Source organism: Leclercia sp. (genome assembly GCF_036780805.1).
GTDB lineage: Bacteria > Pseudomonadota > Gammaproteobacteria > Enterobacterales > Enterobacteriaceae > Enterobacter.
This window is the reverse complement of the sequence record NZ_DAIQCE010000005.1, coordinates 108,540-164,993: the sequence shown is the minus strand read 5'-3', so window position 1 is coordinate 164,993 and position 56,454 is coordinate 108,540. Positions and strand designations below refer to the sequence as shown.

Genomic DNA, 56,454 nt, shown 5'->3' with positions numbered 1-56,454 from the left:
TCATCGCCCCGTGGTTGTAGCAGGGGATCAGGATGCAGGGACGGAAGGTTAACGGCATAAGCGAATCTTCCCGCTGCTGGCCGTATGGCGCTGTTCGCCGTCGTGGCGCTGATAGCTAAAGGTGAGCATTTCGCGCTCCGCGTTCCAGTCGAGGACCAGCGTCACGGTAGCGCCAGGGAGCAGCGGCGCCTGGAATTTAACGTTCTGAATACTGTGAAAACGGTACGTTGGCACCAGCAGCGTGGTGGCGTAGTGCATCACCCAGTCAACCTGGGCGACGCCCGGCAGCAGCGGCTGCACGGCAAAATGGCCCTGGAACCAGAACAGCGTCGGATCGAGGTACAGGACGATCTCAAGATGCTGCGGTTGTGCCTGATGGCGCTCGATTTCATGGATTTTCATGAAATAACTCCTGTAACTGCGCATAGACACGCTTGTTCATACTGTTTACCGGCATTTCATCAACAATGCGCCAGTAGCGGGGGATGGCGACCGGCTCGAGCCAGGGCCGCAGGGCGCGTCGCCAGGCGAGGATCTGCGCTTTACTGCCGCGCTGGCGCAGCTGTTGACGCCCGGCGTCACTCAGCACCAGCAGCGCGCCAACGCCCTGCCGTTCACCGCGCGTGATCGGCAGCGCCGCCGCTTCGCAGATGCCGTCCAGCGTCAGCAGACGCTGTTCAACCTCGGTCAGGGAGATGCGTTTCTCTTCGATTTTCACCACCCGCCCCCGGCGGCCAAGAAGGCTGAACTGGCCGTTCTCCTCAACGTGGAGAATATCATCGAGCAGCACGCCGTCCGCATCAAGGATCAGCGGCGAAGTGACGCGCAGGGCGTCATTATCGCGGCTAAAGGTCACGCCGGGGAAGGGTTGCCAGAGGCTCGGGTCGGCCTGACGGTAGCGCCAGGCGAGGACGCCGGTTTCGCTACTGCCGTAAATTTCATCCGGCCAGATCCCCAGCCAGCGCTGGGTGTCGCAGGCCGATTCCCACGTCAGTACGCCTCCGGCCGAGATCAGCACGGCAACGGGCGGCGGAGCGAGCCGGGTATCCAGCCGCTTCAGAAACGCCGGGCTGCTGATAAACAGGTAGCGCCTGGTGTAATCCAGTGCCGCCAGCTGCTCGGCATAGGCGAGCATCGTCGCGTGCAGCGGCAGCCCCAGCGACATCGGCAGCACAATGCGAAACGTCAGGCCGTACAGGTGCTGTGGCACCACCGAGGAGACGACGCGACAGCCGTTCAGCCGCGCGCCAAAGCGGGCCGCCAGCAGGCGGGCCTCCTGGTCGAGCTGGGCGACGGTCTTGACGATCCGTTCCGGCCGCCCGGTCGAGCCGGAGGTGAACAGCTCGATAACGCGAGCGTCATCAATAGCAGGCAGCGGCGTGAAGGTGGCGGTACTGTGGCGGGCAGAGCTGACCACCATCAGCCGACCGCGGAAGCTCAGCGTCCTGTCGCTCAGCACGCCGCTGAACAGCCCCTGCTGCTCTTCCAGCTGCGATTCGCGGCTGTGTCCGGGCAGCACCGGGGTTTTGCCCGCATGCAGCGTGGCCAGCAGGGCGACGATAAACAGATAGCTGTTGTCAAAACAGAGCGCCCAGCGATCGCCTTCCTGCTGCTGTAAACAGGCCGTCAGGGCGCTGACGTCGTGGCGTAACTCCCCGAGCGACCAGCCGCGCTCGCCAGACCAGGCGACAGGGGTGTCGTCCGGGCGCGGGGCGTTCAACCACTGGCTCAAAGGCAGGGGCTTATGCATCTTTTTTAATCATCCGCTGCCGTACCAGCCACTCGCCTGCCATTAACGTTCCCATCAGGATGTAGGCGATCATGCCGTTCCACAGCGTCCAGAGGTGCATATCACCCCGCAACACGGTGAACAGCGCCATACTCCCGTTGAAGATGAAAAAGCCGCACCACACCCGGGTGACGACGCGGGTATAGCGCACGCCGGAAGGGGGGAGATTCGGTTCCCGCAGCCGCGCCAGCCGTTCGACCAGCGGCATCGCTGTCCACAGCGAGCCGCCAAACACGGCCAGCATCGCCAGGTTAACGACAACCGGATAGAGCAGCAGCCAGTGATGCGCTTTCAGCAGAATGCTTGCCGCGCACAGGGCGATGCCCGCCAGGGCCACGCTCTGCGTGACATAGCGCATCGGTCCGGCGTTAAGCCGCGCCTGACGAAAACGCAACAGCAGCAGGGCTGCCATCAGCGGCAGCAGCCAGCGCAGGCTGTTATGCGACAGCCCGTAGCCAATCAGAAAAGGCCATGCGACCAGCATCAGTCCCGTCAACAGGGGGATCGCCTGGAAGGCTCGTCCGCCACGCATGGTGTCTTAGGCTTCGCGCAGAAGTTTTTCTACCGCATCCACGACGTCCTGCACGGTACGTACCGACTTGAAGGTTTCCGGTTTAATGCGGGCGCCGGTTCTCTTCTGCAGGTGAACAACCATGTCGACGGCGTCGATGCTGTCGAGGTCGAGATCGTCGTACAGGCGTGCCTCGGGGGTGATGGCGTCCGGTGCAACCTCAAACAGGGTGATGAGGAGAGTGGTGACTTCCTGATAAACGGATGTGTGTTCTGTCGTCATTTTAAATTCGGTCTCAGGCGCGTTGGGCGGTGATGAAGGAAGCCAGGGTGGCGACGGAGTAGAAATGCTGACGCATCTCTTCGCTTTCGGCAGATAACACCACGCCGTACTGGTTTTTTATCGCCAGTCCCAGCTCAAGGGCATCGATCGAGTCGAGCCCCAACCCATCGCCAAACAGTGCGGCATCCGTATCGATATCCTCTGCGGTCAATTCGTCCAGATTGAGAGTCGTAATTATAAGATTTTTAATTTCAAGGTAGAGCGCTTGCATCATTAATTCCTGACAAAGATTGAAGACCGGATGTTAATCGATGCTGCAGGTGCCGGTTGAGTTGCCTTGCCGCCAGAGCCGGCTCGTGGACTGCCGCATCGTAAAAATCATCAATATTCACCCGCTCACGGACATCGACCGTGAAAAAGGGCTTATTTGGCGGTATGTCATACCACCGGCTGTGTTTATCGAGTAGATGCTCGCTGCAGTGGATGAGCACCACCCGCAGATCGCTGCCGCAACGCACGGCAATGTTGGCCGCGCCGCGTTGCAGCGTAATGGCTTTACCCACCTGCGTGCGCGTGCCTTCCGGAAAAATCAGCAGAGTGTCGCCCTGGGCCAGGCGCTGTTGGCAGGCGCTTAACAGGGTGTCGGCTTCGCTGTTGATCAGATAATCCGCCGCCCGGATCGCCCCGCAGAGAAAGGGGTTACGCAGCAGAGCGCTTTTCACCAGACAGTCGGTTTCCGGCATCACCGAGGCGATCAGCACGTAGTCGATCAGCGTCGGATGGTTCGCCACCACCAGACAGCCGCGCTCCTGGCGCAGCACCTCGAGATGGTCGAAGCGATAATCCAGCACCCCGAGAGTGCGGGTGACGGTTAAAAAGGCCCGGAAGCTGGCGGCGATGCTGCGGCGGGCGAGACGACGACGACGGGCGCGATCGCGCTGGACCAGGTTCAACAGATTGAACCACACCAGCGACAGCAGCAGCCCGCCCGCGCCAAACAGCACGAAGCACAGGCCGGTCATCACCAGCCGCCAGCCGCGGCTGAGGGCCGCCCTGATACGTATCATGCCCGTGTCCACCGCCACAGCAGGCGCTCGCCGGGGACGTCAAACTGCCGATCGTCGCGCAGGTAGTGGCGCAGGAACAGCAGGCTCTGCGGCAGGGAAAGCTCTTCAACACAGCAGGCGGATTGCGTTTCGCAGCGCAGGGCGTCACCGGCTTCGATGACCAGCGCCAGGGCATAGGGCCAGGTGGGCATCTGGGCCGGAAGTGCGGAGCGGTAAAAGTCGGGCAGGGTGCCGTCGAAATCGACCATTAATACCCGTTGATACCCGGCATGCAGCAGGCTCAGCACTTCGCACAATCCCTGCTGAAAAGTATCCATCCCGGCGGAAAGGGATGACGAGACAATCGGCTGACGCGCGGCGATAGTCAGATTGCCCACCGCCGAGTTGTGGACCGACATGGCAAAATCGGTGGGGGAAACATCCTGCCCGGTCGCCAGCGCATGCAGGAGGCGATAGTTACGCTCCAGCTCGCCGTGACGGCTGGTATAAACCACGGCATCGACGGCATGTTTTCGCACCATCGCCAGGCCGCAATCCACCGCCAGTTTACTGCCGGAGCTGAGGCGGCGGGCGGTCATCATCGGCAGATCGGACAGAGTTACCTGCGGCGCAGCAGGATCGATGGCATGCAAACCCTGTGACCATGCCTGCCAGTGGCTGGCATCACTAAGGCCTGGCGCTCTGGCTTGCCAGTCGAGAATGTTAAGTGCAAATTTCATCTGCGCGCGTCCGCGATAAACCCGTTATCCAGCAACGCAGCCGAAAATCAGGTCGCGTTATTGTTTATTTTCTGACAAATCAATAAGGTGTGGCCTACCCCGAGATTGTCCTGCCGTTGTTCTACCCGGAATCCTGCTTTCTCCAGGTAGTGATAAAATTTCTCTACGCTGTAAAAACGGCTGTTGCCGTTCGCCATACAGGTGAAATAGAGCGAGGTGGCGTTCAGGCTGAAGGAAGCCGCTTCGAATCGTTGCGCATCCCAGAACAGTTCCAGAATGCACAGGCGGGCACCCGGCTTCATTACCTTTGCCACCTTGCTCAGCAGGGCAACAATCTGATCGGGGGAGAAGCAGTCCAGAAACTGGCTCATCCACCAGATATCCGCGTCATCCGGCAGAGCAGCGTCGCTAAGCATATCGACAGGGCAGAGCTCAATACGATGAGATAATCCTGCTTTTGCGATATTTTCCCGGGCCAGTGCAATTTGCTGCGGCAGATCGAGCAGCGTCACGGTGATATTTTCATCGTAACGACAGCAGCGTAGCGCCCATTTACCCGTATTTCCGCCGACATCGTACAATTTTGTCGGCCTGCTTGCGAATATAAGGGGTAGCGCGGCCTCGAATGCGCCATCGGAATAGAAGTGATCGAAAGCAAACCAGCTCCGCTGCGCCTGCTCGGGCAGAGCGGAGAGGGCCGGATAAATGGTCGGCCACTCGCCAAAGACGGCGAGGCCGGCCGGTTTTTCCGCTTTCAATGCATCGGCAAGATGAAACAGCCCCTGGTAGCAAACATCCTGGGTGAAGTCCATATTGACGCGGGTCATGGGGTCATGCAGCAGATAATGACCAATTTTGGCCAGATAATATCGCCCCTCGCTGTGGGTGACGATCCGCCCGCTTAATCCCATATCCAGCAATACGCCAACGCCATACTCGCTGAGGGTGCTGTTGGCCACGATCTCGTCAAGAGATGCGCCGCGCTGTCCCTGTTTGTCCAGCCAGGCGAGCACCCCGGTGTTGCGCAGACAGAGCGCGGTCTGAAACAGCATCGGGGCAAAAGCGATACGCTGCGCTTCAGTGATGGCCTCCAGCGCGCTGAGGTTGTCCTTTTCGTACATGTGTTATCCCGGTAAGCGGCTTTTCGGTCGGCCTGGGCCGAGAAGGATCGCCAGCTTGCTGCCCCCCTGGGTGGTCTCCATCCAGATCTTACAGACGCTGGTCAGCGGTACCGACAACAACATCCCCACCGGGCCGAGTAACCAGCCCCAGATCAGTAACGACAGGAACACCACCATGGTGGACATCCCCAGCCGGTGACCCATCATCCGGGGCTCAACGATATTGCCCAGCACCATATGAACGACCAGGAACAGCGCCCCCACCATGGCGCACTCATAGAGGCCATTAAACAGAAACGCCTGAATCATCGGCGGGACGGCGGAAATCACCGCGCCAATATTGGGCACATAGTTGAGCAGGAAGGCCAGCACGCCCCACATCAGCGCGAACTGCACGCCCAGCAGCGTCAGCCCCAGCCAGACAATTGCGCCCGTCCAGAGGCTTAACAGCGTTTTCAGCGCCAGATAGTGAGAAACGCCCTTAAGTGCCCGGTGCAGACCGGCGATGTGGATCTGCGGGTTATTCAGGGCAAAACGCATTTTGTACGGCACGTGGCGCACTTCAAACAGCATAAAGACCACGGTCATCACCAGCAGCAGAACGCTTGCCATCGCCCCTGAGAGCTGGGTCATCAGCGCGGTGGCAAAGGTCATTACCTTTTCCGAGTCCATCCGTTTCAGCATCCGCTCCGGGGAGATATGCAGGTTGAGAAACGGGAACATCTCCTGCAGATCGACCAGTTTGCGCGTCAGCTCTTTATTGTATTTCGGCAGCAGGGCAGCAAATTCATTGAGCGAGGCCGCCAGCACGCCAAACAGCGCCGTCAGGCCAATCAGCATCACCACCACCACAATGGTGATGGCCACCGGGCGGCTAACCCCGCGGCGCAAAAACCAGGTGACGAGGGGGTTGAGAACGATAGCGAAAAAGAGCGCCAGCAGCAGCTGCACGAGAATATCCGCGGCGGCGTGGATGCCGGCGAGGATCACCACCAGGCAGGCCAGTTTGAGCAGAATGTGAAGACCGGATTTATCAGGCTGTGTAAGACCCGGCTTACCGGGTGGCGTGGTTAACATAGTGTTTCCTCTTATAAGATGCTCATAAGTGTAGTGCGCGCGCAGCGCTTCGGCGGAGGCCGTTAATCTTAAAGTCGCTGCTGCATTTCAGCCCCTGTCATGGTAATAGTGAAACACTGTTGTAAAAATTCTGGTGAACCTGATGCCCGAACCCGCCGCCGAACCGGCACTGAGTGGATTACGCCTCAACCTGCGTATTGTTTCCGTCGTTATTTTCAACTTTGCCAGCTACCTGACCATCGGCTTGCCGCTGGCCGTGCTGCCGGGCTATGTCCATGACATCATGGGCTTTAGCGCCTTCTGGGCCGGTCTGGTCATCAGCCTGCAATACTTCGCCACGCTGTTAAGCCGCCCTTATGCCGGGCGCTATGCCGACCTGTTTGGCCCGAAAAGCATTGTGGTGCTGGGGCTATGCGGCTGCTTCCTGAGCGGGGTGAGCTACTTCCTCGCCAGCGTCACCAGCGCCTGGCCGATGGTGAGCCTGATACTACTTTGTCTTGGTCGAGTGATCCTCGGGGTCGGGCAGAGCCTCGCCGGAACCGGCTCCACGCTGTGGGGCGTCGGGGTGGTAGGGGCATCGCATATCGGGCGGGTGATCTCCTGGAACGGGATTGTCACCTACGGTGCGATGGCGATGGGGGCCCCGCTCGGGGTGCTCTGCTATCGCTATACCGGCCTGAGCGGGCTGGCGCTCACCATTATGGTGGTGGCGCTGCTGGCGATTCTGTTTGCCCTGCCGCGACCGAAAGTCAAAGCCAGCAAAGGCAAGCCGATGCCGTTTCGCGCGGTGCTGGGGCGCGTCTGGCCCTACGGCATGGCGCTGGCCCTCGGCTCGGCAGGCTTTGGAGTGATCGCCACCTTTATCACCCTGTTCTATGCCGATAAAGGCTGGGACGGGGCGGCCTTTGCCTTGACCCTGTTCAGCTGCGCCTTCGTCGGGACGCGGCTGCTGTTCCCGAACGGCATCAACCGGCTGGGCGGGCTGAACGTGGCCATCATCTGCTTTAGCGTTGAGATTGTCGGCCTGCTGCTGACCGGCATCGCCGATGCGCCGTGGATGGCGCGGATTGGGGTCTTCCTCGCGGGGGCGGGCTTCTCGCTGGTGTTCCCGGCGCTGGGGGTGGTGGCGGTCAAAGCGGTGCCGCAGCAGAACCAGGGCGCGGCGCTGGCGACCTACACGGTGTTTATGGATATGTCGTTGGGGATCACCGGGCCGCTGGCCGGGCTGGTGATGGCGTGGGCCGGGGTGCCGGTTATCTATCTGGCGGCGGCGGGGCTGGTGGCGGTGGCGTTACTGCTGACGTGGCGGCTAAAAAAATGGCCTCCAGCGGAGGCCACTTCATCGTGATGAATTACTGAATCACGAGGGTATTGATGATGTTCTCTGCGGCAGTTTGCGCTTTCTGCTGATCGTCAGCAGGCAGCGTGATCTGCAGGGTCAGGAGTTTGTTGTCCACTTTACCCAGCACGACGGAGGAGTAAGCGGTCTGGCCTTTAGCGGAGATAATGCTATCCAGCTGTTGCAGCTTTTGGCCTTTCAGCTCGATGGCTTTGTTGGTTACGACCTGCAGCTGCGGGTCGCGGCTGCGCTGCTGATCTTCCAGACGTTTCGCCAGCACGCCCAGGTCTTCATTAGTGTCATCACCGACGATCACAATCACCGCTTTTTGCCCGGTGGCATCGGAATAGACGTGCATGTTGTTGGCCTGGGTGCCCAGCTTGCCGCTCTGATCGGTCATATCCGCCGGCAGAGAGAAGCTGAGTTTGCCATCCATCAGGCTGACCGGCTGACCCGTGGCGTTGCTTTCCGCAGACGCAGCCTGAGCAGGCGTTTTGGTGTCGCTGTTATCACAGGCTGCCAGCCCCATCACCAGCAGGCCGATCCCGACATATTTAACCAGATTGCGCATTACATTCTTCCTTTCGATAAACGGCCATAACGGCGCATCAATCCATCTTATCACAACTGTTCAGGGGAACCCTTAACCAGCCTGCAATGCCGAGATTTCAGATTTATCCGCGAATCTTTTCAGCAACATATTCAGCAGCACGCCGTACATCGGCAGGAAGAAGACCAGGCTGATAAGCACCTTGAAGGCGTAATCCACGAGCGCAATTTCCATCCAGTGTTGCGCCATGAACGCATCCGGGCTGCGCCAGAAGGCAATAAAGAAAAAGGCCAGGGTGTCGCTGACGTTGCCAAACAGCGTCGAGGCGGTCGGAGCCAGCCACCAGCGATGGTTCTGCCGCAGGCGGTTAAACACATGCACGTCGAGGATCTGCCCCAGCGCATAGGCCATAAAGCTGGCGGCGGCGATACGGGCGACGAACAGGTTGAAGTGCGTCAGCGCCTCAAAGCCCTGCCAGCTGCCCATATAGAACAGGGACGAAATCACGTACGAAACGAACAGCGCCGGGAGCATGACGGCAAAGATAATGCGTCGCGCCAGCGGGGCGCCAAAGATGCGGACGGTGAGATCGGTCGCAAGGAAGATAAACGGGAAACTGAACGCGCCCCAGGTGGTATGAAAACCAAAAATGGAGATCGGCAGCTGCACCAGGTAGTTACTGGAGGTGATCACCAGCAGATGAAAAAGCGAAAGCCAGAACAACGCTTTTACGCGCTGCGATTGAGAGAACTGCGTCATATTGTGACCTTTTTGATTAGTATTTGGGGTGAGGGAACCCAATAAAGCCGCCGCATGATACTGCTTTGACGGCACTTTGCAATGGCTAATTTTCACGCAATCGTTAACCTGGTTTGCTTTGCCCGGCTCGCGGCGTAAACTACTGCCGTTTTTATCTGGACGAGACCACGATGACCGATCTGTTTACCCATCCGGACCACACCCTTGACGCCCAGGGCCTGCGCTGCCCGGAACCCGTCATGATGGTGCGCAAAACCGTGCGCACGATGCAATCCGGCGAAACGCTGTTAATTATTGCCGACGATCCGGCCACCACCCGCGATATTCCGGGCTTCTGTACCTTTATGGAACATGAGCTGCTGGCGCAGGAGACCGGGGCGCTGCCGTATCGGTATCTGATTCGCAAAGGGTAATGCCTTGTATGGGGTATGCGGCCTGATGCCCTCACCCCAACCCTCTCCCACGGGGAGAGGGCGCAAACCCGGCATGACCGCCGCCACAAATCTAAACCACCATTTCATTTTTTGGCGCTTTTTGTGAAGTGCTTCACCCTCGCTTTCCAGGCTGTAGTCTAGTTATTAAACGTATAACTAAAACGACGTTTCGATACTTACCCTCACTACCCTGGAGTTGACTCGATGAAAACGACCCTCAAGCCGTTGCTGGCCGCGCTGTGTCTGTCTGCTGTCGCTGCCTCTGTTTCTGCTCAAACCATTAAAGCTGCCGATGTGCATCCCGAAGGCTACCCGAACGTGGTGGCGGTGCAGCATATGGGTGAAAAACTCAAACAACAAACCGACGGCAAGCTGGAGATGAAAGTCTTCCCCGGCGGCGTGCTGGGGGATGAAAAGCAGATGATTGAGCAGGCCCAGCTGGGGGCCATCGATATCATTCGCGTCTCCATGGCGCCTGTGGCTGCGATCCTGCCGGATATCGAAGTCTTTACGCTGCCCTACGTCTTCCGCGATGAAGACCATATGCACAAAGTGATCGACGGCGATATCGGCAAGCAGATCGGTGAGAAGCTGACCGCCAACCCGAAATCCCGGCTGGTGTTTCTCGGCTGGATGGACTCTGGCACCCGTAACCTGATCACCAAGAACCCGGTGGTGAAACCGGAAGATCTGAAAGGGATGAAGATCCGCGTTCAGGGCAGCCCGGTGGCGCTTGCCACCCTGAAAGACATGGGGGCCAACTCGGTGGCGATGGGGGTCAGCGAAGTCTACAGCGGGATGCAGACCGGGGTGATTGACGGTGCGGAAAACAACCCGCCAACCTTTGTTGCTCACAACTACATGCCGGTGGCAAAAAACTACACCCTCAGCGGCCACTTTATCACCCCGGAAATGCTGCTCTACTCCAAAGTGAAATGGGACAAGCTGAGCGCCGACGAGCAGGAAAAGATTAAGACCCTCGCCCGCGAAGCCCAGTTTGAGCAGCGCAAGCTGTGGGAAGCCTACAACACCCAGGCGCTGGAAAAAATGAAAGCCGGCGGCGTGCAGTTCCATGACATCGACAAGTCGGTGTTTATCAAAGCGACGGAGCCGGTGCGCGCCCAGTATGGCGAACAGCATCAGGATCTGATGAAAGCGATCGCTGACGTCCAGTAACCCTCTGCGTGGAGGACGTATGTCCGAACACTATCTGAAGTGGATGGATCGCCTGTACCTGCTCGCCATGGCCGTGGCGGGCGTTTCGTTGCTGGTGATGACCATCGTGATCCCGATAGGGATTTTTTCCCGCTATGTCCTCAATCGTGGCGAGTCCTGGCCGGAGCCGATCGCCATCATCTGCATGGTGACCTTTACCTTTATCGGCGCTGCGGTGGGCTACCGCGCCGGATCGCATATCGCGGTGAACATGCTCACCGACCGCCTGCCCGCGGCGTTAAAAATGTTCTGCACCCGGGTGGTGGATGTGCTGATGCTGCTGATATCACTGATCATCTTCTGGTACAGCTATCTGCTCTGCATCGAACTGTGGGAACAGCCGGTGGCGGAGTTCCCGGTGCTGACCTCCGGCGAGAGCTATCTGCCGCTGCCCATCGGTTCAGCGATCCTCATTTTGTTTGTCCTTGAGCGCCTGCTGTTTGGCACCCAGGAAAACCGTCCGGTCGTGCTGATCGGCAACCACAGTTAAGGGGTGGATCATGGATGCATTTGTTTTGCTCTTCACCCTCGCCATTTTGCTGGCGCTGGGGATGCCGGTGGCCTTTGCCGTGGGCTTAAGCGCGGTGGCCGGGGCGCTGTGGATCGATCTGCCGCTGGAAGCGCTGATGATCCAGATCACCAGCGGGGTGAATAAATTTACCCTGCTGGCGATCCCGTTCTTTATCCTCGCCGGGGCGATCATGGCGGAAGGGGGCATTGCCCGCCGGCTGGTGAACTTCGCTTATATCTTTGTCGGCTTTATTCGCGGCGGGCTGTCGCTGGTGAATATCGTCGCCTCGACCTTCTTCGGCGCGATTTCCGGCTCGTCGGTGGCGGATACCGCCTCCATCGGCAGCGTGATGATCCCGGAGATGGAAAAGAAGGGCTATCCGCGCGAATACGCGGCGGCGGTGACCGCCAGCGGCTCGGTGCAGGCGATTCTGATCCCGCCCAGCCACAACTCGGTGATCTACTCCCTGGCGGCAGGCGGGACGGTGTCGATTGCGACGCTGTTTATCGCCGGGGTACTGCCGGGGCTGCTGCTGGGGCTGTGTCTGATGATCCTGTGCCTGGGCTTTGCCCACAAGCGCGGCTACCCGAAAGGCGAGCGGATCCCCTTTAAGCAGGCGCTGAAGATTTTCTTCGATGCCCTGTGGGGGCTGATGACGGTGGTGATTATTCTCGGCGGCATTTTGTCGGGGATCTTTACCGCGACGGAATCCGCGGCGGTCGCCTGCCTGTGGGCGTTCTTTGTCACCATGTTTATCTATCGTGACTACAAGTGGAGCGAACTGCCGAAGCTGATGTGCCGCACGGTGAAAACGGTAACGATCGTGATGATCCTGATTGGTTTTGCGGCGGCATTTGGCGCGGTGATGACCTACATGCAGCTGCCGATGCGGATCACCGAGTTCTTCACCTCGCTCTCGGACAATAAGTACGTGATCCTGATGTACCTCAACGTCATGCTGCTGCTGATTGGCACCCTGATGGATATGGCGCCGATCATCCTGATCCTGACGCCGGTACTGCTGCCGGTGACCAACTCGCTGGGCATCGATCCGGTGCATTTCGGGATGATCATGATGGTGAACCTCGGGATCGGGCTGATTACACCGCCGGTGGGGTCAGTGCTGTTTGTCGCCAGTGCGGTGAGTAAGCAGAAGATCGAGACCGTGGTCCGGGCGATGCTGCCGTTCTACGGCATGCTGCTGGTGGTGTTGGGGATGGTGACCTACATCCCGGCGATATCGCTGTGGCTGCCGCGGATGTTGGGGATGCAGTGATGTGTGCGGCCTGATGCCCTCACCCCGTCCCTCTCCCACAGGGAGAGGGTGCAAACACTAAAAACGGCAACCTGGTTGCCGTTTTGCTTTTATTTTCGACGCAATAACCGCAACGCGTTCGCCGTCACCAGCACCGTCGCCCCGGTATCCGCCAGCACCGCCAGCCACAATCCCGTTATCCCCAGCAATGTGGTCACCAGGAAAATCCCCTTCAACCCCAGCGCTATGGCGATGTTCTGCCGGATATTGGCGCGGGTGGCGCGGGCCAGACTGATCATCTGCGCTAGCCCGGTCAGGCGGTTGTGGGTCAGCGCCGCGTCGGCGGTCTCCAGCGCCACGTCGGTGCCGCTGCCCATCGCAATGCCAAGCGTGGCCGCCTTCATCGCCGGGGCGTCGTTAATCCCGTCCCCGACCATCGCCAGCGGCATTTCTGCATTCAGGGTCGTCACCGCCTGCACTTTATCGGCAGGCAGCAGTCCGGCGCGGAAATCGAGACCCAGCTCGCCGGCAATGGCCGCGGCGGCGCGCGGGTTATCGCCGGTCAGGATCACGCCGTTGACGCCGAGCTGATGCAAAGCCTGCACGGCCTCCTTCGCGTCCTCGCGCAGGGTATCCCGCAGCGCGACCAGACCTTTTGCCACGCCGTCCTGGACCACTATCACCACCGTCTGCCCGGCCTGTTCCAGGGTAGCGATTTGCGGCGCAAAGTGCGGGGCAGGGAATTTATCCGCCGCACAAATCAGCACCTTGCTACCCGCGACCTCGGCTTCAATCCCCGAGCCTATCAGCGCGCGCTGGGCGGTCGCCGCCGGAACCACCAGACCGCGGGCCTGCGCTTCCCGCACAATCGCCTGCGCCAGCGGGTGGGTGGAACCTTGCTCCACCGCGGCGGCCAGCGCCAGCAGATCCTGCTCGCGGATCTCATGCGGATAAATGCCCGTCACCTGCGGCTTACCCACCGTCAGGGTGCCGGTCTTGTCGAAGGCCACCTGCTGCACCTGCGCCAGCTGCTCCAGCGCGGCACCGCCCTTAATCAGCGCCCCACGACGTGCGGCCGCCGCCAGCCCCGAGGTAATGGCGGCCGGGGTGGAGATCACCAGCGCGCACGGGCAGCCAATCAGCAGCAGGGTCAGTCCTTTGTAGATCCAGCCCTCCCAGGCGGCGCTGAACAGCAGCGGCGGCACCACGGCCACCAGCAGGGCAATCAGCATAATCACCGGGGTGTAGATCCGGCTGAAGCGGTCGATAAAGCGCTCCACCGGGGCGCGGCGCTCCTCTGCCTCTTCAATCAGCTTCAGGATGCGGTCGATGGCGCTGTCACCCGGTTCGGACAAGACCCGCAGCTGCACCAGACGATCGACGCTGGTGGCCCCCGCCGGGATCTTTTCGCCCGCCGCGCGCTCGACCGGGATGGATTCGCCGGTCAGGGCGCTTTCGTCAAAGCTGGCCGCGGCAGTGAGCAGGGTTCCGTCGGCAGGCAGACGCCCACCGGCGGCAACCTCAATCACATCCCCCGGACGCAGCGCGGCGATGGGCACGGTTTTGCGCTCGCCATTAATAACCTGCGTAGCGGTTTCCGGCTTCAGCGCCATCAGGGCGCTGACCCCTTTACGTGCCCGGCTGGCCGCCCAGCCTTCGAGTCGCTCGCCAATCAGAAACAGCAGCAGCACCATCGCAGCTTCCGCCGTGGCACCGATAAACAGCGCCCCGATGGCGGCCACGCTCATCAGCGTTTCAATGGCGAACCAGCTGCCGCTTTTCATCAGGCGCAGCGCCTGACGGGCCACCGGCCAGAGTCCGACCAGGGTAGTGGCGATAAAGGCGAGGTTGCCGAGCGGATGATTGAACTGTGTAAGGATCCAGCTGATGGCCATCAGCAGAATAAGGGTGATGAGCGGCAGGTTGTCGCGCAGCACCGAGGCTTTTTCAGCGGGGGCATTTTCATTGCGCAGCGTATAGCCCGCACCGATCACCGCCGCTTCGACCTGGGCGCTGACGTTGCTGCCCGCATCGACCAGCAGTTTTTCGGTGGCAAACAGGACCTGGACATGATTGACGCCCGCCACCTGCCTGACGGCGGTTTCTACCTTGCGGGCGCAGGCGGCACAGTCCATGCCGTTGACCACCCAGCTGTAACGCTGGCCCTGAACGGGAGCCACGGCTTCGGCCTGTACCGGGCCGCGATCCGCCGCGCAGCAGGCCTCTTTGGCGGGAAGGGGGGCGAGCTTAAGCGCCGAAAATTGCGGCACTTTTTTGGGTGTTTCTGGAGTCGACATGGCACTCTCCGGCAATGATAATTTTCTCATTAACCGCAGTATGCACTCTGGAGTCGACTCCAGAGTCAAGCGCTATTTAAATATACAGCGACCGCACAATCAGGAAATGCCCGGCGAAGTAGCAGGCCGCGGCGATAGCGTTATCGGCGCGGAAACGGCGGCGATAGTGGCTACCCAGCCAGACGATATTCCCCAGCAGCAGGAGCGTGGCGCCGATAAAGGCCGACAGTGCCGGCGCGGTCGGACGGAAGAACCACAGCTCGCCCGCCAGCCAGACCATCACCAGGGTCATGGCGATAAAGGTACACACCGCCCAGCGCAGCTCTTCCAGACGCGACCAGATCACCGCGATCAGCAGCGCACCAATCACCAGCAGCGCCAGCGGCAGCGGCCAGAAGAACGACAGCGTCATCTGGCTGGCGAAATAGATGGTGTAAAGCAGGTGCGATAAGAAGAACGCCCCCACGGCATACAGCAGACGCTGGCGCGGCAGCAGGGTCAGGGCATCACCGGCCAGCGACGCGCAGAGCCCGGCGAGCACCAGGTAGCTGATGGCGTTAAACATGGGCGCCTGCCAGGCCAGCAGTAACAGGAGCAATAAGGTGACGGGTTTAAACAGCCAGCGCTGCCAGGCAGGGCCGCGGTAGGACGCATCGACATACAGCCATGCGGAGAAACAGACAGCGATAAATGACCAAAGCATATTAAGTCCCTGTATCTGTTATTGTTGAACAAACAGTTTCACTTCAGTGTAGTGGTGCAGACGGGCCAATAGCAATGCACAGCGTGGCACGCTATCCTGATTTCAGCCTGGTCTTAAGGATTGTCTAATGAGCAAGATGCCGCTTTTTTTTATTATCGTGCTGGCGATTATCGTCATTGCCGCCTCGTTTCGCTTCGTGCAGCAGCGCCGGGAAAAGGCGGATAACGACGCTGCCCCACTGCAGCAAAAGCGGGTGGTGGTGAGCAACAAACGGGAAAAAGCGCTCATCGATCGCCGATCGCGACAGCAGCAGGTGACGCCTGCCGGCACCAGCATGCGCTATGAAGCGAGCTTTAAGCCGGAGAGCGGCGGCCTGGAGATGACCTTTCGCCTCGACGAGAAGCAGTACCATCAGCTGACGGTGGGGGATAAAGGAACGTTGAGTTACAAGGGATCGCGGTTTGAGGGGTTCAGTCCGGCGCCGTGAGTTGCCGGGCGGCACTGCGTTTGCCCGGCCTACGGGTGTTGTAGGCCCGGTAAGCATCGCGCCACCGGGCAGAAGGCCGCACGTTATTTCTTCGCCTGCGCCTTAAACTTATTCATCCACACCAGCAGTTCAAACACGCCAAAAATAAACACCCGCAGCTGCTGCCAGCCGGTCATTTTCGGGCCATCTTTAGGCATACCGTTTTTCAGCATCACCATCTGCAGGGCATGCATAAATGAGGTAAAAATCAGCGCCACGTTGACGAAGATATTCATCGGACGCGGGAAGGGGTGGACGAGGTTGAGCAGCAAAAAGGCCCAGACCCCGATCATCAGCAAACGACCCAAATTAATCAGTACCGGCATCAGTCTCTCCTTGTGATTGACGGTGATAAAGACGATAGGCGACCTGTCCGGCCACTTTTTCCCGGTGCAGATCCCAGTGGGCGGGCACCGGCGGTAAACCGTTCTCGACCTCACTCTCGACGTAGATTAGCGCATCATCCGCCAGCCAGCCGTTGTTTTCCAGTAGCGTCAGCGTCTCTTCCAGCAGCCCTTTGCGGAATGGCGGATCGACAAACACCACATCGTGCGGCTTCCCCGCCTGCGCAAGGAAGGTGAGGGTATTAGTATTCTCTACTTTTGCGTGCGCGGCTTTCAGGGTCACCAGGTTTTGCTGCAGCTGCTGGGCAACGCCGCGATCCATCTCCAGCAGCGTGGCGCTGGCGGCGTAGCGCGACAGGGCTTCAAGACCCAGCGCGCCGCTTCCGGCGAAGCAGTCCAGGCAGCGGGCATCTACCATTGAAGGTGCCAGCCAGTTAAACAGCGTCTCGCGAACGCGGTCGGTGGTCGGGCGCAGACCGGGGCTATCCGGTACCGGCAGTTTACGGCCTCGCCACTGGCCGCCGATAATGCGTATCTGGCCCGCTGCGGCACGGTTGGGTTTCTTCATATCTTTGCTCGGGTACACCAACGGCCTGCGCTTGCAGGCGGTGATGTGCGTTAAGTTAAGTGATAAACTATTTCATCATTTTTTTAGCTTCCATGTATATAGCGCCAGTAATTAACCGCGAGGGGTGTAGTCGCAGATGGCAAAAGAGAAAAAACGTGGCTTCTTTTCCTGGCTGGGCTTTGGTCAAAAAGAGCAGGAAACCGAGCAGCAGAACGAAGAACAACAGATCGCCGAACAGCCTGCCGTTGTTGAACAGCCGCAGCCTGAAACCCCTGTTGAGACCGTCGCTGACGTAGAAGCAGAAGCGCGCACCCACAGCCAGCAAGAGACAGAAGCCTTCGCTGAAGAGGTGGTTGAGGTCACTGAGCAGGTTCAGGAGAGCGAAAAGCCGCAGCCGGTTCAGCCTGAGCCTGTGGCCGTTGAACCAGAACCTGTGGTCGTGGAAGAGAGTGTCGAGTCGGTTGCTGAGGTTGAGCCACCGCAGGCGGTTGAGCATGAAGAGTTACCGCTGCCGGAAGAGATCCTCGACGAAATCGAGGAAGCGATCCCGGAAGAGTACCTGCCAGAGACCGAAGTAGAAGAAGCCATCAGCGATGATGAGCTTGAAGCTCAGGCGCTGGCGGCCACGGCTGCAGAAGACGCAGTTATCGTCGTCCCGGTAGCCGAAGAGGACGAGCCGGTTGAAGAGATCGCTCAGGAGCAGGAAAAACCGACCAAAGAAGGTTTCTTCGCCCGCCTGAAACGCAGCCTGATCAAAACCAAAGAGAACCTCGGTTCCGGATTTATCAGTCTGTTCCGCGGTAAGAAAATCGACGATGATCTTTTTGAAGAGCTGGAAGAACAGCTCCTGATTGCCGATGTTGGCGTGGAAACCACCCGTAAAATCATCAACAGTCTGACGGAGAGCGCCAGCCGTAAACAGCTGCGCGACGCCGAGGCGCTGTACGGCCTGCTGAAAGAAGAGATGGGTGAAATCCTCGCAAAAGTTGACGAACCGCTTAATATTGAAGGCAAAATGCCTTTTGTTATTCTGATGGTCGGCGTTAACGGCGTGGGTAAAACCACCACCATCGGCAAGCTGGCGCGTCAGTTCGAACAGCAGGGCAAATCGGTGATGCTGGCCGCGGGCGATACCTTCCGTGCCGCCGCCGTTGAGCAGCTGCAGGTGTGGGGCCAGCGCAACAACATTCCGGTAATTGCCCAGCATACCGGAGCAGATTCCGCTTCCGTGATCTTTGATGCCATTCAGGCGGCCAAGGCGCGTAACGTGGATGTGCTGATCGCCGATACCGCAGGACGTTTGCAGAACAAATCGCACCTGATGGAAGAGCTGAAGAAGATCGTCCGGGTAATGAAAAAGCTGGACGAAGATGCGCCGCATGAAATTATGCTGACTATTGATGCCAGCACCGGGCAGAATGCCATCAGTCAGGCGAAGCTGTTCCATGAAGCGGTAGGACTGACCGGGATCACGCTGACCAAGCTGGATGGCACCGCGAAAGGCGGGGTGATCTTCTCGGTAGCCGATCAGTTTGGTATTCCTATCCGCTACATCGGTGTTGGCGAACGTATCGAGGATTTACGTCCGTTTAAATCGGGCGACTTTATTGAGGCACTTTTTGCCCGAGAGGATTAACAATGATTCGCTTTGAACACGTCAGCAAGGCCTATCTCGGTGGGAGACAAGCGCTGCAGGGGATTAACTTCCATCTGCAGCCGGGCGAGATGGCATTCCTGACCGGCCACTCCGGCGCAGGGAAAAGTACCCTGCTCAAGCTTATCTGTGGGATCGAACGGCCCAGCGCCGGGAAAATCTGGTTTAGCGGCCACGACATCAGCCGCCTGAAAAACCGTGAAGTGCCGTTTCTGCGTCGGCAGATCGGCATGATTTTCCAGGATCACCATCTGCTGATGGACCGCACGGTATTCGATAACGTGGCAATCCCGCTGATTATCGCGGGTGCCAGCGGGGATGATATTCGTCGTCGCGTGTCGGCGGCGCTGGACAAGGTCGGGCTGCTGGACAAAGCGAAGAACTTCCCGATCCAGCTCTCCGGCGGTGAACAGCAGCGCGTGGGCATTGCCCGTGCGGTGGTGAACAAACCGGCGGTGCTGCTGGCGGATGAACCTACCGGTAACCTGGACGACGCCCTTTCCGAAGGGATCCTGCGTCTGTTTGAGGAGTTTAACCGCGTTGGGGTGACGGTACTGATGGCGACGCACGACATGGGTCTTATCTCCCGTCGTTCGTACCGCATGCTGACGCTGAGCGACGGTCATTTGCACGGAGGCCTCGGTGAATAAGCGTGACGCAGTAAACCAGATGCGGCAGTTTGGCAGCAAACTCGACCGTTTTCGTAAATCGGCGGGCGGCCCGGGTGATGGTAACCGCAATGCGCCGAAGCGCAGTAAATCCGCGCCAAAACCCAACTCGCGCAAAACCAACGTCTTTAACGAGCAGGTGCGGTACGCCTTCCAGGGCGCGCTGCAGGATCTGAAAAGCAAACCGCTGGCTACCTTCCTGACGGTGATGGTGATCGCCATCTCCCTGACCCTGCCCAGCGTGTGCTACATGGTCTACAAAAACGTTAACCAGGCGGCGTCGCAGTACTATCCTTCCCCGCAGATCACCGTTTATCTCGACAAATCGCTCGACGATAACGCGGCGGCGCAGGTGGTAGGGCAGCTGCAGGCGGAGCAGGGCGTTGAGAAGGTGAACTACCTGTCGCGGGACGAAGCCCTGGGCGAGTTCCGTAACTGGTCCGGTTTTGGCGGCGCGCTGGATATGCTGGAGGAGAACCCCCTCCCCGCGGTGGCGGTGGTGATCCCGAAACTGGATTTCCAGGGCACCGAGTCGCTGAACACCCTGCGCGATCGCGTCTCCCGCATTAACGGCATCGATGAAGTGCGGATGGACGACAGCTGGTTTGCCCGTCTGACGGCGCTGACTGGCCTGGTCGGGCGCGTGGCGGCAATGATTGGCGTGCTGATGGTAGCGGCCGTGTTCCTCGTTATCGGCAACAGCGTGCGTCTGAGCATCTTCGCTCGTCGCGACACCATCAACGTGCAGAAGCTGATCGGCGCCACCGACGGTTTTATCCTGCGTCCGTTCCTGTATGGCGGCGCACTGCTCGGTTTTTCCGGTGCATTTCTTTCACTGATTTTGTCAGAAATTTTGGTGATGCGTCTCTCCGCAGCGGTCACCGATGTGGCGCAGGTTTTTGGAACCAAGTTCAATATCAGTGGTTTAGCCTTCGACGAGTGCCTGTTATTGCTGCTGGTGTGCTCGATGATCGGCTGGGTGGCAGCATGGTTAGCGACTGTGCAACATTTACGTCACTTTACCCCTGACTAAAAAATCTCTGGTATAATCTTTCCCTGCATTGAGAATCACCGTGCAGGGAAAGAGTCCCCTGTTGTCTCTTACCCCGCATAATCATCCCCATGTCACATTTTGTGCGTAATTTATTCACAGTTTCACTCGGAACTTGTGGATAAAATCACTGTCTGATAAAAGAGTGAATGATATTCTCGTTGCTCATTAATTCTGGCATGTTCGTTGCCTGATGGGGACAAACCGCCGCCAGAAAGAATCATTGAGAGGAATGAATGACCAAAGAAATGCAAACTTTAGCTTTAGCCCCTGTTGGTAACCTGGAATCTTACATCCGGGCTGCGAACACCTGGCCGATGTTGACGGCCGAGGAAGAAAAGGAGCTTGCTGAAAAGCTGCATTACCAGGGCGATCTGGAAGCAGCTAAGACGCTGATCCTGTCTCACCTGCGCTTTGTTGTTCACGTTGCTCGTAACTACGCGGGCTACGGCCTGCCGCAGGCTGACCTGATCCAGGAAGGCAACATCGGCCTGATGAAGGCGGTGCGTCGCTTCAACCCGGAAGTGGGTGTGCGTCTGGTCTCCTTCGCCGTGCACTGGATCAAAGCGGAAATCCACGAATACGTGCTGCGTAACTGGCGTATCGTGAAGGTCGCAACCACCAAAGCACAGCGTAAGCTGTTCTTTAACCTGCGTAAAACCAAGCAGCGTCTGGGCTGGTTTAACCAGGACGAAGTGGAAATGGTTGCCCGCGAGCTGGGTGTTTCCAGCAAAGACGTGCGCGAGATGGAATCCCGTATGGCCGCGCAGGACATGACCTTTGATATGTCCTCTGACGACGATGCGTCCGATAGCCAGCCGATGGCTCCGGTCCTGTATCTGCAGGATAAATCGTCCAACTTTGCCGATGGCATTGAAGACGACAACTGGGAAGAGCAGGCCGCCAACAAGCTGACCTTCGCAATGGAAGGCCTCGACGAGCGTAGCCAGGATATTATCCGTGCCCGCTGGCTGGACGAAGACAACAAGTCCACCCTGCAGGAGCTGGCCGACCGCTACGGCGTCTCCGCTGAACGTGTGCGTCAGCTGGAAAAGAACGCCATGAAAAAACTTCGCGCCGCTATCGAAGCGTAATTTTCGCGAAGTCCCCGATAACCCTCGAATTCAGATTCGGGGGTTTTGTTTTTTTAGCGCCTGTCCAGGCCGAATTCCCTCCTCCTCCCAAACGCTTACCGCAGCGTTGTGTGCTGACTCGTTAAAGCGTCGCTTACCTTATCTTCATTTCAAAATAGCTATTCCAAATAGATAAAAATGGGGTATGTTTTAGCAGAGTATGCTGAAAAGGCGCGTACAGCAGACGCAAAATCGAAATAAAGCGCCATAAAACAACATCACAACAAACACAATAACCATCACAATGGGGATTCTCAGGATGAATATGAAGGGTAAAGCCTTACTGGCAGGATGTATCGCGTTGGCATTCAGCACCATGGCTCAGGCTGATATCAAAGTGGCCGTGGTTGGCGCAATGTCCGGTCCGGTAGCGCAGTACGGCGATCAGGAGTTCACAGGCGCAGAGCAGGCGGTTGCCGACATTAATGCCAAGGGCGGTATCAAAGGCGAAAAGCTGCAGATCGTAAAATATGATGATGCCTGTGACCCGAAACAAGCGGTTGCGGTAGCGAACAAAGTGGTGAACGACGGTATCAAATACGTGATCGGCCACCTGTGCTCCTCCTCCACACAGCCGGCGTCTGACATCTACGAAGACGAAGGCATTCTGATGATCACCCCTGCCGCCACCGCGCCGGAACTGACCGCCCGTGGCTACAAAATGGTGATGCGTACCACCGGTCTGGACTCTGACCAGGGCCCGACGGCAGCGAAATATATCGTCGATAAAGTGAAGCCGAAGCGTATCGCTATTGTTCATGACAAGCAGCAGTATGGTGAAGGCCTGGCGCGTTCCGTCCAGGACAACCTGAAAAAATCCAACGCCAACGTGGTGTTCTTCGACGGTATCACCGCCGGTGAGAAAGATTTCTCTACCATGGTGGCGCGTCTGAAGAAAGAGAACATCGATTTTGTGTACTACGGTGGTTACCATCCGGAGATGGGCCAGCTTCTGCGTCAGGCGCGTGCTGCCGGTCTGAAAACCCAGTTTATGGGCCCGGAAGGGGTAGCGAACGTCTCCCTGTCTAACATCGCCGGTGAATCGGCCGAAGGCCTGCTGGTGACCAAGCCGAAGAACTACGACCAGGTTCCGGCGAACAAACCTATCGTGGATGCCATCAAGGCCAAGAAACAGGATCCAAGCGGTGCGTTCGTATGGACCACCTACGCCGCGCTGCAAACCCTGCAGGCAGGCCTGAATCAGTCTGCTGAACCGGCTGAGATTGCCACCTGGCTGAAAGCGAACTCCGTTGAGACCGTGATGGGGCCGCTGTCATGGGATGAGAAGGGCGATCTGAAAGGCTTCGAGTTCGGCGTGTTTGACTGGCATGCTAATGGTACAGCGACCGACGCAAAATAAAAGCAAACGGCAACCAAACGGTTGCCGTTTTAGTATTTGCACCCTCTCCCTGTGGGAGAGGGCCGGGGTGAGGGCATCAGGCCGCACTGCCCGGTGGCGCTAAGCTTACCGGGCCTACAGATTCGTGCCACCCGGCGTTTTTTTACCGCTTTTCCCACCCGTTACTCTGCGCCGTAAACCCCAGCGCCTGCATAAAGGCCGCCATCACGCCCCGGTCTTCCACGCCGATATCCGCCATCCACCACGAGGCCACGCTCGGGTTATCGCGCATCACTTCTTCAATCAAATATTGCCCCACGCCGCGACGGCGGGTGACCTCCCGCACGCGCAGGGAGTCCAGCGCCCCTTGCGTACCGCTCAGGGTTACCCGCACCGCGCCTAACAGCCGCTCGTTAAAGCGCGCAGCATAAATACGGTGTGTTTCATCAACGGTGAGCGAGGAGGGAGAATATTCCGGCCAGATCTTGTTGAGGTCGATATGATCCTGGTCGCTAAAGTTCTCCAGACGGTGGATGGTCAGTTTCATTAGCCGCTTGTCCAAATCAAAAAGAGTGCTGGCAGTGTCTCAATTTATTCTGTCAGACGCTTCCACTTTTTAAATCCATTCTCCAGCTGATTACTTTTTTAGCGTTACGTTGCGCAGTCTTAAAACGCAGGGATCGAAAAATAAGCAGGATATTACCCTAAAAGGCAGCGTTTTATTCGGCGCTTTGTACCGTTATTTTATGCTGCAACTTGCGCTTTTATTTGTTTATCTCCGCCTTATTTCAGAATATTATCTTTGCTTAATAGCCTGAAATATAGAGATTTTAGTCTGGTTTTTGCTAAAAAACTGCGCTAAACCATTAAAGGCAATAGCAAAAGTTGCGTTGTTTAATAAAAGTACAGAATGCTTTTTAACCATAATAAAACAAAATATATACATCACGTCACGAATGGGGATTCCTGGATGAGAATGAACGCGAAAACAATAGTCGCGGGGATGGTTGCACTGGCGATCTCACACGCCGCTGCGGCGGAAGATATTAAAGTTGCCATTGTTGGTGCCCTGTCCGGCCCTGTTGCACAGTGGGGCGATATGGAGTTCAACGGCGCACGTCAGGCAATTAAAGACATCAACGCCAAAGGCGGCATTAAGGGCGACAAATTGGTCGGCGTGGAATATGACGATGCCTGCGACCCGAAACAAGCCGTCGCTGTGGCCAACAAAATCGTTAATGATGGCATTCAGTATGTGATTGGCCATCTCTGCTCGTCCTCCACCCAGCCAGCGTCCGATATCTATGAAGACGAAGGCATCCTGATGATCACGCCAGGGGCCACCAACCCGGAGCTGACCCAGCGCGGCTATCAGAACATCATGCGTACCGCCGGTCTTGACTCCTCGCAGGGGCCAACCGCGGCGAAGTACATCATCGAAAACGTCAAGCCGCAGCGTATTGCCATCATTCACGATAAGCAGCAGTACGGCGAAGGGCTGGCCCGTTCGGTACAGGACGGCCTGAAAAAAGGCGGCGCTAACGTGGTCTTCTTCGACGGCATCACCGCGGGCGAGAAAGACTTCTCCGCGCTGCTGGCACGTCTGCAGAAAGAGAACATCGACTTCGTTTACTACGGTGGCTACTACCCGGAAATGGGGCAGATGCTGCGCCAGGCCCGTGCTGTTGGCCTGAAAACCCAGTTTATGGGACCGGAAGGGGTGGGTAACGCCTCGCTGTCGAACATTGCGGGCGATGCGGGCGAAGGCATGCTGGTGACGATGCCAAAACGCTATGACCAGGATCCGGCCAACGCTGCTATCGTCGATGCCCTGAAAGCCGAGAAGAAAGACGCGAGTGGTCCGTACGTGTGGATCACCTATGCCGCCGTGCAGTCTCTGGCGACCGCCATGGATCGTACCGGCAGCAAAGAACCGCAGGATCTGATTAAAGATTTAAAAGCACACGGGGCAAACACCGTGATTGGGCCGCTGAACTGGGACGAGAAAGGCGATCTGAAGGGATTTGAGTTTGGTGTCTTTAAGTGGCACGCCGACGGTTCATCCTCGGTCGCCAAATAATCATTATCCCACCGCCCGGCACGACCGGGCGGGACTAGAAAGGTTATCTTATGTCCGAGCAGTTTCTCTATTTTTTGCAGCAGATGTTTAACGGCGTCACGCTGGGAAGCACCTATGCACTGATCGCCATCGGCTATACGATGGTGTACGGCATTATCGGCATGATCAACTTCGCCCACGGCGAGGTGTATATGATCGGCAGTTATGTCTCCTTTATGATTATTGCCGCGCTGATGATGATGGGTATCGACAGCAGCTGGCTGCTGGTGGCCGCCGGATTTGTCGGGGCGATTGTCATTGCCAGCGCCTACGGCTGGAGCATCGAGCGGGTGGCCTATCGCCCGGTGCGTAGCTCCAAGCGCCTGATCGCGCTGATCTCCGCCATCGGGATGTCCATCTTCCTGCAAAACTACGTCAGCCTGACCGAAGGGTCGCGCGACGTGGCGCTGCCAAGCCTGTTCAACGGCCAGTGGATTGTGGGCGCCAGCGAGAACTTCTCGGCGTCGATCACCACCATGCAGCTGGTGATCTGGATTGTGACCTTCCTCGCCATGCTGGCGCTGACCCTTTTCATCCGTTACTCCCGCATGGGCCGCGCCTGCCGCGCCTGTGCTGAAGACCTGAAAATGGCAAGCCTGCTCGGCATTAACACCGACCGTGTCATCGCGCTGACCTTCGTGATTGGTGCGGCGATGGCGGCCGTCGCAGGGGTCCTGCTCGGCCAGTTCTACGGCGTGATCAACCCGTACATCGGCTTTATGGCCGGGATGAAAGCCTTTACCGCGGCGGTGCTGGGCGGGATCGGCAGTATTCCGGGGGCGATGATCGGCGGCCTGATCCTGGGCGTGGCCGAGGCGCTCTCCTCTGCGTACCTGAGTACCGAATATAAAGATGTGGTGTCGTTTGCCCTGCTGATTCTGGTTCTGCTGGTTATGCCTACCGGTATTCTGGGTCGTCCGGAGGTAGAGAAAGTATGAAACCGATGCATTTTGCGATGGCGCTGCTCTCGGCGGCGATGTTCTTTGTGCTGGCGGGCGTCTTCATGGGCGTTCAGCTGGAGCTGAGCGGCACGAAGCTGGTGGTGGATTCCGCGTCGGATATCCGCTGGCAGTGGGTCTTTGTCGGCACCGCGGTGGTCTTCTTCTTCCAGCTGCTGCGTCCGGTTTTCCAGAAGACACTGAAAAGCGTCTCCGGGCCGAAGTTTGTGCTGCCTGCCATTGACGGCTCGACCGTTAAACAGAAGCTGTTCCTGGTGGCGCTGCTGGTGGCGGCCGTCGCCTGGCCGTTCGTGGTGTCGCGCGGCACGGTGGATATCGCCACCCTGACCATGATTTACGTGATCCTCGGTCTGGGTCTGAACGTGGTGGTGGGTCTGTCTGGCCTGCTGGTGCTGGGCTACGGCGGCTTCTACGCTATCGGCGCTTACACCTTCGCCCTGCTGAACCACTATTACGGTCTCGGCTTCTGGACCTGTCTGCCGCTGGCGGGGCTGGTCTCTGCCGCTGCCGGTTTCCTGCTCGGCTTCCCGGTGCTGCGCCTGCGCGGCGACTACCTGGCGATTGTGACCTTAGGCTTCGGCGAAATCGTCCGTATCCTGCTGCTCAACAATACCGAAGTGACCGGCGGCCCGAACGGCATCAGCCAGATCCCGAAACCGACCTTCTTCGGCCTGGAGTTCAGCCGCTCCGCCCGTGAAGGCGGCTGGGATACCTTCAGCAACTTCTTCGGCGTGAAGTACGATCCGTCCGACCGTGTGATTTGGCTCTATCTGGTAGCGCTGCTGCTGGTGGTCATCACCCTGTTCGTGATTAACCGCCTGCTGCGTATGCCGCTGGGGCGCGCGTGGGAAGCGCTGCGTGAAGATGAGATCGCCTGCCGCTCCCTGGGCCTGAACCCGACCCGCATCAAGCTGACCGCCTTTACCATCAGCGCCGCGTTCGCCGGTTTCGCCGGAACGCTGTTTGCCGCACGTCAGGGCTTCGTCAGCCCGGAATCCTTCACCTTTGCCGAATCTGCTTTCGTGCTGGCAATTGTGGTCCTCGGCGGGATGGGCTCGCAGTTCGCGGTTATTCTCGCGGCGATCCTGCTGGTGGTCTCCCGTGAGCTGATGCGTGACTTTAACGAATACAGCATGCTGATGCTGGGTGGTTTGATGGTACTGATGATGATCTGGCGTCCGCAGGGCTTGCTGCCGATGACCCGTCCACAGCTGAAACTGAAAAACGGGCAAGCGAAAGGAGAGCAGGCATGAGTCAGCCATTATTATCCGTTAACGGCCTGATGATGCGTTTTGGCGGCCTGCTGGCGGTCAACAACGTCTCGCTGGATCTGCATCAGAAAGAGATTGTCTCCCTGATCGGCCCGAACGGTGCCGGTAAGACCACGGTATTTAACTGCCTGACCGGCTTCTACAAGCCAACGGGCGGCACCATCATGCTGCGCGACCAGCACCTGGAAGGGCTGCCGGGCCAGCAGATTGCCCGCATGGGCGTGGTGCGTACTTTCCAGCACGTACGTCTGTTCCGCGAGATGACGGTGATCGAGAACCTGCTGGTGGCCCAACATCAGCAGCTGAAAACCGGGCTCTTCGCCGGTCTGCTGAAAACTCCGGCGTTTCGCCGGGCGCAGGACGAGGCATTAGATCGCGCCGCCACCTGGCTTGACCGTATCGGCCTGCTGCAGCACGCCAACCGTCAGGCCAGCAACCTGGCCTACGGCGACCAGCGTCGTCTGGAGATCATCCGCTGCATGGTGACGCAGCCGGAGATCCTGATGCTCGACGAACCGGCGGCAGGACTTAACCCGAAAGAGACCAAAGAGCTGGACGAGCTGATTGTCGAGCTGCGGAACCATCACGACACCACCATCCTGCTGATTGAGCACGATATGAAGCTGGTGATGGGCATTTCTGACCGCATCTACGTGGTAAACCAGGGCACGCCGCTGGCGAACGGTACGCCGGAAGAGATTCGCAACAACCCGGACGTGATCCGCGCATACCTTGGTGAGGCATAAGATGGAAAAAGCGATGTTAACGTTCGACAAGGTCAATGCGCACTACGGCAAGATCCAGGCCCTGCACGACGTCAGCCTGCACATCAATCAGGGCGAAATCGTCACCCTGATTGGCGCTAACGGCGCGGGCAAAACCACGCTGCTCGGCACGCTGTGCGGCGACCCGCGCGCCACCAGCGGACGTATCGTCTTTGATGGTAAAGACATTACCGACTGGCAGACGGCAAAAATCATGCGCGAAGCGGTGGCGATTGTTCCGGAAGGGCGTCGCGTCTTCTCGCGTATGACGGTGGAAGAGAACCTGGCGATGGGCGGCTTCTTTGCTGAGCGCGAGCAGTTCCAGACCCGCATCAAGCGCGTTTATGACCTGTTCCCGCGCCTGTTTGAGCGTCGTCTTCAGCGGGCGGGCACCATGTCCGGCGGGGAACAGCAGATGCTGGCGATCGGCCGCGCGCTGATGAGCCAGCCGCGTCTGCTGCTGCTCGACGAACCTTCGCTCGGGCTGGCGCCCATCATTATCCAGCAGATCTTCGACACCATCGAACAGTTGCGCAGCGAAGGGATGACTATTTTCCTCGTGGAGCAGAACGCCAACCAGGCGCTGAAGCTCGCGGATCGCGGCTACGTGCTGGAGAACGGCCGCGTGGTGCTGGAAGATACCGGTGACGCGCTGCTGGCGAACGAAGCGGTGCGGAGTGCGTATTTAGGCGGATAATAAAAGCAAAAAGGCAACGCAAGTTGCCTTTTTTAATGTTTGTACCCTCTCCCTGTGGGAGAGGGCCAGGGTGAGGGCACCAGGCCGCACCTTTTCTCGCATGCCCTTTCACACAACCATCATCCCCCTGACGCCCTGCTGTCATATCTCTGTAAACAAACGGTTATTTTTCTGTAATTCGAGCATGTCATGTTACCTCGCGAGCACAAAACGCGTGATATCGCGCATCCGGCACAATAAGAGAGATGACAATGACATCGTTACGACACACAGCTTTGGGTCTGGCAATGGGTCTGGCTTTTGCGACTAACGCAATGGCCGTCACCACTATTCCGTTCTGGCATTCCATGGAAGGGGAGCTGGGGAAAGAGGTTGACTCCCTGGCGCAGCGTTTCAACGACACCCACCCGGATTACAAAATTGTGCCGGTGTACAAAGGTAACTATGAGCAGAGCCTGAGCGCCGGTATCGCCGCGTTCCGTACCGGCAATGCGCCAGCACTGCTGCAGGTTTACGAGGTGGGGACCGCCACCATGATGGCCTCCAAAGCCATCAAGCCGGTGTATGAAGTGTTCAAGGACGCGGGCATCAACTTCGACGAATCTCAGTTCGTGCCGACCGTCTCCGGTTACTACACCGATTCCAAATCCGGCCACCTGCTCTCTCAGCCGTTTAACAGCTCCACCCCGGTGCTGTACTACAACAAAGACGCCTTCAAGAAAGCCGGTTTAGACCCTGAGCAGCCGCCAAAAACCTGGCAGGATCTGGCCGAGTACACCGCCAAACTGAAAGCCGCCGGGATGAAGTGCGGCTACGCCAGCGGCTGGCAGGGCTGGATCCAGATCGAGAACTTCAGTGCCTGGCATGGTCAGCCGGTCGCCACCGAGAACAACGGTTTCAACGGCACCAACGCGGTACTGGAATTCAACAAACCGGAGCAGGTTAAGCACATCGCTCTGCTGCAGGAGCTGAACAAGAAGGGCGATTTCAGCTACTTCGGGCGTAAAGACGAATCCACCGAGAAGTTTTACAGCGGCGACTGCGCCATCACCACCGCTTCTTCCGGCTCGCTGGCGGATATCCGTCACTACGCCAAATTTAACTACGGCGTGGGTATGATGCCGTACGACGCCGACTCGAAAGGCGCGCCGCAGAACGCCATCATCGGCGGGGCCAGCCTGTGGGTCATGCAGGGCAAAGACAAAGGCACCTACAAAGGCGTGGCGGAATTCCTCGATTTCCTGGCGAAACCGGAAAACGCCGCCGAATGGCACCAGAAGACCGGCTACCTGCCGATCACCAAAGCTGCCTATGATCTGACCCGCGAGCAGGGCTTCTATGACAAGAACCCGGGGGCGGACATCGCCACGCGTCAGATGCTGAACAAGCCACCGTTGCCGTACACCAAAGGCCTGCGCCTGGGCAACATGCCGCAGATCCGCACCATCGTTGATGAAGAGCTGGAGAGCGTGTGGACCGGTAAGAAAACGCCACAGCAGGCGCTGGATGCCGCAGTAGAACGTGGTAACCAGCTGCTGCGCCGCTTTGAGCAGTCGACCAAATCGTAATTAAAAACTTACCCCTCACCCCGGCCCTCTCCCCAAAGGGGAGAGGGTGTAATTATCCCCTCGCCCCTTTGGGGAGAGGGTTAGGGTGAGGGGAAACCAACCTGAGCTAACCTATGTCATCTTCCCGTCCGGTGTTCCGTTCCCGCTGGCTGCCCTATCTTCTGGTCGCGCCGCAGCTGGTCATCACCGTTATTTTCTTTATCTGGCCTGCGGGCGAAGCGCTGTGGTACTCGGTGCAAAGCGTCGATCCGTTCGGGCTCTCCAGCCAGTTTGTCGGTCTGGATAACTTCGCTGCCCTGTGGCATGACAGTTACTACCTGGACTCCTTCTGGACGACGATGAAGTTCAGCGCGCTGGTCACCGTGAGCGGCCTTGTCGCCTCGCTGTTCTTCGCCGCGCTGGTGGATTACGTGGTGCGCGGCAGCCGCCTGTATCAGACCCTGATGCTGCTGCCCTACGCCGTGGCTCCGGCGGTCGCCGCCGTGCTGTGGATCTTCCTGTTTAACCCTGGGCGCGGGTTGATTACTCACTTCCTCGGCGAGTTCGGCTACGACTGGAACCACGCCCAGAACAGCGGTCAGGCGATGTTCCTCGTGGTGTTCGCCTCGGTGTGGAAGCAGATCAGCTACAACTTCCTGTTCTTCTTTGCCGCGCTGCAGTCCATTCCGCGCTCGCTGGTGGAAGCCGCGGCGATTGACGGCGCAGGCCCGATCCGCCGCTTCTTCAGGCTGGCACTGCCGCTGATCGCACCGGTGAGTTTCTTTCTGCTGGTGGTCAACCTGGTCTACGCCTTCTTCGACACCTTCCCGGTGATCGACGCCGCCACCGCCGGCGGCCCGGTGCAGGCCACCACCACGCTGATTTATAAAATCTACCGCGAAGGTTTCGCCGGTCTGGATCTTTCAGCCTCCGCCGCGCAGTCGGTGGTGCTGATGTTCCTCGTCATCATCCTGACGGTGGTGCAGTTCCGCTATGTCGAAAGTAAGGTGCGCTACCAATGATTGAGAACCGTCGCGGGCTGACGATTTTCAGCCATACCATGCTGATTTTAGGGATTATCGTCATCCTGTTCCCGCTATACGTGGCCTTTGTCGCCGCCACCCTGGATCGCAACGCCATCTTTGAAACCCCGATGACGCTTATTCCGGGCGGCCATCTCTTCGAGAACATGGCGACCATCTGGACCCAGGGCGTGGGGGTTAACAGCGCGCCGTTCTGGCTGATGATGCTCAACAGTTTCATCATGGCGTTCGGCATTACGGTCGGCAAAATCACGGTGTCGATGCTGTCGGCCTTTGCCATCGTCTGGTTCCGTTTTCCACTGCGCAACCTGTTCTTCTGGATGATCTTTATCACCCTGATGCTGCCGGTAGAGGTGCGCATCTTCCCGACGGTGGAAGTGATCGCCAACCTCGGGATGCTCGACAGCTACGCGGGCTTAACCCTGCCGCTGATGGCCTCGGCGACCGCCACCTTCCTGTTCCGTCAGTTCTTTATGACCCTGCCGGACGAGCTGATTGAGGCCGCGCGCATCGACGGTGCCTCGCCGATGCGCTTCTTCCGCGACATCGTGCTGCCGCTGTCGAAAACCAACCTCGCGGCGCTGTTTGTCATCACCTTTATTTACGGCTGGAACCAGTACCTGTGGCCGCTGCTGATTATTCAGGACGTCAACCTCGGCACCGCCGTGGCGGGCATCAAAGGGATGATTTCAACTGGCGAAGGCACCACCCTCTGGAACCAGGTGATGGCGGCGATGCTGCTCACCCTTATCCCCCCGGTCGTTATCGTTTTAGCCATGCAGCGTGCGTTCGTGCGTGGTTTAGTGGACAGTGAGAAATAAGATGGCAGGTTTAAAATTACAGGCAGTCACCAAAAGCTGGGATGGCAAAACCCAGGTCATTCAGCCGCTCACGCTCGACGTGGCGGACGGGGAATTCATCGTGATGGTCGGACCGTCCGGCTGCGGCAAATCCACCCTGCTGCGGATGGTCGCCGGGCTGGAGCGCGTGACGTCAGGGGATATCTGGATTGACCGCCAGCGCGTCACCGAGATGGAGCCGAAAGACCGCGGTATCGCAATGGTGTTCCAGAACTATGCCCTCTACCCGCACATGAGCGTGGAGGAGAACATGGCCTGGGGGCTGAAAATCCGCGGCATGGGCAAAAGCCATATCGACGAGCGGGTCAAAGAGGCGGCGCGCATTCTGGAGCTGGACGGCTTATTAAAACGCCGCCCGCGCGAACTTTCCGGCGGCCAGCGTCAGCGCGTGGCGATGGGCCGTGCCATCGTGCGCGATCCGGCGGTGTTCCTGTTCGACGAACCGCTCTCCAACCTCGATGCCAAACTGCGCGTGCAGATGCGCCTGGAGTTACAGCACCTGCACCGTCGGCTCAAAACCACCTCCCTGTACGTCACCCACGATCAGGTGGAAGCCATGACCCTCGCCCAGCGGGTGATGGTGATGAACAAAGGCATTGCCGAGCAGATTGGCACCCCGGTGGAAGTGTATGAAAAGCCCGCCAGCCGCTTTGTAGCGAGCTTTATCGGCAGCCCGGCGATGAACCTGCTGGAGGGACGCATCAGCGCCGCGGGCACCCATTTTGAGCTGGAGAGCGGCATGGCGCTGCCGATCAACTGGTTCTATCGCGGCTACGCCGGACGCAAAATGACGCTGGGTATCCGCCCGGAACATATTGCGCTAAGCTCCCAGTCGGAAGGCGGGGTGCCGCTGGTGATGGACACTCTCGAGATGCTGGGTGCCGATAACCTGGCGCACGGACGCTGGGGCGAGCAGAAGCTGGTGGTGCGCATGTCGCATCAGGAGCGCCCGAACGCGGGCAGCACGCTGTGGCTGCATCTGCCGGAAAATCATCTGCACCTATTTGATGGCGAAACAGGACAACGCGTATGAGTTACTGGCCTTATCCCCACATCGTCGCCCACCGTGGCGGCGGTAAACTGGCCCCAGAGAACACCCTGGCGGCGATTGACGTCGGTGCACGCTACGGCCACACCATGATCGAGTTCGACGCCAAGCTGTCGCAGGACGGGGAGATCTTCCTCCTGCATGACGACAACCTCGAGCGCACCAGCAACGGCTGGGGCGTGGCGGGCGACCTGCCGTGGCGCGATCTGCTGAAGGTGGATGCGGGGAGCTGGTTTGGCAAAGACTTTAAAGGCGAGCCGCTGCCGCTGCTGGCCGAGGTGGCAGACCGCTGCCGTCAACACGGGATGATGGCCAATATCGAAATCAAACCGACCACCGGCACCGGGCCGCTCACCGGCAAGGTGATTGCGCTGGCGGCGCGTGAGCTGTGGGAAGGGATGACCGCTCCGCTGCTGTCGTCCTTTGAGATTGACGCTCTGGAGGCGGCGCAGGCAGCGGTACCCGAGCTGCCGCGGGGTTTACTGCTGGATGAGTGGCGTGAAGACTGGCGCGAGCTGACCACCCGGCTGGGCTGCGTGTCGATCCACCTTAACCATCGCCTGCTGGATGAGGCACGGGTGAAGGCGATTAAGGCTGCTGGGCTGCATATCCTGGTCTATACCGTCAACCAGCCCCAGCGGGCAGCGGAGCTGCTGCGCTGGGGCGTGGATTGCATCTGTACCGATGCGATTGCGCTGATCGGTCCGGACTTTCAGCCCTAAGGGTTATTCAACATAGAGCCGTTTTGCTGCTGCGGGAGCATGTGTTGCTGCTGCACGCCGCCCGACGACTCTACGCCGCTCAGCATCCCGCCGCTGGTGTTAGGCAGAACCTGCACCCCCGGCTGGCTCTGCTGAACCCGCAGGGTATCGTTGTTCATCTGCGTTTGCAGATGCTGCTGCTGAACGCGGGTTTGCGTCTTCAGCTGCTGATTGAGCATCCCTGTCTGCTGCTGCTGTTGGATCATCATCTGATTTTGCATCCGCTGCTGGCTGGGGTTTTCATAGCCCGGCTGGTTGGGGTTGTTCAGGGTGTTGATGGGCTGCGCGAGCACGGCAAACGGCAGTAACGCCGCAACAAGAATCAGTCGTTTCATTGTTACTCCCTCCTTCTGAGGCCTTCTGTAAGTTTACCTCGGATCCCGCACTACGATGATTTTTTAAGAGTTATGAACCAGGCTTAAGCGGGAGCATGAGTCCCTGTACCTGGAGAATAACAATGATGAAACCAACGTTTTTACGCTGGGTAGCGATTGCTGCCCTGACGGCAGGCGGTACGTTTTGCGTGGCAGCGAATCCGCCTGCGGCACCCCCGGTCTCCTACGGCGTGGAAGAGGATGTGTTCCATCCCGTGCGGGCGCAGAAGGGGATGGTCTCTTCGGTGGATGCCCTTGCCACCCAGGTCGGGGTGGATATCCTCAAGCAGGGCGGTAATGCGGTGGATGCGGCGGTGGCGGTCGGCTATGCGCTGGCGGTGACGCACCCACAGGCGGGTAACCTCGGCGGCGGCGGTTTTATGATGCTGCGTACCAAAGATGGCACCACCACGGCGATCGACTTCCGGGAAATGGCACCCTCCCAGGCTACGCGCGACATGTTCCTTGATGACCAGGGCAACGCCGACAGCAAAAAATCCCTCACCTCCCATCTCGCGACCGGCACACCGGGTACGGTAGCGGGCTTCTCTCTGGCCCTGGATAAGTACGGCACCCTGCCGCTGAATAAAGTGGTGCAGCCTGCCATCAAACTGGCGCGCGACGGCTTTGAGGTCAACGACGCGCTGGCCGACGATCTGAAAACTTACGGCAGTGAAGTGATCCCCAACCATGAGAACAGCAAAGCGATCTTCTGGAAGGAGGGCGAGCCGCTGAAGAAGGGCGACAAGCTGGTGCAGACCAACCTCGCCAAAAGCCTGGAGATGATTGCCGAGAACGGCCCGGACGCCTTCTATAAAGGGGTCATCGCCGATCAGATTGCCGAAGAGATGAGTAAGAACGGCGGGCTGATTACCAAAGCCGATCTCGCAGAGTACAAAGCCGTGGAGCGCACGCCGATTAGCGGGGACTATCGCGGGTATCAGGTCTACTCCATGCCGCCACCGTCTTCCGGGGGGATCCACATCGTGCAGATCCTCAACATCCTTGAAAACTTCGATATGCATAAGTTTGGTTTCGGCAGTGCCGATACGATGCAGGTGATGGCCGAGGCGGAAAAATATGCCTACGCCGACCGCTCGGAGTATCTGGGCGACCCGGACTTCGTCAAGGTACCGTGGCAGGCGCTGACCAATAAAGCCTATGCCAAAACGCTGGCCGATCAGATCGATATCAACAAAGCCAAACCCTCAAGCGAGATCCGCCCGGGCAAACTGGCACCGTACGAGAGCAACCAGACCACCCACTTCTCGGTGGTAGATAAAGACGGTAACGCGGTGGCGGTGACCTACACGCTGAATACCGTGTTTGGCACCGGGATCGTGGCGGGCAACAGCGGCATTCTGCTTAACAACGAGATGGATGACTTCTCCGCCAAGCCGGGCGTGCCGAACGTCTACGGGCTGGTGGGTGGGGATGCTAACGCCGTCGGGCCGAAGAAGCGTCCGCTGTCGTCGATGTCACCGACCATTGTGGTGAAAGACGGCAAAACCTGGCTGGTGACCGGCAGCCCAGGCGGCAGCCGCATTATCACCACCGTGCTGCAGATGGTGGTCAACAGCATCGATTACGGGATGAACGTGGCAGAGGCCACCAACGCGCCGCGCTTCCATCACCAGTGGCTGCCGGACGAGCTGCGGGTGGAGAAGGGCTTTAGCCCGGATACGCTGAAGCTGCTGGAACAGCGCGGACAAAAAGTGGCGGTGAAAGAGGCGATGGGCAGCACCCAGAGCATTATGGTTGGGCCGGATGGCGCGCTGTATGGCGCATCGGATCCGCGTACGCCAGGGGATTTGACGGCAGGGTATTGAGTTTGCGCCGGGCGGCACTGCGTTTGCCCGGCCTACGATTTTTCCCTCTCCCTGTGGGAGAGGGTTAGGGTGAGGGCATCAGCCCGCACGGAATTACTTCATCCGCGCCATAAAATGCGCATCCACAAACTCGCCGTTACGCAGGGCGAACTTCTTCCCGGTGCCTTCCACCACAAAGCCATATTTGCGGTACAGGGCGATAGCCGAGGCGTTGTCGGCGAACACCGTCAGCTCGATGCGCTCAATGCGCAGCCAGTTGTCGCACAGGTTGATCATCTCCCGCATTAACGCGCTGCCTGCGCCGCGGCCTTGCACCTCGGCTGAAACACCGATCCCGAAGGTCGCTACATGGCTGCGGCGTGGATTTTCCATCACGTCCAGTACCAGATGCCCGATAACCTTTCCGTCCAGGCAGGCTACCAGCTGGCGTCTGCCCGGTTTTGCGGCCACGCGGTCCTTCCACATGTCCATCGAAGGATGAGGAAGCTGTAGAGTGTCGTGATAAACCCCTGGATGGGCATTCAGCAGGCGTAAAGCTTCGGCATCGGCGGCTTCAACGTGGCGTATCACTATCTCACTCATTCCTTCTTCCTCAGTCAGTTAGGTTCTCTTTCAACATCTCTGAGATTGAAATGTGAGTCAACAAGCATTTTTTGCAAAAAATCAGTAGACAAGTGCGAATGAGAATGATTATTATTGTACTGCATTCAGGAAGACCTCTACGGAAACCTGAAAGCACGACATTGCTCACATTGCTTCCAGTATTATTTTAGCCAGCGTCTCGCTGGCTTTTTTTTGCCTAAAGCTTTTGCAGCGACTCGAGATCGAGCGAGTCGGGCGTGCTCTCTTTCATCAGGCCCACGACGTTGGTCTTTTCTGCGACGGCCGGTAACACCTCTGCCTGGCCGGAAAACAGGCCGCCTTTTTTCACCGCCAGGGTGTGATAGCCAAGGGTACCCGTGACCTGCCCATTTTCGCAGATTTCAATGACATCGCTGCTGCACTGGCCCATCACCTTGCCGTCAACGATCAGCTCCCGGCAGGTGATATTCCCCTCCACCTGACCCCCACGCATAATCTTTATCAGGCTCTCTCTGGAGTCGATATTGCCGATAAGCGTACCGTGAACATAGACGTGACCACCGGAAACGATGTTGCCCTCAAAGCGCACATCGCTGGCGATAACGGTGGTGCCGTGTTTCTCCGTGACGGCGGGCTCTTTTTCGCTAACGGGCACCGGTGGAAGGAGGATTTCTGGCTTGCCGGTCTCGGTGGATTTACTCTTTTTAAACATGACTTTAACCTGATTAAGTAGAAGGAAGATACCAAAGCTCAGTAGGGACGATGCAGCGAACAGCCACGTCAGGAAGAGGGCATCTAAGCCCCAGGCGACCAGCGCGAGCAGCCAGAAGAGAAGGGCGCTATTTAACGCGAAATATTTTCTTTCCATAGAAAATGAGCGCGACTCCTTTCGCGAGCATGGGGTTTTGGCCGTCCCCTTATCCTGGTAATTCCGGCAAGGATCAAGGCCATGGCCGCCATTTTAGGATTCTCTATAGAAATATATTTCGCTGCCAGCTTGCGCTATGGTTGAAGGCAGAGACATTAGCCAGGAAAATCATTATGACACTACACTGCGCATTTATTGGATTTGGCAAAAGCACCACCCGCTATCACCTCCCGTACGTTCTCACCCGTAAAGCCAGCTGGCACGTGGCGCACATCTTCCGCCGTCACCCGAAACCGGAAGAGCAGTCCCCCCAGTACTCGCATATTCATTTCACCAGCGATCTCGATGAGGTCCTGAACGACCCTGAGGTTAAGCTGGTGATCGTCTGCACGCACGCCGACAGCCACTTTGAATACGCCAAACGCGCTCTGGAAGCCGGTAAAAACGTGCTGGTGGAAAAACCCTTCACCCCGACGATAGCCGAAGCAAAAGAGCTGTTCGAACTCGCCCGCAGCAAAGGGCTGACCGTAAGCCCGTATCAGAACCGTCGCTTTGACACCTGCTTCCTCACTGCCAAACAGGCGATTGAGAGCGGCAAGCTGGGCGAGATCGTCGAGTTCGAAAGCCACTTCGACTACTACCGTCCGGTGGCGGAGACCAAACCCGGCCTGCCGCAGGATGGCTCCTTCTATGGCCTTGGCGTCCACACCATGGATCAGGTTATCTCCCTGTTCGGCCGCCCGGACCATGTGGCCTATGACATCCGCAGCCTGCGCAATAAAGCCAACCCGGACGATACTTTCGAAGCCCAGCTGTTCTATGGCGACCTGAAGGCGATCGTCAAAACCAGCCATCTGGTGAAAACCGACTACCCGAAATTCATCGTCCATGGCACCAAAGGCTCGTTTATCAAGTACGGCATCGACCAGCAGGAGACCAGCCTGAAGGCCAACATCATGCCGGGCGAGCCGGGGTTTGCAGCGGATGATTCCGTGGGCGTGCTGGAGTACGTCAACGACGCGGGCGTGACGGTGAAAGAGGAGATCAGACCGGGCACCGGCGACTACGGTCAGGTCTACGATGCGCTGTATGATACGCTGACCAAAGGGACGCCTAATTACGTCAAGGAAATTGAAGTGATGACCAATCTGGAAATCCTTGAACGGGCCTTTGAGCAGGCCTCGCCTGCTACAGTAACCCTTGCCAGATAAGCCTGAAGGACTCCTCTGTGTTTGTTCAGATATTTTGAACAGAGGAGTCAATTTTCACCCTCTATGATCCCAGGTCGATTGCGTCCACACTTACTCCATCGAAACGAACTGAGGGTAAAAACAATGATCTTCTTACGCAAAGCAAACGACCGCGGTCACGCAAATCATGGTTGGCTGGACTCATGGCACAGCTTCTCGTTTGCCGATTATTATGACCCAAACTTTATGGGCTTCTCGGCACTGCGCGTCATTAACGACGACGTCATTGATGCCGGCCAGGGCTTTGGTACCCACCCGCACAAAGATATGGAAATCCTGACCTACGTTCTGGACGGCGCCGTTGAGCACCAGGACAGCATGGGTAACAAAGAGCAGGTTCCGGCGGGTGAGTTCCAGATTATGAGTGCGGGTACCGGGGTGCGTCACTCCGAATACAACCCAAGCAAAACTGACCGCCTGCGTCTGTACCAGATCTGGATCATTCCGGAAGCAAAAGGCATCACCCCGCGCTACGAGCAGCGTCGCTTTGACGCCGAGCAGGGGAAACAGCTGGTACTTTCACCGGATGCCCGTGACGGCTCGCTGAAAGTACATCAGGATATGGAGCTGTACCGCTGGGCGCTGGCGAAAGACGAGCAGTCTGTACACCCAATCGCCGCGAACCGCAAAGTGTGGATCCAGGTGGTGAAAGGCGAAGTGACCATCAACGGCACCAAAGCCACCACCAGCGATGGTCTGGCTATCTGGGATGAGCAGGCGATCTCCGTGCATGCCGACAGCGCCGCTGAAATTCTGCTGTTCGACCTGCCGCCGGTCTAAATAAATAACCAGCCTTCCCCTTTCTCAGGGGAAGGTTGGTCTTTGTCCGTGATAAACTGAGGGAATCTATTACTACCGGTTTCTCTCAGGACGATGAAAAAGAAAAGACCCGTACTTCAGGATGTCGCCGATCGCGTCGGTGTGACCAAAATGACGGTCAGCCGTTTCTTACGTAACCCGGAACAGGTTTCCGTGGCGTTACGTGGCAAGATTGCCGCGGCTCTCGATGAACTGGGTTATATCCCCAACCGCGCCCCCGATATTCTCTCCAATGCGACCAGCCGCGCGGTAGGCGTCCTGCTTCCCTCCTTAACCAACCAGGTCTTCGCGGAAGTGCTCCGCGGCATTGAAAGCGTCACCGACGCCTTTGGTTATCAGACCATGCTCGCCCACTACGGCTACAAACCGGAACTGGAAGAGGAACGTCTGGAGTCGATGCTTTCCTGGAACATTGATGGCCTGATCCTGACCGAACGCACGCACACTGCGCGCACGCTAAAGATGATCGAAGTGGCAGGTATTCCGGTAGTGGAGCTGATGGACAGCCAGTCGCCGTGTCTCGATATCGCCGTCGGGTTCGATAACTTTGAAGCCGCCCGCCAGATGACGGCGGCGATCATCGCTCGCGGTCATCGTCATGTCGCCTATCTTGGCGCACGTCTGGATGAACGTACTATCATCAAACAGAAGGGATACGAGCAGGCGATGCTCGACGCCAACTTAACGCCCTACAGCGTGATGGTCGAGCAGTCCTCCTCCTACACCTCCGGCATTGAGCTGATGCGCCAGGCCCGTCGCGAGTATCCGCAGCTTGATGGCATCTTCTGTACCAACGATGACCTCGCGGTCGGCGCCGCCTTTGAATGCCAGCGTCTGGGGCTTTCTATCCCGGGTGATATGGCCATTGCCGGTTTCCACGGTCACGACATCGGCCAGGTCATGGAACCGCGTCTGGCGAGCGTCCTGACCCCGCGTGAGCGCATGGGCCGTATCGGTGCGGAACGCCTGCTGGCGCGCATTCGTGGCGAAACGGTGACGCCTAAAATGTTAGATTTAGGTTTCACGCTGTCACCAGGTGGATCTATTTAGCGTGACAAGTTTGAACTAGCTCACACTTATTCACTTCGCGCACGTTTGGATATTGCTTCTCATCAGCCCCGGCAGGACAATGTTACCGATAACTGTTACCCGTAACAATCGACTGAGGGACATACTTTGAGCACCACAAATCCAGATCACCACGTTTATGTCCTGATGGGCGTTTCCGGTAGCGGTAAATCCGCCGTTGCCAGCGAAGTGGCGCATCAAATTCATGCCGCGTTTCTTGATGGTGATTTTCTCCATCCACGCAGCAACATCACCAAGATGGCCTCTGGCGAGCCGCTGAACGACGACGATCGTAAGCCGTGGCTGCAGGCGCTGAACGATGCGGCGTTTGCTATGCAGCGCACCAATAAAGTGTCGCTGATCGTCTGCTCCGCGCTGAAAAAGACCTACCGCGACCAGCTGCGCGAAGGTAACGCCAATCTCTCCTTTATCTACCTGAAGGGCGATTTCGACGTGATTGAAACCCGTCTGAAAGCGCGCAAAGGGCACTTCTTCAAAACCCAGATGCTGGTAACGCAGTTCGAAACCCTGCAGGAGCCGGGTGCGGATGAAAGCGATGTGCTGGTCGTGGATATCGATCAGCCGCTGGACGGTGTTGTTGCGAGTACCATCGAGGTTATTAATAAAAGGCAGTAAGTTTTGACTACATTAACGCTTGTTTTGACAGCAGTGGGTTCCGTTTTACTGCTGCTGTTTTTGGTGATGAAGGCCCGTATGCACGCCTTCGTTGCTTTGATGGTGGTTTCTATTGGTGCAGGTCTCTTTTCCGGAATGCCGCTCGATAAGATCGCAGCGACAATGGAAAAAGGGATGGGCGGCACGCTAGGCTTCCTCGCCATTGTGGTCGCGCTTGGCGCGATGTTTGGCAAAATCCTGCATGAAACTGGCGCGGTCGATCAGATCGCCGTCAAAATGCTGAAATCCTTCGGCCACAGCCGGGCGCACTATGCCATCGGTCTGGCCGGTCTGATCTGCGCGCTGCCGCTGTTCTTTGAGGTGGCGGTCGTGCTGCTGATTAGCGTGGCCTTCTCCATGGCGCGCCATACCGGTACTAACCTGGTGAAGCTGGTTATTCCTCTGTTTGCCGGTGTGGCAGCAGCGGCGGCATTTCTGCTGCCGGGGCCTGCGCCGATGCTGCTGGCCTCGCAGATGCACGCTGACTTCGGCTGGATGATCCTGATTGGCCTCTGCGCCGCGATCCCGGGCATGCTGATTGCCGGTCCGCTGTGGGGCAACTTCATCAGCCGTTACGTTGAGCTGCACATTCCTGACGACATCTCCGAGCCGCATCTGGGCGAGAGCAAAATGCCGTCGTTCGGCTTTAGCCTCGCGCTGATCCTGCTGCCGCTGGTGCTGGTAGGTCTGAAAACCATCGCCGCACGCTTTGTGCCGGTGGGATCGAGTGCGTACGAGTGGTTTGAGTTTATCGGCCATCCGTTCACCGCGATCCTGGTGGCCTGTCTGGTGGCCATTTATGGCCTGGCGATGCGTCAGGGCATGGCGAAAGACCGGGTGATGGAGATCTGCGGTGCGGCGCTGCAACCGGCAGGGATTATTCTGCTGGTGATCGGTGCGGGCGGGGTGTTCAAGCAGGTGCTGGTGGATTCCGGCGTGGGCCCGGCTCTGGGTGAAGCGCTGACCGGGATGGGCCTGCCGATTGCGGTGACCTGCTTCGTGCTGGCTGCGGCGGTGCGTATCATTCAGGGCTCTGCGACCGTGGCCTGCTTAACCGCCGTCGGGCTGGTGATGCCGGTGATTGAGCAGCTGAACTACTCCGGTGCGCAGATGGCCGCGCTGTCTATCTGTATCGCGGGTGGGTCGATTGTGGTGTCGCATGTTAACGATGCGGGCTTCTGGCTGTTCGGTAAATTTACCGGGGCGACTGAAGCGCAAACCCTTAAAACCTGGACGCTGATGGAAACCATCCTCGGCACCACCGGGGCGATTGTCGGGATGATTGCGTTTTCGCTGCTGAGCTAACTGCAGTGCCCGGCGGCGCGATGCTTGCCGGGCCTACAAAACCTCGAACCGTAGGCCGGGTAAGCGCAAGCGCCACCCGGCTTTTTTACATCAGCACGATACCTTCATCTGTACGCAGCCAGCGCGGCGCTTTCAGCGTATCGCTATACAATCCCACCAGATCTTGCAGCAAATCGCCTGCTACTCTCTCGTCATTTTCTGACAGCGAATGATTCAACAGCAATTGTGTTACCAGTTGGCAATAGCGCCCAAGCTGATCCACTTCCGGTTCGAAAACGGGCACGTTCAGTGGCAGATCATCCACCGTCAGGCTCTCTTTCAAATGGTCAGGCACCGGCTCCAGAAGCGCTGGCTGAAGAAGGGTGAGGCAGGCAGAAAGCCGCCCGCACAGCGCCATCTTCTGAGCCGGATCGTCGCATTCAACCAGTACGTCAACAAATCGCGCGCAGTTGTCTGCCAGCTCGGTGAAATCGGTGGTGTGATCGAAGGGCGTGGTAAATAAAGAATGAGAAAAGCTAAGGGTAGTAGTCATAAGACAGCCTCCAAAGAGTCGTTTTTTTCCACCACTGGAGAGGCTAATCTCGCTGGTGGCGGAACCGAGCAGGGTTAGCCTTACCGGCCTCTTTGGATACCGGCGCGTCTTGCGACGCCCCCGCTCGGCCCACCGTTGGAGTGTAGCTAAGCGCGCGACACAAAAATACTTGTGTCACCAAAGAGGTAGTACAGGAGGCTAATCCTGACGCCTGATTTTGCAGGCGTGGCGAGAAGATACCGCTTTGCAGATTGTGTATCAAGCGAGGCTCTGGAAGGCTGCTCGCATAACCAGAAATTAACTCTTATTCCGAAGCGACGTAGAAGTTTAGGTAAGCGAAATAGTTGCAGCGGCTCCCTGGTCCGGCTGAAAATCGCCGAAGCGTTTCCGGAAGGCCGGGGCGAGGCGCATGGACGCGCCGAGAGGGCATAGCCTGCAAGGATGCAGGCTGGTGCCCGACCCGAAAGCCTGAAGGAATAAGCTGAGGGTATCGCGTAGCGACGATTTTCTTGCCGGTAGCCCGGGTAGCCAGGGTGGTGGCGATTGAGCCACCCTGGCACGTTCACCGGTACGGGCGTCTCAGAGAAGCGAGGAACGTAAGGTGAACGGAACCACCTCCTGAGCCGCATGTTCCCCTCACCCCAACCCTCTCCCGCAGGGAGAGGGAGCAAACATTAAAATCGGCAGCTTTACCTACCCCTTCATCCACGCCCGAATCCCATCCAGGAACATCTGCGTCGCCATCATCACCAGAATCAATCCCATCAGCCGCTCCAGCGCATTGACCCCTTTCTCGCCCAGCAGGCGTAAAAACAGCGACGACTGCAGCAGGATAATAAAGGTCCCGCCCCAGGCAATCAGCAGAGCAATCACCAGATGGCTCATCTGATTCGGGTACTGATGCGACAGCAGCATCAGCGTCGCCAGAATCGTCGGCCCGGCGACCAGCGGGATCGCCAGCGGCACAATAAACGGCTCTTCACCCGCGGGCAGGCCGCTGCTGCTGCCTTCGCTGCTCGGGAAAATCATTTTGATGGCAATCAGGAACAGAATAATCCCGCCGGAAATGGAGACCGTTTCAGCGCGTAAATTCAGGAATGCGAGGATTTTTTCGCCAGCAAACAGGAAGATAAACATCACCAGCAGGGCGATGAGCAGCTCGCGGATCATGATTGCCCGACGGCGCTTTGGCTCGGTGTGTTTCAACACCGACATGAAAATAGGCAGGTTTCCGAGTGGATCCATAATTAGGATCAATAAAACAGCTGCGGAAATGATTTCACTCATCGTAGGTTATCCCTGATACTTGTATGGTTAATCCGATGATTAGCGCTATTTCTGATAGCCGGGCAATCATCGATTAATTTCGCTTGCGACTTTGGCAGCATTTTGTAATGTGAAGCATATCCCAGTTCAATACTGGCTTGCATAAACAGCACACACCCTCTGCAGGAAAAAAATGCTATGAAAAACGTTGGTTTTATCGGCTGGCGCGGTATGGTCGGCTCTGTACTCATGCAACGCATGGTTGAAGAGCGCGATTTCGACGCTATCCGCCCGGTCTTCTTCTCCACTTCCCAGCTCGGCCAGGCTGCTCCGTCCTTTGGGGGTACCACAGGCACGTTGCAGGATGCTTACGATCTGGAAGCGTTGAAGGCGCTGGACATTATTGTCACCTGCCAGGGCGGCGATTATACCAACGAAATTTATCCAAAGCTTCGTGAAAGCGGCTGGCAGGGCTACTGGATTGACGCGGCCTCTTCGCTGCGCATGAAAGACGACGCCATCATTATTCTTGACCCGGTTAACCAGGACGTCATCACCGACGGCCTGAACAACGGCGTCAAAACCTTCGTCGGCGGTAACTGTACGGTTAGCCTGATGCTGATGTCGCTGGGCGGTCTGTTTGCCCAGGATCTGGTGGAGTGGGTCTCTGTAGCGACTTACCAGGCGGCATCCGGCGGCGGCGCGCGCCATATGCGCGAGCTGCTGACCCAGATGGGCCAGCTGCACCACAGCGTGGCGCAGGAGCTGGCAAACCCGGCGTCGGCGATTCTGGATATCGAGCGTAAAGTCACTCAGCTGACCCGCAGCGGCGAGCTGCCGGTAGATAACTTCGGCGTACCGCTGGCCGGTGGCCTGATCCCGTGGATCGACAAACAGCTGGACAATGGCCAGACTCGCGAAGAGTGGAAGGGCCAGGCCGAGACAAACAAAATCCTGCGTACCGCTTCCGCGATCCCGGTTGACGGTCTGTGCGTGCGTATCGGCGCGCTGCGCTGCCACAGTCAGGCATTCACCATTAAATTGAAAAAAGATGTATCCATACAAACTGTGGAGGAATTGCTCGCGTCGCACAATCAGTGGGCAAAAGTCATCCCTAACGATCGCGATATCACCATGCGCGAGCTGACCCCGGCTGCGGTCACTGGCACATTATCTACCCCTGTAGGACGCCTGCGTAAACTAAATATGGGCCCGGAATACCTTTCCGCCTTTACCGTTGGCGATCAGCTTCTGTGGGGTGCCGCAGAGCCGCTGCGCAGGATGCTACGCCAGCTGGCGTAATAAATACTTAATACTTTGGGGTGATTTATCACCCCTTTTTTTGCGTACTAAAGGACGAAAACGCAAATGATTCATTATTTTTCGGGAGTCATATAAAGCGTTGGCTATGCTTTATGCGGGATGTCACATATTCCGCCTGGAGGTTGGATGGAACAGAGAGGATGCACAAGGTGCTGTTCCGTCCAGGTCACATTAAGGTCGTACCCGGTGGGCGAAAGGGGCGGCAACTAAAAAAACAGGATGAATACCATGTCCGTTCGTATTGATAGAGACGTGATTAATGCGCTTATTGCGGGTCACTTTGCGGATCCATTTTCTGTACTTGGCATGCACCGCACTGACGCTGGACTGGAAGTCCGGGCACTGCTTCCTGACGCGACGGAAGTGTGGGTCATCGAACCAAAAACCGGGCGCAAGGTCGGTAAACTCGAATGTATCGATTCACGCGGCTTCTTCGCTGGCGTGATGGCCCGCCGTAAAAATGTCTTCCGTTACCAACTCGCCGTCATCTGGCATGGTCAGCAGAACCTGATCGACGATCCCTATCGCTTCGGTCCGCTGCTGCAGGAGATGGATGCCTGGCTGCTGTCTGAAGGGACGCACCTGCGTCCGTATGAGACGCTCGGCGCCCACGCCGACACCATGGATGGCGTGACCGGCACCCGCTTTACCGTCTGGGCACCGAACGCCCGGCGCGTGTCGGTGGTGGGGCAGTTCAACTACTGGGATGGCCGACGTCACCCGATGCGCCTGCGTCGCGAGACCGGCATCTGGGAGCTGTTTATCCCCGGGGCGCAAAACGGGCAGCTGTACAAATACGAGCTGATCGATGCCCACGGCAAGCTGCGTATCAAAGCCGACCCCTATGCCTTCGAAGCGCAAATGCGCCCGGAAACCGCGTCGCTCATTTGCGGCCTGCCGGAGAAAGTTGCCCAGAGCGAAGAGCGGATTCGCGCCAACCAGTTCGATATGCCGATCTCCATTTATGAAGTCCATCTTGGCTCCTGGCGTCGTCATACCGACAACAACTTCTGGCTCAGCTACCGGGAGCTGGCCGACCAGCTGATCCCGTATGTGAAATGGATGGGCTTTACCCATCTGGAGCTGCTGCCGATTAACGAACACCCGTTTGACGGCAGCTGGGGCTATCAGCCGACCGGCATGTATGCGCCGACCCGCCGCTTCGGCACCCGGGACGACTTCCGCTACTTTATCAACGCCGCACACGCTGCCGGGCTGAACGTGATCCTCGACTGGGTGCCGGGCCACTTCCCGTCCGATGATTTTGGCCTGGCCGAATTCGACGGGACCAACCTGTATGAGCACAGCGATCCGCGTGAAGGCTACCATCAGGACTGGAACACCCTGATCTACAACTATGGCCGTCGGGAAGTGACCAACTACCTGGTGGGTAACGCCCTCTACTGGATCGAGCGTTTCGGCATTGATGCCCTGCGCGTGGATGCCGTCGCCTCGATGATCTACCGCGACTACAGCCGCAAAGAGGGGGAGTGGATCCCGAACGAATTCGGTGGCCGGGAAAACCTGGAAGCCATTGAGTTCCTGCGTAACACCAACCGTATTCTCGGCGAGCAGACGCCGGGCGCGGTGACGATGGCGGAAGAGTCCACGGACTTCCCGGGCGTCTCCCGTCCGCCATCCATGGGCGGCCTCGGCTTCTGGTACAAGTGGAATCTCGGCTGGATGCACGACACCCTGGATTACATGAAGCTGGACCCGATTCATCGCCAGTATCACCACAACAAGCTGACCTTCGGCATGCTCTACAACAGCACCGAAAACTTTGTTCTGCCGCTCTCCCACGATGAAGTGGTCCACGGCAAAAAATCGATTCTCGACCGCATGCCGGGCGACGCCTGGCAGAAGTTTGCCAACCTGCGCGCCTACTACGGCTGGATGTTTGCCTTCCCGGGCAAAAAGTTGATGTTTATGGGCAACGAGTTCGCCCAGGGCCGGGAGTGGAACCACGATACCAGCCTCGACTGGAACCTGCTGGAAGGGGGCGACAACTGGCACCACGGCGTGCAGCGCCTGGTGCGCGACCTCAACCATACCTACCGCCATCACAAGGCCCTGCACGAGCTGGACTTTGACGATTACGGCTTTGAGTGGCTGGTGGTGGATGACAACGAGCGCTCGGTGCTGATCTTTGTCCGCCGTGACAAAGTAGGCAACGAAATCATTGTCGCCAGTAACTTCACCCCGGTGACGCGCCATCACTACCGTTTCGGCATCAATCAGCCGGGCAAATGGCGTGAGGTGCTCAACACCGACTCCATGCATTACCACGGCAGCAATGCGGGCAATGGCGGGCTGGTGCAGAGCGATGAGCAGGAGAGTCATGGTCGACCACAATCCCTGAGCCTTACTCTGCCGCCGCTGTCCACGATCTGGCTGGTGCGGGAGGGGGAATGACGCAACTCGCTGCAGGTAACCCGGCACCGCTTGGCGCACGCTACGATGGCAAAGGGGTGAACTTCACCCTCTTTTCCGCCAATGCGGATCGGGTTGAACTCTGCGTGTTTGACGATAAGGGCATTGAACACCGCTACGATCTGGTGGGCCGCAGTGGCGATATCTGGCATGGCTACCTCGAGCATGGCCGGCCCGGCACCCATTATGGCTTCCGGGTGCATGGTCCCTGGGATCCGGCCAAAGGGCTGTTCTTTAACCCGGCCAAGCTGCTGCTCGACCCCTGTGCGTATCAGGTTGAAGGCACGCTGAATGACGATGTCCTGCTGCACAGCGGCAAAGTGACTGCCGATCACCGGGACAGTGCCGCGGTGGCACCCCGCAGCGTAGTGGTCAGCGACGATCGTTACGACTGGGAAGAGGACGCCGCTCCCAATACGCCCTGGGGCAAGACGGTCATCTATGAAGCCCACGTGAAAGGGCTGACGTATCTGCACCCTGGCATTCCGGAAGAGATCCGCGGCACCTACCGGGCGCTCGGTCACCCGGTGATGATTGCCTATTTTAAGCATCTCGGGATCACCGCCCTGGAGTTATTACCGGTTGCCCATTTTGCCTCCGAGCCGCGTTTGCAGCGCCTTGGCCTGAGCAACTACTGGGGCTACAACCCGATGGCGATGTTTGCCCTCGACCCGCGCTATGCCTCGCATCCTGAGCGAGCCCGGGATGAGTTTCGTGATGCGGTGAAGGCGCTACACGAAGCGGGTATTGAGGTCATTCTGGATATCGTGCTGAACCACAGCGCCGAGCTGGATCTGGAAGGCCCGACGTTCTCCCTGCGCGGAATTGATAACCCTAGCTATTATTGGTTAAGAGAGGATGGCGATTACCACAACTGGACCGGCTGCGGTAACACCCTCAATCTCAGCCATCCGGCGGTGGTGCAGTACGCCTATGAATGCCTGAAGTACTGGGTGGAAACCTTCCACATAGACGGCTTTCGTTTTGACCTGGCGTCAGTGATAGGACGCACGCCGGAATACAGCCCGCAGGCACCGCTGTTTGAGGCAATTAAGAACTGCCCGCTGCTTTCGGGCGTGAAGCTGATTGCGGAGCCGTGGGATATCGGCCCTGGCGGCTACCAGGTGGGGAATTTCCCGGCGCCGTTTGCCGAGTGGAACGACCACTATCGTGATGCCGCGCGCCGCTTCTGGCTGGCGCGCGATCTGTCACTCGGCCAGTTTGCCGGGCGTTTTGCAGCTTCCAGCGATCTGTTCAGACGCAACGGGCGACTGCCCTCCGCGTCGATCAACCTGGTCACCGCGCACGATGGGTTCACCCTCCGTGACTGCGTTTGTTTCAATCAGAAACACAATGAAGCCAATGGCGAAGAAAATCGTGACGGCACCTTCAATAACCACAGTTTTAACCATGGTATCGAAGGATTAAGTGGCAATCTGAATGTGATTGAGCGGCGCCGCGCCAGCGTGCACGCGCTGCTCACCACGCTGCTTTTGTCGCAAGGAACGCCGATGTTGCTGGCAGGCGATGAGCATGGCCACAGCCAGCACGGTAACAACAATGCGTATTGCCAGGATAACCCGTTAACCTGGCTGGACTGGCAACAGGCCAACAGTGGATTAGCCGACTTTACCGCTGCGCTGATCCATCTGCGTCAGCAGATCCCGGCGCTCACCCTGAATCAGTGGTGGGAAGAGGGCGACGGCAATGTTCGCTGGCTAAACAGAAAGGCGCAACCGTTGGAAGCGCGTGAGTGGCAAAGCGGCGTGCCGTGCCTGCAAATCCTGCTTTCGGATAGCTGGCTTATCACGCTTAACGCCACAGATGAGGTCGCAGAAATTGTTTTACCCGAAGGGGAGTGGCGGGCCATCCCTCCCTTTGCCGGAGAGGATAATCCGGTCGTTATGACTGCCTGGCATGGGCCTGCGCACGGTGTATGTGTATTCCAGAGATGATAATAAAAGGAGTTGATCATGGTTAGGTTAGATAAGAACGACCCTCTCATGTTGGCGCGTCAGCTGCCATTGAAGTCTGTTGCCCTGATTCTTGCTGGCGGCCGCGGTACCCGATTAAAAGATTTAACGATTAAGCGCGCCAAGCCCGCCGTCCACTTCGGTGGGAAATTCCGTATTATCGATTTTGCGTTGTCAAACTGCCTGAATTCAGGCATTCGCCGTATTGGCGTGATCACGCAGTATCAGTCACACACGCTGGTGCAGCATATTCAGCGCGGCTGGTCGTTCTTCAGTGAGGAGATGAACGAGTTTGTCGACCTGTTACCTGCCCAACAGCGTGTGCACGGTGAAAACTGGTATCGCGGGACCGCCGATGCGGTGACGCAAAACCTCGACATTATTCGTCGCTATGACGCCGAGTACGTAGTGATCCTCGCCGGGGACCACATCTACAAGCAGGACTACTCGCGCATGCTGATCGACCACGTCGAAAAAGGGGCGCGCTGCACCGTGGCCTGTATGCCGGTGCCCGTTGCCGAGGCGACGGCCTTTGGCGTGATGGCGGTGGATGAAAACGACAAAGTGATCGAGTTCGTTGAAAAACCGGCGAACCCGCCATCTATGCCGGGAGATGACACCAAATCCCTTGCCAGTATGGGTATCTATGTCTTTGATGCTGATTATCTTTATCAGCTGCTGGAAGAAGACGACAAGGATGAGAAATCCAGCCACGACTTCGGTAAAGATATCATCCCGAAAATCACCAAATCTGGCATGGCCTATGCACACCCGTTCCCTCTGTCCTGCGTGCAGTCCGATCCTGATTCAGAACCGTACTGGCGCGATGTCGGCACCCTGGAGGCGTACTGGAAGGCTAACCTCGATCTGGCATCGGTGACCCCGGAACTGGATATGTACGACCACAACTGGCCGATCCGTACCCACATGGAATCCCTGCCGCCGGCAAAATTTGTGCAGGACCGCTCGGGCAGCCACGGCATGACGCTGAACTCGCTGGTCTCCGGCGGGTGCATTATCTCGGGCTCTGTGGTGGTGCAGTCGGTACTGTTCCCGCGCGTGCGGGTGAACTCCTTCTGCAACATTGATTCGTCAGTATTGTTACCCGACGTCTGGGTTGGCCGCTCGTGCCGCCTGCGTCGTTGCGTTATCGACCGTGCCTGCGTCATTCCGGAAGGCATGGTAATTGGAGAAAACGCGGAAGAGGACGCGCGCCGTTTCTACCGCTCAGAAGAAGGCATCGTGCTGGTTACGCGTGAAATGCTGCGTAAGCTGCAGATCAAACAGGAGCGATGATGCAGGTTTTACACGTTTGTTCTGAGATGTTCCCGTTGCTGAAAACCGGCGGGTTGGCGGATGTGATTGGGGCGCTACCGGCGGCGCAAATTGCCGGTGGAGTCGATACTCGCGTGCTGTTACCCGCTTTTCCCGATATCCGTCGCGGCATCCCTGACGCCCAGATTGTCAGCCGCCGCGATACCTTTGCCGGGCGCATCACATTACTGTTTGGTCATTACAACGGCGTGGGCATCTATCTGATTGATGCCCCGCACCTGTATGACCGCCCAGGGAGCCCGTACCACGACACCAACCTCTTTGCCTATACCGATAACGTGCTGCGTTTCGCGCTGCTCGGCTGGGTCGGGGCGGAAATGGCCTCCGGGCTGGATCCGTTCTGGCGCCCGGACGTAGTGCATGCCCACGACTGGCACGCCGGGCTGGCACCGGCCTATCTGGCGGCGCGTGGCCATCCGGCGAAATCGGTCTTCACCGTGCATAACCTGGCCTATCAGGGGCTGTATTTAGCCAAACATATGGATGAAATCGATCTGCCATGGTCGTTCTTTAATATCCATGGGCTGGAGTTTAACGGGCAGATTTCGTTCCTCAAGGCCGGGCTGTACTACGCCGATCACATTACCGCCGTGAGTCCGACCTACGCGCGGGAGATCACCGAGCCGCAGTTTGGCTACGGCATGGAGGGGCTGCTCGCGCAACGCCAGCGCGAAGGACGTCTGTCGGGCATCCTCAACGGCGTGGACGAAAAAATCTGGAGCCCGGAGTCGGATCTGCTGCTGACCGCGCGCTACAACCGCGATTCGGTGGAAGATAAGGCCGAGAATAAACGTCAGCTGCAGGTTGCCATGGGGCTGAAGGTCAACGACAAGGTGCCGCTGTTTGCGGTGGTGAGCCGTCTGACCAGCCAGAAAGGGCTCGATCTGGTGCTTGAGGCGCTGCCGGGCCTGCTGGAGCAGGGCGGACAGCTGGCGCTGCTGGGCGCGGGCGATCCGGTATTGCAGGAGGGCTTCCTCGCAGCGGCCGCCGAGCATCCGGGACAGGTTGGCGTCCAGATTGGCTATCACGAAGCGTTTTCACACCGCATCATGGCGGGTGCCGACGTTATCCTGGTGCCGAGTCGTTTTGAGCCCTGCGGCTTAACCCAGCTGTATGGCCTGAAGTACGGCACGCTGCCGCTGGTGCGGCGTACCGGCGGGCTGGCAGATACCGTATCCGATACCTCGCTGGAGAACCTGGCAGACGGCATCGCCAGCGGATTTGTGTTTGAGGACAGCAATGCCTGGTCGCTATTACGCGCGATTCGGCGTGCCTTCGTGTTGTGGTCTCGTCCTTCTTTGTGGCGTTTTGTTCAGCGCCAGGCGATGGCCATGGATTTTAGCTGGCAAGTTGCGGCGCAGTCCTACCGCGATCTTTATCAACGCTTGATGTAACAATGCTGGAATCAGAGATATGAATGCACCTTTTTCCTATGCGTCTCCCACGGTAAGCATTGAGGCGTTAAAGCACTCCATCGCTTACAAGCTGATGTTCACCATCGGCAAAGATCCGGTGATTGCCAACAAACACGAATGGCTCAACGCCACCCTGTTTGCCGTGCGCGATCGGCTGGTTGAACGCTGGCTGCGCTCTAATCGCGCCCAGCTCTCACAGGAGACCCGTCAGGTTTACTATCTGTCGATGGAGTTTTTGATTGGCCGCACCCTCTCCAATGCGCTGTTGTCGCTGGGTATCTATGACGACGTTAAGACCGCCCTCGAAGAGATGGGGCTGGATTTAGAAGAGCTGATCGACGAAGAGAATGACCCCGGCTTAGGCAACGGCGGTCTCGGCCGTCTGGCGGCCTGCTTCCTCGATTCGCTGGCGACCCTCGCCCTGCCGGGACGCGGCTACGGTATTCGCTACGATTACGGCATGTTCAAACAGAACATCGTCGATGGCCGGCAAAAAGAGTCTCCGGACTACTGGCTGGAGTACGGCAACCCGTGGGAGTTCAAGCGCCACAACACCCGCTATAAAGTTCGCTTTGGTGGGCGTATCCAGCAGGAAGGCAAAAAGAGCCGCTGGGTCGAAACCGAAGAGATCCTGGCCGTGGCCTACGACCAGATCATCCCGGGCTACGACACCGATGCCACCAACACGCTGCGCCTGTGGAACGCCCAGGCCAGTAGCGAGATTAACCTCGGTAAATTCAATCAGGGCGACTACTTCGCGGCGGTGGAAGACAAAAACCACTCCGAGAACGTCTCCCGTGTGCTGTACCCGGATGACTCCACCTATTCCGGACGCGAGCTGCGTCTGCGTCAGGAGTACTTCCTGGTCTCCGCGACCATTCAGGACATCCTGAGCCGCCACTATCAGCTGCATAAAACCTATGCCAACCTGGCGGAAAAAACCGCCATCCACCTCAATGACACCCACCCGGTGCTGTCGATCCCGGAGCTGATGCGCCTGCTGATCGACGAACATAAGTTCAGCTGGGACGAGGCGTTTGAGGTGACCTGTCAGGTCTTCTCCTACACCAACCACACCCTGATGAGTGAAGCGCTGGAGACCTGGCCGGTGGATATGCTCGGCAAAATCCTGCCGCGCCATCTGCAGATCATCTTTGAGATCAACGATTTCTTCCTGAAAACGTTGCAGGAGCAGTACCCGCACGACACCGGCCTGCTGAGCCGCACCTCGATCATTGATGAATCCAATGGTCGCCGGGTGCGTATGGCGTGGCTGGCGGTGGTGATCAGCCACAAGGTTAACGGCGTGTCGGAGCTGCACTCCAACCTGATGGTGCAGTCGCTGTTTGCCGATTTCGCGAAGATATTCCCGATGCGTTTCTGCAACGTCACCAACGGGGTGACGCCGCGTCGCTGGCTGGCGCTGGCCAACCAGCCGCTCTCCGACGTGCTCGACGAGAACATCGGTCGCAACTGGCGTACCGATTTAAGCCAGCTGAGCGAGCTGGAGCAGCACGCCGATTTCCCGACGGTGAACAAAGCGGTGCGTGATGCCAAGCTGCTGAACAAAAAGCGGCTGGCGGTGTGGATGGCGCTGCATCTCAACGTGGTGGCCAACCCGAAAGCGCTGTTCGACGTGCAGATCAAACGTATCCATGAGTACAAGCGTCAGCTGATGAACGTGCTGCACGTGATCACCCGCTATAACCGCATCAAGGCCGAGCCGGATGCCGACTGGGTGCCGCGTGTAAACATCTTCGCCGGTAAAGCGGCGTCGGCCTACTACATGGCGAAGCACATCATTCACCTGATCAACGACGTGGCGAAGGTGATCAATAACGATCCGCAGATTGGCGACAAGCTGAAGATCGTCTTTATCCCGAACTACAGCGTGAGTCTGGCCCAGCTGATTATCCCCGCTGCCGATCTCTCGGAGCAGATCTCTACCGCGGGCACCGAGGCCTCCGGCACCAGTAACATGAAGTTTGCCCTCAACGGCGCGCTGACCATCGGTACGCTGGACGGTGCCAATGTCGAGATGCTGGAGCACGTGGGTGAAGAGAATATCTTCATCTTCGGCAACACCACGGAAGAGGTTGAGGCGCTGCGTGCCAAGGGCTACTCACCGCGGGATTATTACGAGAAGGATGAAGAGCTGCGTCAGGTGCTGACCCAGATTGGCACCGGGGTCTTCAACCCGGACGAGCCTGGCCGCTATCGCGACCTGGTGGATTCGCTGATTAACTTCGGTGACCACTACCAGGTGCTGGCGGACTACCGCAGCTATGTGGACTGCCAGGACAGGGTCGACGAGCTCTACCGCAAGCCGGAAGAGTGGACCACCAAAGCGATGCACAACATCGCCAACATGGGCTACTTCTCGTCCGATCGCACCATCCAGGAGTATGCCGAGACCATCTGGCATATCGATCCGGTGAAGCTGTAAAAGCAGTCTGTTCGCTCCCTCTCCCTGTGGGAGAGGGCCGGGGTGAGGGCATCAGGCCGCACCATTAAAAAAGCCGGGTGGCGGCTTCGCCTTACCCGGCCTACTTTTCGGCATGCCTCACGATGCCAACGACAACTCACGCTTTCCCGTACGCTGGGCCAGCCACAGCGCCACGCGGGACTGCTGCTCTGCATTCAGCCACATCCCCTCTTTAGTGCGACGCCACAGCGCATCGTCTGCGCGGCGTACCCACTCGTGGTCCGCTAAATAGCGTAACTCCGCCTCGTAGAACTCGTGACCAAAATGCTCGCCCAGATCGCCCAGATCGCCGAGATCCTTCGCGTTATTCAGGATCGTTTCACTGTTGCTGCCGTAGGTACGGGCAAAGTGGCGGGCCATGGATTCACTAATAAACGGATAGCGACGGCGTAACTTCGCCGCGTAATCATCGCGGTTGCCGCCGATGTCGCCACCGGGCAGCACCGCGCCTTTGGTCCACGCCGGACCGATACCCTGATAGTAAGGCGCCAGTTTTTCCATCGCGTGCTCTGCCAGCTTGCGATAGGTGGTGAGCTTGCCGCCAAACACCGACAGCAGCGGTGCCTTGCCGTGGTCATCGTGAATATCGAGGGTGTAATCACGGGTGATGGCCTGCGGTGAGTCGGACTCGTCATCACACAGCGGACGCACCCCGGAGTAGCTCCAGACCACATCGTCGCGCACCAGCGATTTCTTAAAGTGGGCGTTATAAACCTTCAGCAAATAGCTGATTTCGCTCTCGTCGATAGCGACGCTTTTCGGATCGCCTTTGTACTCCACATCGGTGGTGCCAATGATGGAGAACTCATCCATCCACGGGATCACAAACACGATGCGCTTGTCTTCATTTTGCAGAATATAGGCCTGCTTCTGGGTATGCACCCGCGGCACCACGATGTGGCTGCCTTTGATCAGGCGGATACCATACGGCGACGGGAGCT

General features: G+C 58.1%; 55 protein-coding genes and 1 pseudogene (2 of these 56 running past the window's edge). 33 read left to right on the top strand and 23 right to left on the bottom strand.

Annotated elements, in window-relative coordinates:
* The 10 genes in view from V7Q49_RS15010 to V7Q49_RS14965 are tightly spaced (at most 47 nt apart) and all read right to left on the bottom strand, a layout consistent with a single transcriptional unit that may run on beyond the window.
* Positions 1 to 58, bottom strand: partial view of a glycosyltransferase family 2 protein gene (locus V7Q49_RS15010; RefSeq protein WP_333853158.1) — the beginning only. 1,634 nt of this gene lie to the left of the window's left edge; only the first 58 of its 1,692 coding nucleotides appear in the window; its start codon is at positions 56 to 58; its stop codon lies off the left edge, out of view.
* The gene (locus tag V7Q49_RS15005; RefSeq protein ID WP_333853156.1) at positions 49 to 402 is read right to left on the bottom strand and encodes an ApeI family dehydratase; all 354 of its coding nucleotides are present in this window, start codon (positions 400 to 402) and stop codon (positions 49 to 51) included. Before V7Q49_RS15005 ends, V7Q49_RS15010 begins: the two co-directional genes overlap by 10 nt.
* Positions 389 to 1,750, bottom strand: coding sequence for an AMP-dependent synthetase (locus tag V7Q49_RS15000; RefSeq protein WP_333853154.1), 1,362 nt, complete (start codon positions 1,748 to 1,750; stop codon positions 389 to 391). The genes V7Q49_RS15005 and V7Q49_RS15000 overlap by 14 nt, the downstream gene beginning before the upstream one ends.
* Positions 1,743 to 2,321 carry a hypothetical protein gene (locus V7Q49_RS14995; protein ID WP_333853153.1) on the bottom strand — a complete coding sequence of 193 codons (579 nt, stop codon included), beginning with the start codon at positions 2,319 to 2,321 and terminating at the stop codon, positions 1,743 to 1,745. The genes V7Q49_RS15000 and V7Q49_RS14995 overlap by 8 nt, the downstream gene beginning before the upstream one ends.
* 6 nt (positions 2,322 to 2,327) lie before the next feature.
* Positions 2,328 to 2,582 carry an acyl carrier protein gene (locus tag V7Q49_RS14990; RefSeq protein ID WP_333853151.1) on the bottom strand — a complete coding sequence of 85 codons (255 nt, stop codon included), beginning with the start codon at positions 2,580 to 2,582 and terminating at the stop codon, positions 2,328 to 2,330.
* Between the two features lie 13 nt (positions 2,583 to 2,595).
* Complete coding sequence (locus V7Q49_RS14985) at positions 2,596 to 2,853, bottom strand: phosphopantetheine-binding protein (protein ID WP_333853149.1); 258 nt, start codon at positions 2,851 to 2,853, stop codon at positions 2,596 to 2,598.
* Positions 2,834 to 3,649, bottom strand: a complete 816-nt coding sequence (locus tag V7Q49_RS14980) for a lysophospholipid acyltransferase family protein (protein ID WP_333853148.1) — start codon at positions 3,647 to 3,649, stop codon at positions 2,834 to 2,836. The genes V7Q49_RS14985 and V7Q49_RS14980 overlap by 20 nt, the downstream gene beginning before the upstream one ends.
* On the bottom strand, positions 3,646 to 4,368 hold the full coding sequence (locus V7Q49_RS14975) for a beta-ketoacyl synthase chain length factor (protein WP_333853147.1): 723 nt from the start codon (positions 4,366 to 4,368) through the stop codon (positions 3,646 to 3,648). The genes V7Q49_RS14980 and V7Q49_RS14975 overlap by 4 nt, the downstream gene beginning before the upstream one ends.
* A 47-nt stretch (positions 4,369 to 4,415) precedes the next feature.
* A complete protein-coding gene (locus tag V7Q49_RS14970; protein ID WP_333853146.1) occupies positions 4,416 to 5,489 on the bottom strand; it encodes a class I SAM-dependent methyltransferase in 1,074 nt (357 codons plus the stop codon).
* Positions 5,490 to 5,492: 3 nt separating this feature from the next.
* A complete protein-coding gene (locus V7Q49_RS14965) occupies positions 5,493 to 6,566 on the bottom strand; it encodes an AI-2E family transporter (RefSeq protein ID WP_333853144.1) in 1,074 nt (357 codons plus the stop codon).
* A gap of 99 nt (positions 6,567 to 6,665) precedes the next feature.
* On the opposite strand from V7Q49_RS14965, the pseudogene V7Q49_RS14960 reads away from it, so the two are divergent.
* Positions 6,666 to 7,914, top strand: a pseudogene (locus tag V7Q49_RS14960) (MFS transporter).
* A gap of 4 nt (positions 7,915 to 7,918) precedes the next feature.
* Here the strand turns inward: V7Q49_RS14960 and V7Q49_RS14955 are convergent.
* Positions 7,919 to 8,476, bottom strand: coding sequence for a DcrB family lipoprotein (locus tag V7Q49_RS14955; RefSeq protein ID WP_333853142.1), 558 nt, complete (start codon positions 8,474 to 8,476; stop codon positions 7,919 to 7,921).
* 72 nt (positions 8,477 to 8,548) lie between these two features.
* A complete protein-coding gene (locus V7Q49_RS14950) occupies positions 8,549 to 9,214 on the bottom strand; it encodes a 7-cyano-7-deazaguanine/7-aminomethyl-7-deazaguanine transporter (RefSeq protein ID WP_333853141.1) in 666 nt (221 codons plus the stop codon).
* A 170-nt stretch (positions 9,215 to 9,384) separates the two neighbouring features.
* Here V7Q49_RS14950 and tusA point away from each other — a divergent pair, with 170 nt between their 5' ends.
* From tusA to V7Q49_RS14930, 4 genes are all read left to right on the top strand, one after another.
* Positions 9,385 to 9,627: a sulfurtransferase TusA gene (tusA, locus tag V7Q49_RS14945; protein ID WP_333853139.1), complete on the top strand. Its 243-nt coding sequence runs from the start codon at positions 9,385 to 9,387 to the stop codon at positions 9,625 to 9,627.
* A 225-nt stretch (positions 9,628 to 9,852) separates the two neighbouring features.
* The gene (locus V7Q49_RS14940; RefSeq protein ID WP_333853137.1) at positions 9,853 to 10,824 is read left to right on the top strand and encodes a TRAP transporter substrate-binding protein; all 972 of its coding nucleotides are present in this window, start codon (positions 9,853 to 9,855) and stop codon (positions 10,822 to 10,824) included.
* A 19-nt stretch (positions 10,825 to 10,843) separates the two neighbouring features.
* A complete protein-coding gene (locus tag V7Q49_RS14935) occupies positions 10,844 to 11,353 on the top strand; it encodes a TRAP transporter small permease (RefSeq protein ID WP_333853135.1) in 510 nt (169 codons plus the stop codon).
* A gap of 10 nt (positions 11,354 to 11,363) precedes the next feature.
* Entirely contained in the window at positions 11,364 to 12,650 is a 1,287-nt protein-coding gene (locus V7Q49_RS14930) for a TRAP transporter large permease (protein ID WP_333853133.1), read from the top strand.
* Between the two features lie 89 nt (positions 12,651 to 12,739).
* Here the strand turns inward: V7Q49_RS14930 and zntA are convergent, their stop codons facing one another.
* Both zntA and V7Q49_RS14920 read right to left on the bottom strand, forming a co-directional pair.
* Positions 12,740 to 14,926: a Zn(II)/Cd(II)/Pb(II) translocating P-type ATPase ZntA gene (gene zntA / locus V7Q49_RS14925; RefSeq protein ID WP_333853131.1), complete on the bottom strand. Its 2,187-nt coding sequence runs from the start codon at positions 14,924 to 14,926 to the stop codon at positions 12,740 to 12,742.
* 76 nt (positions 14,927 to 15,002) lie between these two features.
* Positions 15,003 to 15,629: a lysoplasmalogenase gene (locus V7Q49_RS14920; RefSeq protein WP_039032500.1), complete on the bottom strand. Its 627-nt coding sequence runs from the start codon at positions 15,627 to 15,629 to the stop codon at positions 15,003 to 15,005.
* Positions 15,630 to 15,756: 127 nt separating this feature from the next.
* Between V7Q49_RS14920 and V7Q49_RS14915 the strand changes: the two genes are divergently transcribed.
* Positions 15,757 to 16,116 (top strand): DUF2500 domain-containing protein, encoded by a 360-nt coding sequence (locus V7Q49_RS14915; RefSeq protein WP_333853128.1) that lies wholly within the window; start codon positions 15,757 to 15,759, stop codon positions 16,114 to 16,116.
* 83 nt (positions 16,117 to 16,199) lie between these two features.
* On the opposite strand, the gene V7Q49_RS14910 is transcribed toward V7Q49_RS14915, so the two are convergent.
* A complete protein-coding gene (locus V7Q49_RS14910; RefSeq protein ID WP_032614948.1) occupies positions 16,200 to 16,481 on the bottom strand; it encodes a DUF1145 family protein in 282 nt (93 codons plus the stop codon).
* The gene (gene rsmD / locus V7Q49_RS14905) at positions 16,465 to 17,067 is read right to left on the bottom strand and encodes a 16S rRNA (guanine(966)-N(2))-methyltransferase (protein WP_333853125.1); all 603 of its coding nucleotides are present in this window, start codon (positions 17,065 to 17,067) and stop codon (positions 16,465 to 16,467) included. The genes V7Q49_RS14910 and rsmD overlap by 17 nt, the downstream gene beginning before the upstream one ends.
* A gap of 136 nt (positions 17,068 to 17,203) precedes the next feature.
* On the opposite strand from rsmD, the gene ftsY reads away from it, so the two are divergent.
* The 5 genes from ftsY (at position 17,204) to V7Q49_RS14880 (ending at position 22,933) form a co-directional block, all read left to right on the top strand.
* Complete coding sequence (gene ftsY, locus V7Q49_RS14900; RefSeq protein WP_333853123.1) at positions 17,204 to 18,703, top strand: signal recognition particle-docking protein FtsY; 1,500 nt, start codon at positions 17,204 to 17,206, stop codon at positions 18,701 to 18,703.
* Positions 18,704 to 18,705: 2 nt separating this feature from the next.
* Positions 18,706 to 19,371: a cell division ATP-binding protein FtsE gene (ftsE, locus tag V7Q49_RS14895; RefSeq protein ID WP_106995258.1), complete on the top strand. Its 666-nt coding sequence runs from the start codon at positions 18,706 to 18,708 to the stop codon at positions 19,369 to 19,371.
* Positions 19,364 to 20,422, top strand: a complete 1,059-nt coding sequence (gene ftsX, locus V7Q49_RS14890) for a permease-like cell division protein FtsX (protein WP_333853121.1) — start codon at positions 19,364 to 19,366, stop codon at positions 20,420 to 20,422. Before ftsE ends, ftsX begins: the two co-directional genes overlap by 8 nt.
* A 254-nt stretch (positions 20,423 to 20,676) precedes the next feature.
* Positions 20,677 to 21,534 carry an RNA polymerase sigma factor RpoH gene (gene rpoH / locus V7Q49_RS14885; RefSeq protein ID WP_106995256.1) on the top strand — a complete coding sequence of 286 codons (858 nt, stop codon included), beginning with the start codon at positions 20,677 to 20,679 and terminating at the stop codon, positions 21,532 to 21,534.
* Between the two features lie 298 nt (positions 21,535 to 21,832).
* Entirely contained in the window at positions 21,833 to 22,933 is a 1,101-nt protein-coding gene (locus V7Q49_RS14880; RefSeq protein ID WP_333853118.1) for a branched-chain amino acid ABC transporter substrate-binding protein, read from the top strand.
* Positions 22,934 to 23,075: 142 nt separating this feature from the next.
* Here the strand turns inward: V7Q49_RS14880 and panM are convergent, their stop codons facing one another.
* Complete coding sequence (gene panM / locus V7Q49_RS14875; RefSeq protein ID WP_333853116.1) at positions 23,076 to 23,459, bottom strand: aspartate 1-decarboxylase autocleavage activator PanM; 384 nt, start codon at positions 23,457 to 23,459, stop codon at positions 23,076 to 23,078.
* Between the two features lie 423 nt (positions 23,460 to 23,882).
* Between panM and livK the strand changes: the two genes are divergently transcribed.
* From livK to ugpQ, 10 genes are all read left to right on the top strand, one after another.
* Positions 23,883 to 24,992, top strand: a complete 1,110-nt coding sequence (gene livK / locus V7Q49_RS14870; RefSeq protein WP_333853114.1) for a high-affinity branched-chain amino acid ABC transporter substrate-binding protein LivK — start codon at positions 23,883 to 23,885, stop codon at positions 24,990 to 24,992.
* 50 nt (positions 24,993 to 25,042) lie between these two features.
* Positions 25,043 to 25,969 carry a high-affinity branched-chain amino acid ABC transporter permease LivH gene (gene livH / locus V7Q49_RS14865; protein WP_039032510.1) on the top strand — a complete coding sequence of 309 codons (927 nt, stop codon included), beginning with the start codon at positions 25,043 to 25,045 and terminating at the stop codon, positions 25,967 to 25,969.
* Complete coding sequence (gene livM / locus V7Q49_RS14860) at positions 25,966 to 27,243, top strand: branched chain amino acid ABC transporter permease LivM (protein ID WP_333853112.1); 1,278 nt, start codon at positions 25,966 to 25,968, stop codon at positions 27,241 to 27,243. The genes livH and livM overlap by 4 nt, the downstream gene beginning before the upstream one ends.
* Positions 27,240 to 28,007, top strand: a complete 768-nt coding sequence (gene livG, locus V7Q49_RS14855) for a high-affinity branched-chain amino acid ABC transporter ATP-binding protein LivG (protein ID WP_333853110.1) — start codon at positions 27,240 to 27,242, stop codon at positions 28,005 to 28,007. The genes livM and livG overlap by 4 nt, the downstream gene beginning before the upstream one ends.
* Before the next feature lies 1 nt (position 28,008).
* Positions 28,009 to 28,722 carry a high-affinity branched-chain amino acid ABC transporter ATP-binding protein LivF gene (gene livF, locus V7Q49_RS14850; protein WP_333853108.1) on the top strand — a complete coding sequence of 238 codons (714 nt, stop codon included), beginning with the start codon at positions 28,009 to 28,011 and terminating at the stop codon, positions 28,720 to 28,722.
* Positions 28,723 to 28,973: 251 nt separating this feature from the next.
* A complete protein-coding gene (ugpB, locus tag V7Q49_RS14845) occupies positions 28,974 to 30,290 on the top strand; it encodes a sn-glycerol-3-phosphate ABC transporter substrate-binding protein UgpB (RefSeq protein WP_333853106.1) in 1,317 nt (438 codons plus the stop codon).
* A 113-nt stretch (positions 30,291 to 30,403) separates the two neighbouring features.
* Positions 30,404 to 31,291 carry a sn-glycerol-3-phosphate ABC transporter permease UgpA gene (gene ugpA, locus V7Q49_RS14840; protein WP_333853104.1) on the top strand — a complete coding sequence of 296 codons (888 nt, stop codon included), beginning with the start codon at positions 30,404 to 30,406 and terminating at the stop codon, positions 31,289 to 31,291.
* Positions 31,288 to 32,133 carry a sn-glycerol-3-phosphate ABC transporter permease UgpE gene (ugpE, locus tag V7Q49_RS14835; protein WP_333853102.1) on the top strand — a complete coding sequence of 282 codons (846 nt, stop codon included), beginning with the start codon at positions 31,288 to 31,290 and terminating at the stop codon, positions 32,131 to 32,133. Before ugpA ends, ugpE begins: the two co-directional genes overlap by 4 nt.
* A gap of 1 nt (position 32,134) precedes the next feature.
* Complete coding sequence (locus V7Q49_RS14830; protein ID WP_333853100.1) at positions 32,135 to 33,205, top strand: sn-glycerol-3-phosphate import ATP-binding protein UgpC; 1,071 nt, start codon at positions 32,135 to 32,137, stop codon at positions 33,203 to 33,205.
* The gene (ugpQ, locus tag V7Q49_RS14825) at positions 33,202 to 33,942 is read left to right on the top strand and encodes a glycerophosphodiester phosphodiesterase (RefSeq protein WP_333853098.1); all 741 of its coding nucleotides are present in this window, start codon (positions 33,202 to 33,204) and stop codon (positions 33,940 to 33,942) included. Before V7Q49_RS14830 ends, ugpQ begins: the two co-directional genes overlap by 4 nt.
* On the opposite strand, the gene V7Q49_RS14820 is transcribed toward ugpQ, so the two are convergent.
* Positions 33,939 to 34,316 carry a DUF2756 family protein gene (locus tag V7Q49_RS14820; RefSeq protein ID WP_333853096.1) on the bottom strand — a complete coding sequence of 126 codons (378 nt, stop codon included), beginning with the start codon at positions 34,314 to 34,316 and terminating at the stop codon, positions 33,939 to 33,941. The genes ugpQ and V7Q49_RS14820 overlap by 4 nt on opposite strands.
* 122 nt (positions 34,317 to 34,438) lie before the next feature.
* On the opposite strand from V7Q49_RS14820, the gene ggt reads away from it, so the two are divergent.
* The gene (ggt, locus tag V7Q49_RS14815) at positions 34,439 to 36,184 is read left to right on the top strand and encodes a gamma-glutamyltransferase (protein WP_333853094.1); all 1,746 of its coding nucleotides are present in this window, start codon (positions 34,439 to 34,441) and stop codon (positions 36,182 to 36,184) included.
* A 93-nt stretch (positions 36,185 to 36,277) separates the two neighbouring features.
* Here ggt and yhhY read toward each other — a convergent pair whose 3' ends face one another.
* Together yhhY and V7Q49_RS14805 are read right to left on the bottom strand one after the other, a co-directional pair.
* Positions 36,278 to 36,766 (bottom strand): N-acetyltransferase, encoded by a 489-nt coding sequence (gene yhhY / locus V7Q49_RS14810; protein ID WP_333853092.1) that lies wholly within the window; start codon positions 36,764 to 36,766, stop codon positions 36,278 to 36,280.
* 217 nt (positions 36,767 to 36,983) lie between these two features.
* Positions 36,984 to 37,634, bottom strand: a complete 651-nt coding sequence (locus V7Q49_RS14805; protein WP_333853090.1) for a bactofilin family protein — start codon at positions 37,632 to 37,634, stop codon at positions 36,984 to 36,986.
* Between the two features lie 173 nt (positions 37,635 to 37,807).
* Between V7Q49_RS14805 and V7Q49_RS14800 the strand changes: the two genes are divergently transcribed.
* The 5 genes from V7Q49_RS14800 to gntU all read left to right on the top strand — a co-directional run bounded on the left by V7Q49_RS14800 (position 37,808) and on the right by gntU (position 42,751).
* Positions 37,808 to 38,845 (top strand): oxidoreductase, encoded by a 1,038-nt coding sequence (locus V7Q49_RS14800; RefSeq protein ID WP_333853088.1) that lies wholly within the window; start codon positions 37,808 to 37,810, stop codon positions 38,843 to 38,845.
* Between the two features lie 123 nt (positions 38,846 to 38,968).
* Positions 38,969 to 39,664, top strand: coding sequence for a pirin family protein (locus V7Q49_RS14795; RefSeq protein ID WP_333853086.1), 696 nt, complete (start codon positions 38,969 to 38,971; stop codon positions 39,662 to 39,664).
* A 93-nt stretch (positions 39,665 to 39,757) separates the two neighbouring features.
* Entirely contained in the window at positions 39,758 to 40,753 is a 996-nt protein-coding gene (gntR, locus tag V7Q49_RS14790) for a gluconate operon transcriptional repressor GntR (protein WP_333853085.1), read from the top strand.
* A gap of 126 nt (positions 40,754 to 40,879) precedes the next feature.
* On the top strand, positions 40,880 to 41,407 hold the full coding sequence (gntK, locus tag V7Q49_RS14785; protein ID WP_039032525.1) for a gluconokinase: 528 nt from the start codon (positions 40,880 to 40,882) through the stop codon (positions 41,405 to 41,407).
* 3 nt (positions 41,408 to 41,410) lie between these two features.
* The gene (gene gntU / locus V7Q49_RS14780; protein WP_333853083.1) at positions 41,411 to 42,751 is read left to right on the top strand and encodes a gluconate transporter; all 1,341 of its coding nucleotides are present in this window, start codon (positions 41,411 to 41,413) and stop codon (positions 42,749 to 42,751) included.
* Between the two features lie 85 nt (positions 42,752 to 42,836).
* On the opposite strand, the gene V7Q49_RS14775 is transcribed toward gntU, so the two are convergent.
* Entirely contained in the window at positions 42,837 to 43,283 is a 447-nt protein-coding gene (locus V7Q49_RS14775; protein WP_333853081.1) for a hypothetical protein, read from the bottom strand.
* Between the two features lie 693 nt (positions 43,284 to 43,976).
* The gene (locus tag V7Q49_RS14770; protein WP_032614883.1) at positions 43,977 to 44,570 is read right to left on the bottom strand and encodes a YhgN family NAAT transporter; all 594 of its coding nucleotides are present in this window, start codon (positions 44,568 to 44,570) and stop codon (positions 43,977 to 43,979) included.
* A gap of 177 nt (positions 44,571 to 44,747) precedes the next feature.
* Between V7Q49_RS14770 and asd the strand changes: the two genes are divergently transcribed.
* The 6 genes from asd (at position 44,748) to glgP (ending at position 55,474) form a co-directional block, all read left to right on the top strand.
* Complete coding sequence (gene asd, locus V7Q49_RS14765) at positions 44,748 to 45,851, top strand: aspartate-semialdehyde dehydrogenase (RefSeq protein WP_333853077.1); 1,104 nt, start codon at positions 44,748 to 44,750, stop codon at positions 45,849 to 45,851.
* Between the two features lie 249 nt (positions 45,852 to 46,100).
* Entirely contained in the window at positions 46,101 to 48,287 is a 2,187-nt protein-coding gene (gene glgB, locus V7Q49_RS14760; protein ID WP_333853075.1) for a 1,4-alpha-glucan branching enzyme, read from the top strand.
* Entirely contained in the window at positions 48,284 to 50,260 is a 1,977-nt protein-coding gene (glgX, locus tag V7Q49_RS14755) for a glycogen debranching protein GlgX (protein WP_333853073.1), read from the top strand. Before glgB ends, glgX begins: the two co-directional genes overlap by 4 nt.
* A gap of 18 nt (positions 50,261 to 50,278) precedes the next feature.
* The gene (gene glgC, locus V7Q49_RS14750; protein ID WP_333853071.1) at positions 50,279 to 51,574 is read left to right on the top strand and encodes a glucose-1-phosphate adenylyltransferase; all 1,296 of its coding nucleotides are present in this window, start codon (positions 50,279 to 50,281) and stop codon (positions 51,572 to 51,574) included.
* Positions 51,574 to 53,007 (top strand): glycogen synthase GlgA, encoded by a 1,434-nt coding sequence (gene glgA / locus V7Q49_RS14745; protein ID WP_333853069.1) that lies wholly within the window; start codon positions 51,574 to 51,576, stop codon positions 53,005 to 53,007. Before glgC ends, glgA begins: the two co-directional genes overlap by 1 nt.
* Before the next feature lie 19 nt (positions 53,008 to 53,026).
* Positions 53,027 to 55,474, top strand: a complete 2,448-nt coding sequence (gene glgP, locus V7Q49_RS14740; RefSeq protein WP_333853067.1) for a glycogen phosphorylase — start codon at positions 53,027 to 53,029, stop codon at positions 55,472 to 55,474.
* Between the two features lie 117 nt (positions 55,475 to 55,591).
* Here glgP and glpD read toward each other — a convergent pair whose 3' ends face one another.
* A protein-coding gene (gene glpD / locus V7Q49_RS14735; protein ID WP_333853065.1) for a glycerol-3-phosphate dehydrogenase crosses the window boundary here: on the bottom strand, positions 55,592 to 56,454 show its 3' portion. It continues 655 nt past the right edge of the window; the window shows 863 of its 1,518 coding nt (coding positions 656–1,518); the start codon falls outside the window, past its right edge; it ends in the stop codon at positions 55,592 to 55,594.

Coding starts and splice junctions, on each gene's coding strand:
- V7Q49_RS15005 (WP_333853156.1), bottom strand. CDS start 402: ATGAAAATCCATGAAATCGAGCGCCATCAGGCACAACCGCAGCATCTT.
- V7Q49_RS15000 (WP_333853154.1), bottom strand. CDS start 1,750: ATGCATAAGCCCCTGCCTTTGAGCCAGTGGTTGAACGCCCCGCGCCCG.
- V7Q49_RS14995 (WP_333853153.1), bottom strand. CDS start 2,321: ATGCGTGGCGGACGAGCCTTCCAGGCGATCCCCCTGTTGACGGGACTG.
- V7Q49_RS14990 (WP_333853151.1), bottom strand. CDS start 2,582: ATGACGACAGAACACACATCCGTTTATCAGGAAGTCACCACTCTCCTC.
- V7Q49_RS14985 (WP_333853149.1), bottom strand. CDS start 2,853: ATGCAAGCGCTCTACCTTGAAATTAAAAATCTTATAATTACGACTCTC.
- V7Q49_RS14980 (WP_333853148.1), bottom strand. CDS start 3,649: ATGATACGTATCAGGGCGGCCCTCAGCCGCGGCTGGCGGCTGGTGATG.
- V7Q49_RS14975 (WP_333853147.1), bottom strand. CDS start 4,368: ATGAAATTTGCACTTAACATTCTCGACTGGCAAGCCAGAGCGCCAGGC.
- V7Q49_RS14970 (WP_333853146.1), bottom strand. CDS start 5,489: ATGTACGAAAAGGACAACCTCAGCGCGCTGGAGGCCATCACTGAAGCG.
- V7Q49_RS14965 (WP_333853144.1), bottom strand. CDS start 6,566: ATGTTAACCACGCCACCCGGTAAGCCGGGTCTTACACAGCCTGATAAA.
- V7Q49_RS14955 (WP_333853142.1), bottom strand. CDS start 8,476: ATGCGCAATCTGGTTAAATATGTCGGGATCGGCCTGCTGGTGATGGGG.
- V7Q49_RS14950 (WP_333853141.1), bottom strand. CDS start 9,214: ATGACGCAGTTCTCTCAATCGCAGCGCGTAAAAGCGTTGTTCTGGCTT.
- tusA (WP_333853139.1), top strand. CDS start 9,385: ATGACCGATCTGTTTACCCATCCGGACCACACCCTTGACGCCCAGGGC.
- V7Q49_RS14940 (WP_333853137.1), top strand. CDS start 9,853: ATGAAAACGACCCTCAAGCCGTTGCTGGCCGCGCTGTGTCTGTCTGCT.
- V7Q49_RS14935 (WP_333853135.1), top strand. CDS start 10,844: ATGTCCGAACACTATCTGAAGTGGATGGATCGCCTGTACCTGCTCGCC.
- V7Q49_RS14930 (WP_333853133.1), top strand. CDS start 11,364: ATGGATGCATTTGTTTTGCTCTTCACCCTCGCCATTTTGCTGGCGCTG.
- zntA (WP_333853131.1), bottom strand. CDS start 14,926: ATGTCGACTCCAGAAACACCCAAAAAAGTGCCGCAATTTTCGGCGCTT.
- V7Q49_RS14920 (WP_039032500.1), bottom strand. CDS start 15,629: ATGCTTTGGTCATTTATCGCTGTCTGTTTCTCCGCATGGCTGTATGTC.
- V7Q49_RS14915 (WP_333853128.1), top strand. CDS start 15,757: ATGAGCAAGATGCCGCTTTTTTTTATTATCGTGCTGGCGATTATCGTC.
- V7Q49_RS14910 (WP_032614948.1), bottom strand. CDS start 16,481: ATGCCGGTACTGATTAATTTGGGTCGTTTGCTGATGATCGGGGTCTGG.
- rsmD (WP_333853125.1), bottom strand. CDS start 17,067: ATGAAGAAACCCAACCGTGCCGCAGCGGGCCAGATACGCATTATCGGC.
- ftsY (WP_333853123.1), top strand. CDS start 17,204: ATGGCAAAAGAGAAAAAACGTGGCTTCTTTTCCTGGCTGGGCTTTGGT.
- ftsE (WP_106995258.1), top strand. CDS start 18,706: ATGATTCGCTTTGAACACGTCAGCAAGGCCTATCTCGGTGGGAGACAA.
- rpoH (WP_106995256.1), top strand. CDS start 20,677: ATGACCAAAGAAATGCAAACTTTAGCTTTAGCCCCTGTTGGTAACCTG.
- V7Q49_RS14880 (WP_333853118.1), top strand. CDS start 21,833: ATGAATATGAAGGGTAAAGCCTTACTGGCAGGATGTATCGCGTTGGCA.
- panM (WP_333853116.1), bottom strand. CDS start 23,459: ATGAAACTGACCATCCACCGTCTGGAGAACTTTAGCGACCAGGATCAT.
- livK (WP_333853114.1), top strand. CDS start 23,883: ATGAGAATGAACGCGAAAACAATAGTCGCGGGGATGGTTGCACTGGCG.
- livH (WP_039032510.1), top strand. CDS start 25,043: ATGTCCGAGCAGTTTCTCTATTTTTTGCAGCAGATGTTTAACGGCGTC.
- livM (WP_333853112.1), top strand. CDS start 25,966: ATGAAACCGATGCATTTTGCGATGGCGCTGCTCTCGGCGGCGATGTTC.
- livG (WP_333853110.1), top strand. CDS start 27,240: ATGAGTCAGCCATTATTATCCGTTAACGGCCTGATGATGCGTTTTGGC.
- livF (WP_333853108.1), top strand. CDS start 28,009: ATGGAAAAAGCGATGTTAACGTTCGACAAGGTCAATGCGCACTACGGC.
- ugpB (WP_333853106.1), top strand. CDS start 28,974: ATGACATCGTTACGACACACAGCTTTGGGTCTGGCAATGGGTCTGGCT.
- ugpA (WP_333853104.1), top strand. CDS start 30,404: ATGTCATCTTCCCGTCCGGTGTTCCGTTCCCGCTGGCTGCCCTATCTT.
- ugpE (WP_333853102.1), top strand. CDS start 31,288: ATGATTGAGAACCGTCGCGGGCTGACGATTTTCAGCCATACCATGCTG.
- V7Q49_RS14830 (WP_333853100.1), top strand. CDS start 32,135: ATGGCAGGTTTAAAATTACAGGCAGTCACCAAAAGCTGGGATGGCAAA.
- ugpQ (WP_333853098.1), top strand. CDS start 33,202: ATGAGTTACTGGCCTTATCCCCACATCGTCGCCCACCGTGGCGGCGGT.
- V7Q49_RS14820 (WP_333853096.1), bottom strand. CDS start 34,316: ATGAAACGACTGATTCTTGTTGCGGCGTTACTGCCGTTTGCCGTGCTC.
- ggt (WP_333853094.1), top strand. CDS start 34,439: ATGATGAAACCAACGTTTTTACGCTGGGTAGCGATTGCTGCCCTGACG.
- yhhY (WP_333853092.1), bottom strand. CDS start 36,766: ATGAGTGAGATAGTGATACGCCACGTTGAAGCCGCCGATGCCGAAGCT.
- V7Q49_RS14805 (WP_333853090.1), bottom strand. CDS start 37,634: ATGGAAAGAAAATATTTCGCGTTAAATAGCGCCCTTCTCTTCTGGCTG.
- V7Q49_RS14800 (WP_333853088.1), top strand. CDS start 37,808: ATGACACTACACTGCGCATTTATTGGATTTGGCAAAAGCACCACCCGC.
- V7Q49_RS14795 (WP_333853086.1), top strand. CDS start 38,969: ATGATCTTCTTACGCAAAGCAAACGACCGCGGTCACGCAAATCATGGT.
- gntR (WP_333853085.1), top strand. CDS start 39,758: ATGAAAAAGAAAAGACCCGTACTTCAGGATGTCGCCGATCGCGTCGGT.
- V7Q49_RS14775 (WP_333853081.1), bottom strand. CDS start 43,283: ATGACTACTACCCTTAGCTTTTCTCATTCTTTATTTACCACGCCCTTC.
- V7Q49_RS14770 (WP_032614883.1), bottom strand. CDS start 44,570: ATGAGTGAAATCATTTCCGCAGCTGTTTTATTGATCCTAATTATGGAT.
- asd (WP_333853077.1), top strand. CDS start 44,748: ATGAAAAACGTTGGTTTTATCGGCTGGCGCGGTATGGTCGGCTCTGTA.
- glgB (WP_333853075.1), top strand. CDS start 46,101: ATGTCCGTTCGTATTGATAGAGACGTGATTAATGCGCTTATTGCGGGT.
- glgX (WP_333853073.1), top strand. CDS start 48,284: ATGACGCAACTCGCTGCAGGTAACCCGGCACCGCTTGGCGCACGCTAC.
- glgC (WP_333853071.1), top strand. CDS start 50,279: ATGGTTAGGTTAGATAAGAACGACCCTCTCATGTTGGCGCGTCAGCTG.
- glgA (WP_333853069.1), top strand. CDS start 51,574: ATGCAGGTTTTACACGTTTGTTCTGAGATGTTCCCGTTGCTGAAAACC.
- glgP (WP_333853067.1), top strand. CDS start 53,027: ATGAATGCACCTTTTTCCTATGCGTCTCCCACGGTAAGCATTGAGGCG.